This window comes from Lactobacillus sp. XV31L (assembly GCF_059900865.1).
Genome location: NZ_JBWXGC010000005.1, coordinates 1 through 57,671, shown reverse-complemented (window position 1 = coordinate 57,671; position 57,671 = coordinate 1). Strand labels below are relative to the sequence as shown.

Here is a 57,671-nt window from a genome sequence, read left to right as displayed (position 1 = left end):
CACAGTTATAAAAACCGAAAACACCGCCTCAGCTATCATGAATCCACTAATTTTTGACTTGATAGGTTGCTTTTTCAGTCGCATCGTAAACACTCTTTTCACCCACAGGCTGGTAAATCCGGTCATGAACTTTGATTTGCTTTAAATCATTCTTCTTCATCACGTGCCAAGCATATGCGCGGTCTGTTTTCAATTCAATTGTTTTCTCGGTTGTTCTGCTTTCGCCAACAATTAAAGCCATCACTGTTATGCCCAAGATTGCTAGAACCAGTGCAAGCAGACTTTCCATCATTAAAAAACCCTTTAATTTATTCGTTACCATCTATTGCACGTCCCCACGTCATCTGCAGCTTAACTTTTTTAGTATTTTTATGATTGGTAACTACAATTGTGTGCGGCGGTATAGAACCATTATCTGAAATTCTTAGACTGGACAAATTGTAAATTTGCACAGCCGCGTCAATTTTGAGCGTGCGCTGATAATCATTTCCAGTAATAATGATTTTATTTGTAGCCGGATAATACCTGATTAATGCAGGTTCGTGGCGAATTGTTGAAATCCTGGCCGCTTGTTCAAGTGAACTCTTGATAACCTGCGTTGTATTATTTAATATTAATTTCTCTCTATAGGTCCCGAGCTGCACCGTTCCAAGCATTAATAAGCTGACCGCAATGGTCAAAGTAATTACCATCTCTAATACAGTAAAGCCGACCACTTTAGGCCTATTTTGAGCTCTTTTCGACCACACCGTTATTTACCGTATATTTCTTGGACTTTTCTAGTTGTCTTTTAGTTAAGTAGCCGTCATCAAACATGTTCTTGAAGTTAATTTCCTTACCCTTACGATCCTTGTCATCTTCATATAAATTAACTTGTGTTTGCAGTGTAGTCTGAAATGCACTGTCAGTCTTTTCCCCAGCGCTTTGTTTTTGCTTAGTCAAGTTAGGGGCAATAATCAATAGCAACATGACTACGATTGCAACCACGACCACCATTTCAATCAAGGTGAACCCCTGAGCCTTCCTGCTTTTGGCAATTATATTCAATAAATATTTTTTCATTTTCTTTTTCATCTTGAACCACCTCGTTTAAATTTGCTGCATCATTGTATACATTGGCAGTAGCAGCTTTAAATACATTCCAATAATTCCCAGACCAATTAAAATAAAACAAAAGGGCTGGACGTTAACTATTAGCTTTTCAATCTTGCCAGCAAGGTCGGAAAACAGCGTTTGTCCCAACAGCATGCAGCGTGTGCTCAAGTCATTCTTGCTGGGCCCTGTTTGCAGCAAAAGCAGCAATTCATCCGGAAGAAAGTCTTCTGCTTTAATTATTTCGCTTAAGTTTTTTCCCGCTGCTAATTGCTCACCTACTTCAGCTCCAATATACTGCTGCAATGAATCCTTTTCTTGCCGAGCAGCATACTCACACATTTTTTGCAGTGAAAAACCACTAGCTAGCAGCAATCCTACGTCATATACCAGTAAGTATTTCACATAAAGCCGAATTAAGGGACCAACTAAGGGATAACGAGCCAACTTCTTGAGGGCAAAATAATCCTGCTTTTTTAGCAGAGTCAGTACTTGGACAATATAATACATGAACAAAAAAGCTAGTCCCAACAGGCCCAAAAGCATGATGTCGCCACTATGTTCACCTGTTCCAGCAAATTGGTTGGAAACAAAGGTCTGCATAAATATCAATAAGACCATCATCATTGCAGCCAGTACTACCGGATAAGAAAGTTCGGCTTTTAACTTCTTAATTTGTTCGTCCTTTAGGCGAATTAGAGTAGCAAGCTGTGATAAACATTCAACCAAGCTGCCCTGTTCCATTGCCAGATCTATTTGAGTTGTAATTGTTTTAGAAAAACCCAATTTAACCATTTCGCTTCCAAGACTTTTGCCATTTTGAATTTGCTCACTTAATTTTTTAATCACGCCTTTGCGTTTGGGCCATAAAATCGGCATTAATTCCAGGCTCGCATTAAGTGAAAAGCCGTTGGACAGACTGTTTTGTAGGTAATCAAGAAAGTTCAGCTGTTCCTGGCTGCTAAACTTATCCTTCTTGGAATTGCTCGTATACTTGCGCACTAATTTCACCCCTTTTCCTTAAATCAAGCAGGTGGTCATTCCAATCAACGTAATTTCCACGCGTTTCTTGAGCAATACTGTCTTGCAATAGCTCCCCACTAGCAATGTCCATTAGACAGGCAAAGCTTTTTCCGGTTGGCAAAAGTCGCTGATAGCAAATTGCAGTGAGACAATTACTCAGTTCATTTGCAGTAATATGTAGGCTTTCCAATCGTGAAATTGTTTGGAGGGTGCTCTTGGCATGGACAGTAGCAAAGACCAAGTGCCCACTCAAAGCGGCATCCACAGCTAGCCGTGCAGTTGCTGCATTTCTGATCTCTCCAATGATCAAAATGTCTGGACGGTGCCGTAGTGCGGCCTCAAGCAAGCGCGCATATGTGATGTCTGCCTCCATGTTGACTTGTGTCTGCAAAAAAGCACCTTCATGAATTTCGACTGGATCTTCAATTGTCATTACCATTTGGTTTTGACCAACAAACTTGGCCAGCTTGTACATGGTAGTCGTTTTGCCTGATCCAGTTGGCCCACTGGTGATAATTAACCCCCGTTTACTAGTTAAGCCACGCAGCTTTTCTACTTGCTCGTCAAAAAAATAGTTGCCTGACTCTACTCGGTAGATAATCCTGATAACCAGTGACTCACTGTCAGTAAAGTCACCAATACTGGACAAGCGCAGGTAATAATTATCGTTATCATATTGGTACTCAAAAGCACCTACTTGAGGCCGGCGGTGCTCCGCAATGTCCATTTGCGCTGCAAATTTTAAATAATTTACAATCTCATTGCCTTCATTGACCCCAAATTCAGCTTGTTTAACAATTCCTTCTAGCACACGAAAATTGACTATTTCCTTGGACCCATGCAATAAGAAAAATATATCGCTTGCATGTAGCCCAATCGCATCTTCAATTAATGAACTGACAACTTCTTTAACCCGCATAGAATTCCTCCTTTTTGCTGCTAATATTAAGTACGCAAAAAGAATGAAAATTCTTCGCAAAATGTTTATTTGCATTCGCTAGTTGATTTCATCTTAATTATGGAAGACAGCTGCAATGAACAAAAGCAGCACAAAAAAATCACCCAAATCATTGGGTGATTTTACGTGTGGCTATTTATGCTTTAATCTTCGTCAGCTGCTGCAGTATAAACGTTTTGCACGTCTTCATCGTCTTCCAGCATGTCAACCAGATTGGCAAACTGTTCCTTCTTGTCTTCAGGCACTGGAGTAGTATTGGCTGGAATCATCGTTAATTCAGCGTTAGCTAGTTTGTAGCCTGCCTTTTCCAAGGCATCACGAACCTGGGCAAATTGCTTTGGATCAGTATAGATTTCAAAGGCATCATCACTTGTTTGCAGGTCATCGCCACCAGCATCCATTACATCCAAAAGCATCTGGTCTTCATCAGCATCAGTTGTTGCCCGGTCAATGACAATGTAACCGCGCCGATTGAACATGTATGCGACTGAACCCGTTGCACCAAGCGAGCCACCATTACGAGTGAAGGCAACGCGCACTGCAGAAGCTGTCCGGTTCTTGTTGTCAGTTAAGGCTTCAACGAATACCGCAACACCACCGGGTGCATAACCCTCATAAGTAATTTCATCATAGTGCTCTTCCGAGTTTCCTTCGGCCTTCTTGATTGCACGGTCAATATTGGACTTGGGCATGTTGTTGGCATGGGCTTTGTCCATCACCATTCGCAAGTTAGGATTCCCAGAAGGGTCAGGACCACCATTTTTTGCAGCCATGTAGATTTCACGGGATAATTTTTGGAAAATTTTACCTCTTTTTGCGTCTTGCGCATTCTTGCGGCCTTGAATATTGTGCCATTTTGAATGTCCTGACATAAGAATCCTTCTTTCTTTATTTAAGATATTAACGTTTTAATCTTAACGCACAGACACACAAAATTCAATACTAGCAGTCATTTATGCAAATTTAGGCTAAGCCTTGCAACTACACTTTGCTTCGCTTTTGCAGCCATTAATTCTAACTTTGCTCTGGTCAGCAGAACCATTAATTAGTAGAATATATATTGCAATTATTTTAAAAGGAGAAAGTATCGTGGAGGAAATTAATTCAACTAAAAAATATCTTTCGTGGCCCGTATTGACCCTGATGGCTTTTTGTACCGTGATCGGTCTCGACGACATCATGTACAATTTTCAAAATCAGGGGATGCCTGTTGTCACTTCGTGGATCATCATGTGTATCTTCTACGTTATTCCATATTCATTGATGGTGGGGCAGCTTGGATCAGTCTTCCATGATGAAGGCGGCGGTCTTTCATCCTGGGTCCGCGGAACAAACGGTGAATTCTTGGGCTACTTTACTGCATGGACATACTGGGCAGCCTCGATTCCTTACGCCGTTGATTCAGCTAACGAGATCATTGTCGACATTGGCTGGGCACTGACAGGGTCAGAAAAGTTTCAAAGTCAAATTACCAACACTAAGTTTGCGCTTTTAACTTTTACCATGTTTATCGTCTTTATCATTATTGAGCATTATTTCTCCCATTCAATGGAAATTCTTTCTACCATTGGGGGTGGGTTAATGCTGATTATGACATTGATGTTTGTCTTTTTGGCCTTCTTAGGTCTGGCCAAGTCAGGTGGCCATATGGCTACCCAGCCCTTTACCTGGCATACCTTAATTCCCAACTTCAACATGCACTACTGGACCACAATCGCTATGTTGATTTTTGCTCTCAACGGCTGTGAATTAGTGGCGCCTTACGTAACCAAGATGAAAAAACCTAAGTCAGACTTTCCTAAGGCCATGGTTGCCCTAGCACTAATGACGATTTTTCTGACTGTTTTTGGCTCCTTTGCTTTAGGAATCTACTTCAACAGTTACCACATCCCCAACGATCTGAAAATGAACGGAGCGTACTACGTCTTTGACATGGTTGGCCACCAATATGGCATGGGCAAAACCTTGCTTTATGTTTGGGCCTGGACTTCTGTCTTTTACAACGCTGCCCTTTTAGCCGTCTTGCTTGATGCCATGACCCGGATGTTGATTTCCGATACTGGTGACAAGTATATGCCGCAATTTTTACAGAAAAAAGACAAGAACGGCCTGCCCATCAATGGCTACATCTTAACCGTTGCCTTGTCAGCCTTTATTATGCTACTGGGAATCTTTTTGCCGGACATGAACGACATCTTCAATTGGTTGCTCAACTTGAATGGTATCATCTCACCGGGCGTTACCTGCTGGATCTTCTTTTCCTTTATGCAAATTCGCAAAAATCCACAAAAATTCCCATCTGACTATGTTTTTCTGAAAAATGACAAGGTCGGCTACCTCGCTGGTCTCTTGCTCTTGGTAGTTACAGCGGTGGCTACTATTCTTGGTATCGCCCCGCAGGATATAAAACAATTCAGTGGTTACTGGTGGTATGAATTAATCATCAACATCATTGCAGTTGTAGTCCTGATTGGCTTAGGAGCAATTTTACCAAGCATCAGACGCCGCGAGGAAAAATACGGTATTGCATTTAGCCGCGGACAATGGACAGTTATGTTTGCCTTGGTCATCGGCTCCATTATTTTTGACCTGTACTTGGGTGAACAAAACAAAGTGTTGGGTGGCCAAAGTATAACTTTAGGGCAAGTACACCTAGGCTTAAATATTGCACTTATTATTGGTGAAACGCTTATTGCAATTTTGATATGCTGGCTGGTTGGCAGAAGAAAGCCTGGCCAAGTACAAAATTAATTGGCAAATTGATTGAACAGATTCATGATAATTCATGGATCTGTTTTTGCATTTGATCCCCAAATTATTCTATCTACTATATAATGGATGGTAGTAAAGCAAATAAGGAGAGCAAAATGACATCTATTCCTTTTAAGGCTGTTGCAATTGACATGGACGGCACCTTTGAAGATGACAATAAAAAGTTTGACCACCAACGTTTCGAAAAGGTCTTGACCGCCTTGCGCAAGCAACACGTCCACTTCATTGTTTCTAGTGGTCGACCCTTGTCGCGTCTGCGTCAAGACTTTTATGAATTCTTGGACCGGATTGATATTGTTGCCGATAATGGCTCAATTCTAACTCAAGACAACAACATTATCGTGCGCCATGTGTTTACCTATAAAACTGGTGCTAAACTAATCAACTTCATTCAAACTAACTATCCGGAAATCCGCATTGCGGCTAGTGGTCTTAACCGTTCCTATATCAATAAAACGGCTCCGATTCGCTTCAAAAGTCTCATGCACTTTTTCTACCCTAATATCGTTGAAATTGCCAACCTAGCGGACATCCCCACCAGCGACAACTTAACCAAGCTGACGCTAAACTGCTCCTCTGAGCTAGCCGAAACACTGGAAAAGCAGTTCAACCAATCTAATGCTGAATGCATCCACTGCACGACCAGCGGCTTTGACAATATCGATGTGATGCCATCTGGCGTCAATAAAGGACAGGGCATTAAATATTTTCTGCGCTACTTTGACGTTAAACCCGAAGAACTGATTGCCTTTGGTGATGGGATGAACGATAAGGAAATGCTTGAACTGGCTGGCTATAGCTATGCAATGAAGAATGGTGACGAGCGACTAAAGCAAATTGCTAAGTACGAAGCACCCAGCAACAATGACATGGGCGTGTTGCAGGTGCTTGAAGACTACTTAAACCGAATGGATTAAGCTTTTTATATTTTTATAGACAAGGAATGAATTTTCATGAGTTATATTGATGTACGCCACAATTTTAAACGTTACCAAACTGGCGATACCGAGGTTCTTGCCAATAATGATGTGAGCTTTTCAATTGAAAAGGGCGAATTAGCCATCATTTTAGGTGCTTCGGGCGCGGGCAAGTCAACCATGCTAAATATTCTTGGTGGCATGGACACCAACAGCTCTGGCGATGTCATCGTTGACGGGCAAAACATTGCTCAGTACAACAAGCGCCAGCTAACTAGCTTTCGTCGTTTTGATATTGGCTTTGTTTTTCAATTTTATAACCTTATTCAGAACCTGACCGCCAAGGAAAACGTTGAATTAGCCTCTGAAATTGTTTCTGACGCACTTGACCCAGTTCAAGCATTGGTAGACGTGGGCCTTAAAAATCGAATCAACAACTTTCCAGCCGAGCTCTCCGGAGGCGAGCAGCAGCGAGTAGCAATTGCGCGAGCAGTAGCCAAAAATCCCAAGATCCTGCTCTGCGATGAGCCGACTGGTGCTCTTGACTACCACACTGGCAAGAGTGTCCTCAAAACGATTGCCAATATGAGCCGTAAGCGCGGCGCAACTTTGGTAATCGTCACCCACAATGGAGCCCTGGCCCCGATTGCTGACCGAGTAATTCATTTCCATGACGGACAGGTCACCAAAATTGAACAAAACGCCCAGCCAGCTGATATCGCCACTATCAAGTGGTAAAGAAGGCCCAATCATGAATAAGATAATTTGGAAAGATTTTTGGCAATCAATTAAGCATACTAAGGGCCAGTTCCTATCGATTATGGGATTAATGATGATTGGAGCCTTTGCCCTAGTGGGTTTGTTCGTTACTGGTCCTGATATGCGGGCCACCGGCAACCACTACGCCCAAAGATTAAACACAGCGGACCTGACTGTGATTGGCAATTATGGCTTTGATCATGACGATACTAAAGTAATTAGACAGGCAAAGGGCATTCAAAAAGTCGAATTCGGTTATATGACCGACACTGTCTTGAAAAACAGCCACGAAAGTTTTCGCATTTTTTCAAAGCCTAAAACAATTGGCAAGTACGAAGTCAGACAAGGACGTTTGCCCCAGCAAATTGATGAAGTTGCCCTAGCTGACCACTACCATAATCGTTATCAGATTGGGCAACACGTTAGTTTTACGGAAAAGAAAAACATTTTGAGTTCTACCCTGCTCAGGCACAAAACTTTCAAGATTGTTGGCTTTGTCTGCTCTAGTCAGATCTTGTCAAACGTTAACCTAGGCCAAAGCAATAGTGGCACAGGCGAACTCAAAGGCTATGCTGTCGTCATGCCTGCAGCTTTCCACCATGAAGTCTACACGATGGCTAACCTGACATACCGGAATCTGCGCGGGCTAGATTCATACAGCAAAGAATATACCAGCAAAGTCAGCTTCCATAAAAAAGACTTGCAAGCTGACTTAAAAAAGAATGCTAACCAGCGGCAAGACCGGATCAATAACGCAATAATGCAAAAATTGCGCCCACAAGAAAAAAAGTTAAGCCAAGCACGTCAAAAAATACAATTTGCCCAGCAGCAACTTGAAAGTGCTGAAAATCAACTTGCTCTGCAAAAAGAACTTTTTGCAAAGCAAGCCGCTCAAGGTAAAGGAGCTTCACCTGAGCTGAAAAACAATTTGCAGCAAACCCAAGCCCAACTAGCAGCAAAAGCAAGAGTCCTGCAGGGTCAAAAGCAAATGCTGCAGGATAAGTCTTCCCAAGCCACTGCCAAGATTAAGGCAGGCGAAAATGAAATTGCCAAAATAAAAGACCAACTCAAACAGATGCCCCGTCCTTCCTACAGTGTTTACAACCGGCGCGAAGTTCCAGGTGGTGAAGGCAACCTCGTTTATACGACTGTTGCACAAGTAGTTGAAGATCTGGCTAAGGTTTTTCCTATCTTCATGTATTTCGTTGCAGCCCTAGTTACCTTCACAACTATGAATCGCTTCATCGACGAAGAACGGATCAATTCAGGCACCCTTAAAGCACTGGGCTATGATGACCATGTCATTATTAATAAGTTTGTCTTTTATGGTTTTCTTTCGGGTACTATTGGCACCTTGATCGGCATCTTCCTGGGCCATACCTTGATACCCCAAATCGTCTACCATGCGTATTACAAATCCCTGACTATCCCGCCGATTGAAGAACATTTTCACTGGCAAATCAGCCTGATTGCTCTGGTCTTATCCTTGATTAGCTCGGTTCTGCCTGCCTACTTGACCGCTAAGGGCGAATTTCGAGAAAAACCTGCTGCCCTGCTTCTGCCTAAGCCGCCAGCAGCAGGCTCATCAATCCTGCTCGAAAAAATCCCCTTCATCTGGAACCATCTGAGCTTTACCCACAAAGTTACCGCACGCAACCTATTTCGCTATAAGAAGCGCATGCTAATGACCATCTTTGGTGTTTGTGGGGCCGCCACTTTGCTCTTTGCTGGTTTTGCAGTTAAAAATTCAATCAGTACGATGAATAACCGCCAGTTTTCTGACTTGATTCATTACAACATGATTGTGGCAGACAAGACGCCAATTACGCCCAAGCAGGAAAAGACTCTTAATGAAAAGCTGCACGGACAAGATATTCAGTCTGCTTCGCCAATTTACTATGAATCTTTGACCAAGACTGTGGGCAAAACAGGTGACACCCAAGCCATTACCCTAATCGTACCGCGTTCTAGCAAGAAGCTCGATCAGTACGTCCACTTAAATAATCGTCGTAGTAAACGTACCCTTGCGCTTACTAATGACGGCGTAATCATTTCAGAGCGACTGGCCAACCTGCTCAAAGTCCAGGAAGGTGGCCAGATTACTCTAATTGATCAAAACAATCACCAACGATCGATGAAGGTTGCTGGAATTACCGAAATGTACATGGGACACTTTGCCTTTATGAACCGTAAGCAATACAAGCAGGTTTTTCAGCGGAATTACCAAACCAATGCTCACTTAGTTAACTTGAAAAACGGCAGTAAGCAAAATACCAAGCGAATGGCTGCCCATTTTATGACTCAAGATGGTGTAGCAGGTGTAGTCCAAAATACCGCTATTAGTCAAGAGCTTGACGTAGTAGTCCAGTCCCTTAACTTGATCATGGTTGTCCTCATTATTGTAGCTGGCCTGCTTGCTATTGTTATTCTTTACAATTTAACCAACATTAATATCGCAGAACGAATTCGTGAATTGTCGACGATTAAGGTACTAGGTTTCTATGATGGCGAAGTTACCATGTATATCTACCGTGAGACCATCTTGCTAACAGGCATTGGCATATTAGTCGGCTATTTGACCGGTGACCTGCTCTACCGCTATATTTTGGCAGTTGTGCCACCTGACAATGTTATGTTCAATCCAGCATTGTCACCATCAAGTTTCTTGTGGCCACTGGGAGTCATCGGCATCATTACCATCGCTCTTGGCTTCATTGTCAATAAAAAGTTGAAAAACTTGGACATGCTTGAAGCACTAAAGTCAGTTGACTAAATGATTAAATCAGGCCAATTTTAACTATCAAAAAAGCCAATTGGAAATCGAAACTTCCAATTAGCTTTTTTACTTGCCATTATTTAAATACAAACAGGAACTAGTTTTTGTTTCGTCTATGTATACCGCAAGCACTAGCTAACGAAGTAAAAAACATAAATCCACTTCTTTCTCATTTAAATTTATACTCGACTTATTCTAATCATCTAGTTTAGCCATCTTTTTAAAGCCCGTCAATCTGCTTTTACAAGCAAGAGTGATTTCTAGCATGTGCTTTGATTTCTGCAACTACTGGGCCCTTGGCATCTGCGTAATCTTGCACTGTATGCCAGGCTTGAGCTGCCAATTTTATCTTTATTGCTTGGTATTTTTCGCGGTCAGCTCTATTTAAGCGCAGCCAATCACGAAAAAGCAGCAAGTCACTGGCTTCTTGGCTATTGAGTCCGTAAACGTGAATATGCAGCTGCTGTTTACTTCCAATGAACATTCGGTGTTCTTCACTATCAGGCTCGCGAATTCGTAAAGTGTAGCCTGCTTTTTCAAGCTGGGGCATGTATTCCTTTTCGTTAGCAGGATCTGGAACCAGCAGTAAAATATCGATAATGGGCTTGGCACTGAGTCCAGGAACTGCAGTTGATCCGATATGCTCCACTTTGAGTGCTTCAGAACCCAGAGCCTTAGTGATTTTGTTCTTTTCAACTTGAAATAGCTCTGGCCAAGCTGGATCATAGGCTACTAACTTGATTGGCTGGTTCTGCGTAACTGGACCAATTGTTAGTTCCTGCAAATGAGAAAATGAAGTCATTGTTCGCTCCTTAGTCTAACTAAAAAAATTTACATAGTTGGCTTGCGGTAATGCCGCTTGCTAATAGCCTGCTGCTTACTCGTTTTTTTACGTGATAATTTTTTGGTTGTTTTGGCATTAAGGTATTTTGGGTTGTTTGCTACTCTCGCCGCTTGGGAACGGCAGTATTTTCACTGCCATCCAGGTGCATAACCTTGTACATATTTGCTGCATTAAGTGCAATTCGACCTAAAGTTTTTTGCCGATCAACTGGGAAGTGTCTTTCGTAAGTATTTAAACCAAGTTCCATGTCCCTCTCCTTTAATTGAAAGAAGATTAATCAATATTTTTTGTTATTAAATATAGATTAACACAATGTATAAATTATGCTATATTAATTGTAGATTTAATGTCAACCCAACGGATCTTCAAATTAACCTGTAAATATACGATTGCCACCCTTCCTTATAGTGGCTGCTTACATTTAATTTTGGAGAATTATTTTGGAGAACATATTAGAAGTCAAACATCTCAAAAAAACATATCACAGTCAAAGCAAAGAATTTCATGCTTTAGCTGATATCTCTTTTAATATTGCCAAGGGACAGATTGTTTCGTTACTAGGGCCCAATGGTGCTGGCAAAACGACAATTGTCTCAATTATTGGTGGTTACTTATTGCCTGATGCCGGCCAAGTCCTGCTCAATGGCGAAAATATTATTGGAATTGGCAAACATCCCCGCATGGGTGTTTCTTTTGGTGGCGACTTGGGCTTTTATCGTCGGGCAACAGCTAGGCAGAACCTGGCTTTCTTTGCCGATTTAGCTCGCGTTCCTTACCGTCAGCAAAGAGTAGAAATTGACCGTGTGCTTGAAATCGTCACTTTAAGCAATGTTGCAAATAAAAAAGTAGGGCAATTTTCCAAGGGCATGACCCAAAGACTTCACATTGCACGAGCGCTCCTGGGCAATCCCGAGCTGCTCTTGCTTGATGAGCCAACCAGCGGACTGGACGTTGAAATTGCTCAAAGCCTGCGCGATACTATTAAAACGCTGGCAGACTTAGGCATCAGTATTCTACTGACTAGCCATACCATGTCCGAAGTTGAGGCTCTGGCTGACAACATTATTTTAATCGGATCTGGTCGTATCTTTTCAACTGGAACAGTAGCTGATATTGTCCAAAAATCGCAGGTAACACATATTGATCGACCAGCTACGCTGGAAGAATCATACCTAGCCTTAGCACCAAAGTTACGGAGGAAGTAAGATGAGATTCCTCCGCCTCTTTTATTTTCATTTTAAAGAGTACTTGTCCGACCAATACTTTGTTTTTTTAACGCTCACAAGCACCCTGTCCATTTTTTTGGTGCAGTACACACTGGCTTATGCCAACCACAGCTTAAACAATCCCAGTGTTTGGATCCAAAGCGCAGTTTTTGGCATGTGGTCCTCGTGTACTAGTGCTGCTGGCAGTATTGGTTTTGAACGAGCAAAAGGTACTCTGCCTTACTTAATCAATAGCGTTTATGATGAGCGCTTATCCCTAATCGCCTTATTGCTTCCTGCTTCTACTTATGGTCTAGCAGCTTTTCCACTAGCTTGGCTGGCGGCTAAAATTTTAGGAGTAGCCACTGGAATGATTACTGGCAAACTGGTCCTGACCATCCTTTTGCTTTGGATTGCAATGGCAACGATGGGGATTTTCATTGCCTCCTTCTTTACATTGACGCCCAATGCAATTACTTATGAAACTTTGATTGGGACACCCATTGTCTTGCTATCAGGGCTTTTTGGCAACACAAGTTTCTTAAGGCCTTTGACTAACGTTTCTCAATGGATAATTCCGATGACGACGCCAGTTGCTAGTTTGACCGGTAGTAACACCACTTTTTATTGGCCTGCCTATTTATCCAGCATGCTCATTTGGCTTTGGATGATTACTTTTATGGTTAAGAAAATCAACCAGCTAGCTCGTCAGGAAGGAGAATTAAACATAATCTAATGCTTAGAACTCAATTTTCCTCATTATCCTTTTTATCAAATTGGCGCACAATTTTAGTTTACTTTTTCATTGCCCCAATCATTGACATGGCCTTGTTAGTGTTGATTGATGCCCAGTATACTGGCCAATTTAATTGGTATGTTGTCCTAGCGTCTATTGCAATTGACGCTGCTAAATTGTCATTGAGCACAATCTCTCAATCGCTAATCTATGATGCTTATCTAGGCATTGACTATGAAATAATTGCTAAACGTCCCTTCAGTCCTAGATACTGGTTGAGCAAGGCTTTAACAGCTCTCACAGCTGGTCTAGCCTTAGCTGCAACTAACTTGTTGCTAGCCGTACTCTTTGGCGCTCCTTTGATATTGATTGAACGCGTAATCCTAACCCTACCTTTATTATGCTTGTTTGGACTAGTATTAGGCTTTAGTTCTTGGGCCATCAGTTGGCAAATGAATGACCCCTATTTCTTGGCAAACTTTGTAGAAGCAATAATGAGTTTAGCAGCTGGCGTATTAGTGGTCATTTCTGCTTATCCAACTTGGCTAACAAGAATAGCCCAACTCTTTCCCTTTTCCGAACCTATTAACTTGATCAAATTTGGCCACGCTCATTTGGCTAATAGCTTTTGGGTCACAGCGATTTGGCTACTTGTTGGGCTAATAGCCTATGTTTTGCAAATCAAGCGTGTCTTGCAGACCAGGCAGCACAAGTACAATTAACTGTAAAATCAACCAACAAAATATGGTTTGCTAGGTCACACAGACAAAGCAAAAAGGGCAGTCGAATGAATTCGACTGCTCTTTTCATGGTTTAAATTTTGACTTTTCCTAATAAAACAGAGCTAGTAACAACTGACAAAGAGCTGAAAGCCATTGCCAAGCCTGCGATTTCAGGACTGAGCGTTAGGCCAATTCCGGCAAAAAGGCCAGCCGCAACAGGAATACCCAAAACATTATAGATGAAGGCCCAAAAGAGGTTCAGCTTAATTCGCTGAAAAGTCTTCTGACTCAACTTTAATGCCTTTACAACATCTTCCAAATTGTTTTTGATAAGGACAATACCACCAGCATCAATTGCAACATCTGTCCCTGATCCCATTGCAATGCCAACATCAGCCTGGGTCAGAGCCGGAGCATCATTAATGCCATCCCCAACAAAGGCTACTTTTTTGCTCTTTTGCAAGTGTTTAATTGCATCAGCCTTGTCGATTGGCAGAACTTCTGCAATCACTTGGTCAATACCAACTTGGCGTGCAATTGACTGGGCAACCTGCTCATTATCACCAGTCAGCATGATTGTCTCTAGGCCCTGCTTCTTAAGTGTGCTAATTGCTCCTTGGGCACTGGATTTGGGAGTGTCTTGAATAGCAAGCAGACCGATTACTACCTTATTAGTTGCTACCACTACCACAGTTTTGGCCTCTCTTTGCAAAGCCGCTAGTCTAATAGCTATATCTGAATTGATTGTCCAAGAATCATTTTCTCTTAAACTACCTACAAAAACGCTTTGCCCACTAACATAACCACTAATGCCTTGACCTCCTACAGCTTGAAATTTATCCACTGGCAGCAATGCTATTTCCTGCTTTCTTGCTGCGGTTAAAATTGCTGGTGCAAGCGGATGCTCGGACAAACTTTCTAAGCTAGCAGCATACTGCAAAACAGTCTCCTTGTCACCTACAATGTCAGTTACCTGTGGCTTGCCTTCAGTAATCGTACCTGTCTTGTCAAACACGATCGCATCCAGATTGTTGGCTGACTCTAAAATCTCGCCATTTTTGATTAAAATCCCCATCTTGGCTCCGCGACCAGTCCCCACCATCAACGCAGTTGGCGTGGCCAGGCCAAGTGCACAGGGACAGGCAATCACCATCACAGAAACCGCAAAAATCAAGGCAGTTGGCAAACTTTTATTCAAAAAAACATACCAGATGATAAAGGTTAAGAGTGCAATAATCAACACCGCAGGAACAAAGATGCTAGAGACCTGATCGGTTAGGTTTTGAATTGGTGCATGACTGTTTTGTGCTTTTTTGACAATTTCAATAATCTGCGCCAGCATGGTCTTGCTGCCTACATTTTCGGCTTCAACTACCAAAGAACCAGCCTGATTAATGGTCGCACCAATAACTTCATCATCCGTTTTTTTGGTCACCGGCATGCTTTCTCCGGTCACCATCGACTCGTCAATACTGGATATCCCAGAAACGATTCTGCCATCAACTGGAATTTTTTGACCGGGCTTAACTTGGATCAAATCGCCTTTTACCACCTGATCAATTGGCAGCTCAACAAAGGCTTGACCGCGCTTGACTAGAGCCTTCTTTGTACCAAGATTCAGTAATTTACTCATTGCACTGGAGGCATTACTACGCATTTTTTCTTCTAATACTTGTCCAAGCAAAACGAAGGTAATGACAAAAGCAGCACTTTCAAAAAAGACCGGCCTGCCTGTGAACATGGCATAAATACTGTAAAGATAAGCCGTTAGCGTACCCAGTGCCACCAAGGTATCCATGTTTGAATGGTGCTTGAGAAAAGCTGACCAAGAACTGCTTATAAAGGGCTTGGCTGACGTCAACATGATAATTGTTGTTAACACCAACATTGTCCAGGCACCACCCGGAAACATCCAACCAGTTATGGGGTGGACTATCATTTCTACCAGCATGGGTAGAGCCAATACCAGCGATACCCAAAAACGCGTAGTAGTTTTCACTTTAGTTTGTTCTCCTTAATAATAGTTACTTAACGATTACCTTGCCATGAAACATATTCATGCCACAAGTCCACTCATATTCGCCCGACTTGCTAGTATCAAACTTGACCGTTTCTGTCTGATTCAGCGGTAACTTTTCGTTAACGCCTAAATCTGAAAAGACAACATGGTCTAAGCAAGTAGATGAATCCACCCGTTTAAAATTAAGCGTTGCTGGCACTCCCTTCTTTAAGATTACCTTTTCTGGCAAGTAGCCGCCCTTAACTTTGATGTCAATACTTTGACCACCTGCACTTGCTGCAGCTTTTCTAGCCTCTACTTCATGACTACCATAGAACCACCATGCAATAAAGGCGATAAGTGCTAGACCAGCAAGTAAAATTATTATTTTAGTCATGATAAAACTCCCTTTCAAAAATTTATTATCTTCTTTAGTGTTTACATCTGTAAACCAATTACAGTGTAGCGCTAAAATTTACATATGTAAACACTAAAGCTCAAAAAATAGCACTGGCGTTTCCCACCAATGCTATCAGGACATTAAATCCGGAACTTAATTCTACTCGAAATTCTTCACGTAATCTTCGATTTGCTGCAAGTAAACTCTTTTGGCCTCATCACTAATCCAGGAAGTCATAAATGAATTTTTAGCAATCTGAACCAATTCTTTTTTGTCCCAGGCACATTTTTGGGCAAATTGATAGTAAACATCATTGATATAAGTACTTCCCTTATACGCAGGATCATCCGAATTAAGACTAATCAAAGCACCTTCATTAAATAAGCGCTTAATTGCACCCTCTTCCATGTCCTTACGGGTATAAAAGTAGGCAATTGGGCAAGCAGTAATGCCGACTTTTTGATCAATCAAGTAAGTCATTAAATCAGCATCGTCAACGATGTTCATGCCATGGTCCAATCGGTCAACATCAATAACTTCAAGTGCCTGCTTAATATGATCTACTGAGTCAACTTGTTGGGGGTCACAATGCATCGTGAGGTAGTAGCCTTGCCTTCTGGCTTCTGCAAATATCAACATGAATTTTAGTGGGGGATTGTGATGTTCTGCAGAGTCTAGCCCAACGCCCAAAATCCAACCTTTTTTGTGATAGGGTTCAGCTGCTTGCAGAGTTTGCCAAGCTGATTGGGCTGATTCTTCACGCAAGAAACACATAATCAGCTGAGCATCAAGACCCAATGCACGCGCATCGACAATTGCTTCGTGAATACCTTCAATCACCGTAGAAAAGGATACGCCACGCTTAGTATGGGCTTGAGGATCAAAAAACATTTCAAGGTGCTTGACATTGCTCTTCGCCATTTTGCATAAAAAAGACCAAGTTAGCTCATAAAAGTCCTGCTTAGTAAGCAAAACCTTCATCCCTTTATAGTATGCACGCAAAAATTCTTGCAATCCAAATCCATAACTATGATCAATGTCAGCTGGTGATTTAGCGCCAATATTAATGTTGTTTCTCTTAGCACATTCAAATTGTAGTTCCGGCTCCAGCGTCCCTTCAATATGCACGTGCAACTCTGCCTTTGGCAAGCCAGCAATAAATTTACGTAACTTATCTTTTTTCATTTGTTTACTTCCTTAATCAAATTCATGTCTTCTTATACTTGTGATGCTATACAAAGCCAAGGTACTGATCACATAGATAGATGACAAAAAAACAATAATCATCATTAGTGTCGAATGATCTAAAAGAAAACCAATGACTACTGATGCCAAACCACCAATTGCTTTGCCACTACTCATAATAAAACTGTTGGCTGTATCTCTGATACTCATCGGATAGAGCTTGCTGACAATAACGCCAAAGCCCATATAGGTAGCTCCTGCAAAAAAGCCGACAAAAGTAGTGGCTAATAGCAAAGTCAGTCCATCTTTAGCAATCAGTATGGTGTAAACAAAAATAGCAGCACCAATATTAAAGATTGAAAAGGCCCAAATTTCGCCAAAGTGGTCAAGCACCTTGCCAAAGACAATTAATCCCACAGAAACACCAATTATGGTCATTATCATCCACAAGGAGGACTTGGTTACGCCCACATTAAGCTTTTCTTGCATAATCGATGGAAGCCAGGTAATCAAGCCGTAATAGCCTCCATTTTCAACCGTCACCATGATAATAATAGCAAAAGTCTGCCAAGCAATTTTAGGTGTAGCAAATAGCTGTCCTAAGTGAACTTTTTTCTTCTCCTTCTTCATTTTTTTGCATGTATAATGAAATCTGGATTTTCCTTCAAATTCATCCTGACAAAAAAGGCCAAGATAATTGGAAACAACCCCAGTAAAAACAATGCCCGCCACCCAAAACGGGGCAAGATCACTGAAGAAAGCAAGGCTGCAATAATAACGCCCATCTCGCCGACAGTCTGAATAAAGCCCAATAAGGTACCGACCTTTTGCTTTTATTACCTGCTTCCCTTGACCAGTAGTGAAATCACTAGTAAAGTAAAATAAATTTGTAGTCAAAGAATTTACAAAGGAGTGTGCATGGAATTGTCAAATTGGACAACAAAATTTACTAAAGAAGGTTTAACCTTTGATGATGTTTTACTAATTCCCGCTGAGAGTCACGTTTTACCTAATGAAGTTGATCTGAAAACAGAACTAGCCCCCAACCTCAAGCTCAAGATCCCACTAATTAGCGCTGGAATGGATACTGTCACTGAAAGTTCGATGGCAATTGCAATGGCCCTGCAAGGTGGTCTGGGCGTAATTCACAAAAACATGTCAATCAATGCTCAAGCCAGCGAAGTATCCAATGTTAAAAGCGTAGTTGTTCCCACTGATATTGTCAAAGCCGCAGTAGATAAAGAACACCGCCTGCTAGTTGCTGCTGCCGTTGGCGTAACCAGCGATACCTTTGACCGTGCAGAGGCTCTCCTTGAAAATGGAGCAGATGCAATTGTTATCGACACGGCACATGGACATTCCGCCGGTGTCTTGCGCAAAATCATAGAAATCCGCAAGCACTTTCCTCACGTTACCCTAATCGCTGGCAATATTGCAACGGGCGATGCAGCACGAGCACTTTTTGACAGCGGAGTTGACGTAGTCAAAGTCGGCATCGGTCCTGGTTCAATCTGTACGACTCGTGTAGTTGCCGGAGTGGGCGTGCCGCAAGTCACAGCCATTTACGATGCCGCAACTGCAGCTCGTGAATATCACAAGCCGATTATTGCTGATGGCGGAATGAAGTATTCCGGTGACATTGTTAAGGGCCTTGCCGCTGGCGGCAACGCAGTTATGCTTGGTAGCATGCTGTCAGGAACAACCGAAGCACCAGGAGAAATTTTTGAAAGCGATGGCCTGAAATATAAAACATACCGGGGTATGGGGTCAGTAGGTGCAATGGCCCAAGCCCATGGCTCTTCAGACCGCTACTTCCAAGGCGGCGTGAACGAAGCCAACAAGCTCGTGCCTGAAGGCGTTGAAGCTAGAGTTGCGTATAAGGGCGACGTATCCGACATTATTTTTCAAATTATTGGGGGCTTGCGCTCTGGTATGGGCTATGTGGGGGCAGCTGCAATTAATGAATTAATTGACAAGGCTCAATTTGTCAAGATCAGCAATGCTGGTTTACGCGAGTCTCATCCTCATGATGTCCAAATCACCAAAAAAGCTCCAAATTATGAACGATAGTCAATTTTTAAGACATAACAAAACGCCAGTCGCTGCTTTAATTAACAACGACTGGCGTTTTAGATTGATTTATTTTTATGACAAGGCTTCGTTGAGCTTTTGCAAATTTGCCATCAATTCAGTCTTAGTTTTCTGTCCCAGTATTTGAGCAGTCTTCTCTTCAGAATTAGTAATGTAAGCGGTAATCTTTTCTTCAAGTTCAATCGCCTTATCTGTCAGCATAATTGCCTTTAACCGTGAATCTTGGGAATCAATCTTTTTAACAATCAAACCTTTTTGTTCCATCAGACGCAAAATATTAGTTGCTGTGGACTTTCTAATATTAAATTCACGTTCAATGTCTTTTTGGTAGATTGCATGTTGAGACGCAAAAGAAGTGAAATATTCAATAATCAGCATCTGCATCCCGGTCAAGCCCAAACTCCTGGCATAAGAATCAAGGTTGCGGTTAAAGGTGTTTTGAACACGCTGCAAAATCAATCCTAGTCTCTTCATTGTTAATCCTTTTTTTCTACAGGTTTAGTGGCCTTATAGAGCAAGTATACACCAACAATTACCAAAATAAGCAAAAAGATTACCCCGGCTTGTGCACCATCAATCAACTTGCCTGCAGCTGTTGTTTTAGAACTAATCTGCTGGGTAAACTGCATGATGGTAGACACGATTGCCGTCCCCACTGCACCTGCAAATTGCTGGGCCATGTTAAACAAGCCATTGCCGTCAGTATTTTCATCTGGACTAAGCTCATTAATGGACGCCGTCATTGTGTCACCCATGACCAAACCGGTTCCCAACATCGTGATCGTATAGAACAGGATGATTTCTCCTGAAGTAAAGGCAGATGCAAACAGGCAAAATAAAATGCCACCCAGCAATTCAAAAGCTGCACCGGCCATAATTGGCTTGCGCGGACCATAACTATCAAGCAAGCGGCCGCCAACTGGAGAAGCAATTGCTCCAATCAAGCCACCAGTCAAAAGCAATAAACCAGCTGTCATGGCAGCTGACTTGTTAACTATCTGAACGTAGTTTGGCAGAATAAAAGATAGGCCTAGCGTGTTAATTTGAAAAATAAAATAGGCACACAAGCCATATGTGAACTTCATCTTTTTGAACACACGAATATTGATTAAGGGTTCTTTCACCTGCAATGAATGCTTGATAAAAATCGCCAAAGCAATAACGCCAATAATCAGCGGCAGGCAGAACTGCACAGGTTGTTGCAAAACCTGAGCTAGATTGCTGAAGGCCAAGATCAAGCCAGTAAAGGTTGCAGCTATGCTGATCAGTCCTATTACATCGAGCTTAGTTCGCTTGTCTTTCTTGGCACCGCGGCCGATTGAGATCAGACCCATAACTAATGAAATAATCATCACTGGAATCATGAAGATAAAAATGTAGCGCCAGCCCAACATGTTGACCACTAGGCCGCCAAAGGTAGGTCCTAAAGCAGGGGCAACAGCCGTGATCATTGTTCCAATGCCCATTAGCAAGCCAATTTTATCTAAGGGCGTTCTTTCCAAAATAATATTAAACATCAACGGGATTGCAATTCCAGCTCCTGCGCCTTGCACAATCCGACCAATTACTAGCAATGCAAAAGTTTTTGCTGAGGCATCAATTACTAAACCCAGCAAGAAAAAGATTGAAGCTGTAACGAACAATTGCCGCGAACTATAGTTTCTTTTCAGATAAGCTGAAAGCGGCATAACAATTGAAGCAATCAGCAGATAACCTGTGGTCATCCACTGCACAGTTGCCATATTAACATTGAAATCTTTCATCAATACCGGAAATGTAACATTCCCGGCGGTTTCAATCAAAACTCCTGAAAATGACATCAATCCTGCTGCAAAAATTGAACAGATCAATTTTTCATCTAATTTTCTTTCCATTTATATTCTCCTTCACTTTTAGTTAGCAAGCTAACTAAACTAACATCTTAATCTTTTTCTCTCAAAATTGCAACAAATACTGCCAAGATCTGGCTATTGGTGGGCATGGTTTGCCTAATCTGCTATTAGTTCTTAGCCTTATTCGATCCGTAATTAAAGCCATACCAAAAAACTTCTTGCCAAAGTATTGGTAAGAAGTTTTATTTTGCAAATAAGTTAGTTATTTTTTCGTTAGCTTAACGCACAGCAGCCAAATAATTGCTGTCACCACGCCCAGTCCTAATCCAAGCCAAAGCAATGGCGAAGTCGTCAAAACTATCCCTTTGCCCAGCTCGCTTTGCAGATAATTAACGAAACTATTAGCATAAAACTGCAATGCTCCAAATGAACCCAGCGAGGCCAAAAGCAACAAGGCTGAAGCCAGATACTTGCCAAAGAGTCCTAAAAGGGCAGCCAAGATAAAGACAATAATCAAAGCCAAGCAAAAGTAGTGAAAGATGGTAATTCCCTTTTTGATGTCCTTAGAATTGTCTTTTAAGCTGTCATTCACCTTTTCCACCATTCCAGTGGCCACGGCCCTTTGAATTTCATTCTTCTCAGAGAGATTCAAATTCTTGGCAGTTAGCTCCCCATTTTCCTGGTAGCTGCTGCTCAAGTCATACAAGCTAGCATATGACAAGTCAAAGTGATATTTTTGGGGCAGTTGATCAACCAGCTTGTCGACTAGACCCAGACTTTGAGCCAGTTCTAATGAAGCCTTCAAGCGCGCATCACCATTTTTATCGATGTTCTCTTTGAGCGTAACTCTTGCCATCTTATGCACGTTAGGCTGGTTGATGGTCACTGGACTCTTCATTAGCAAAAAACCAGTTACACAAACCAGCACAACAAAAACAAGCCGTAATAAAATACTAGCAAACTTCTTCATTTAAATTTTCTCCCCACTTATACTACATCATCAACAATCATGCTGACCAACTATTAAACAGTTGCAGTTTACCATTTCTGGTGCTGTTTCTTTCTTACTATCAAGCTCCTTTTCAATAGTCTCAATGTCGTTTTTAGACAGCGGCATATCCTGTAGAATCTCAATCAAGACCTGACCCTTGTGCATATCACACATGTGGTTCATCATCTCACTTGTGACCTGGACCATCATTTGCACCTGGTTGACAGTAGCCGTATAAACAAAGCGGCGGCCATCCTTGCGCGTTTTTAAGAGACCCTTCTTAACCAAACGGCCCATTAAAGTCTTGATGGTTGATTCCGACCATTTTTTCTTAGCCTGCAGTTGGTCAATCACTTCGCCAGTATGGATCTCGCCTAGCGTCCACACGATCCGCATGACTTCCCATTCTGCGTCTGAAATGTTGTGTTCTTTAACCTTATTTGTCATAATAATCAACTCATTTCGTCATAACACAAACTTTTTTAGTGCCTTGGCAATTCCATCATGATCATTGTCATCAGTCACATAGTCAGCGCTATCCTTAATCACGCCAATAGCATTGCCCATAGCCACTTTGGTGAAATTAGGATTGGCAAACATAGAAACATCATTGCCCTGGTCACCAAAAACCAGCACTTGCTTTTGATCCAGCTTGAGTCGGTCAGCTAGTTGGATGAGGGCATTGCCCTTGGAAGCATCTTTAATATTAATTTCAATAATTTCAGGAAAACTGCGTACTATATCATACTTGGCAAAGGCCCATTCTGGTATATTGTTCCAGAGCTTATCGACTTCTTGAACATCTTGCATGACACTGAGGCCTACTTTGTTAAAGGAAAAATCTTGGGGAATGTCTTCAGCCTTGCGAACCTTGACGATATTTTTGTTAACGGCTGCATTGACGGCCAGACTAACACCCAAGTCACGATCGCAAGTCCAAAAGCTCTCAGGCGTCTCAAAGTGGAGGTTAACATGAGCCAGGCGCTGCAACCGCCTCATGTTGGTAAAATCGTGATAATTCATTTTTTCGTTCATTAAAACATTGCCATCAAGGTCTTGGATAACGGCTCCATTGAACACAATGTTGTATTGCTTTTTACCCCTCAAGCCTAGCTGCCGGTTATAGGGCAGCACGCCAGACAAGGGACGCCCTGTCGCTAAGACAACTTTAATTCCCTGATCACTGGCTTGCTTCAACAACTTTTCTGTCTCAGGTAGAATCTGGTTCGTGCTTGTCAGCAGGGTTCCGTCCAAGTCAACCGCAATTAATTTAATTGACAAAATAGTTTTCCTCCCCAGTTTTGCATTACTCCCCTTCATTATACAAAAAGTCGTAATGACTTACGACTTTTTCACTAATTATTTTAATGTAATAGACTTAATTCAACCCGAAGGAGTTTTTTAGTTCAAGAAGCCTATTCAACCGTCACACTCTTGGCCAGGTTACGCGGCTTATCAACATCTAATCCCTTGTCCTTGGAAGCATAGTATGCCAACAATTGAGTTACAACGACTGCAATCAATGGTGACAAGTAGTAGTCAATCTTAGGCAGAACGAGATTATCGCCTTCCTTAGCTAAATCTCGGCCTGCAACAGTGATGACGCTTGCTCCTCGAGCAACCACTTCTTGAATATTACCACGCATCAAGTCACTGGTTACAGGATCATTGATCAGTGCAATCACCGGAGTGCCCTCTTCAATCAGAGAGATTGTACCATGCTTAAGTTCTGCTGCTGCAAAGCCTTCAGTTTGAATGTAAGAAACCTCCTTTAACTTAAGCGCAGCCTCAAGAGCAAGTGGATAATCAATTCCGCGGCCAATATAAAAGGCATTGCGTGAAGGCACAAGATATTCTCGGGCCAATTTTTCAATTTGATCTTGACTGGAAACCACCTGCTCAATCCCTTCTGCTGCTAAAGCTAAGTTCGCACGCAGCTTAAAGTCTTGGGCTGCTTGCACGCCGCGACGCTCACCTAAAGCCTTGGCCAGGATTGCTTCAAGTGCTACCTGTGCCGTATAAGCCTTAGTTGAAGCAACCGCAATTTCTGGGCCTGCTTCAAGCGACATTGCATAATTAGCTTCACGTGCCAGTGTTGACCCAGGCACATTGGTCAAGGTCAAGCTTGGAATGCCCCGCTTAACTGCCTGCTGCAACACTACTCGTGAGTCAGCGGTTTCACCGGATTGCGACAAAAAGATAAAGAAGGGATGGGCTGACATCATCGGAAAGTGGTAACCAGCTTCTGAGGCAAAGCCCTCCTCAGTCGGAATACCGGTTAGGTGTTCAAAAAGCGTTTTGCCAACCAAGCCAGCATGGTAACTAGTCCCAGCTGCAAAAATATAAAGCCGGTCAGCTCGCGCCAACGCATTGATAATGTCATCGTCAACCTTGGGTTCACCATTTTGGTCCAGGTAAAACTGGTCTAAGTGGCGCAAAACGCCCGGCTGCTCGCAGATTTCTTTGAGCATGTAAAACTCATAAGTACCCTTTGAAGCAGCACTGGGATCCACATTTAACTTGCGTGGTGCCCGCTCTATTTTTTCTCCTGCAAGCGTTTCAAGGGCATAGGAATTTTTGCTAATATCGCCAACTTCTTCGTCTTGCAGGTCCACAAAAGTTTTAGTCTGGTCCAGAACAGACAGTGCATCAGAAGCAATAACATTGAATCCGTCTCCAATACCCAGCATTAGTGGTGACTTGTTTTTGGCAACATAGATATGGTCTGGATGATTATTATCAACCAGCAAAATAGCATAAGACCCCCTGATTAGACCAAGAACCTTCTTCAAGGCGGTGAAGGCATCAACCTTTTCTTGACGGGCGATTTTGCTGATCAATTGAACGATTACCTCAGTATCAGTATCTGACTTAAAGTTCACACCTTGCAGATACTGATTCTTGACTTCTTGATAGTTCTCGATTACACCATTATGGACAATATAGAAGCGATTGGTCTCGTCAAATTGCGGATGTGCATTAGCTCGAGTTGGGTGGCCATGGGTGGCCCAACGAGTGTGGCCAATCCCGACTGTTCCTTGCTCTTCTGGGGTCATCTTATTTTGGAGATTTTGAATACGACCCGCAGTCTTAGTTAAATATTCATTGCCTTGCAGGTCATTTAAATAGATACCTGCAGAATCATAACCGCGATATTCAAGATTAGATAAGCCATTTAAAACAATATCACGGGCAGATTTACCGACAACTCCAACAATTCCACACATATTATTCTCCTTTGGTATAGTTAAATTTTATAGTTTGGGCTAAATATATTTTTAATATTATAGGAGAATAATATGCTATTAACTACAATTGGTCAAGTAAAATTATCAAAATTGGTATATATTAATAAAAAAATGCCTGATAATATCCCAAGCAGCGGGACAAAAAATTTTTAAGCTGCTCGACCTGGATTGGCCTCATTTTGAATCGACCAGCAACTGTCATAAATAAAAAAGGCTAGCTTCTTTTGAAATATTGGAAGTCAGTCTCTGAGCAAAACTATAAAACCCTTGGTTCTTACCATTGCTAATTAATTACACTGATCTTATGTAGCAAACATGCCTATTGGAAATGAACTCCTAAATTCCTGTTTGCTAAGGTCGTATTCCGTTATTGAAGTGCTCCATAATATTTAGACATTAATCTGACTATTAGGAGCACTTTTTTCATGACTAAATATTCAAGTGATTACAAGATCGAAATTTGCAGTAAATACTTGTCTCACCAAAGCTACATTGACTAATACAACACCAAAAAAATCAAAAGCAAACTAAAAGGACTGCCTCCTTGTAATGTCCATATGAATCATTCCATATTCATCTTAAATTAAAGTGCCCAATCATAATCTACAAACTATCCTTCTTATTCGATATACTTAGTTATATTTTACCGAACAAAAAAAGAAAGGTTGAAAATTCAATCTTTCTTTTACCATACGGAGTTAAATTTAAAAGTAATTAATTAATTTGGTAAAGCTGAATTTAGAAACTATGCTTACTTTAAATTACCATTGAACTTCATAAATGCGGTTTGCTACTGTACGCCACTTGCCACTTAAATATCCATGATAAGCAACAGTTAGATAAATGTGATTTTCACCAATAACCTGAACACTTTCAAGTTCTGTTATGTATCCACCGAAATCAATGGTGTAATTATTGCTCAAATCTACATCTTCCCACATGCTTGGAGTTGTTGTTCCCCACGGAATCTTATAAATATGACGCGGCTCTGAATGCGTAGCGCCAGCGTTAGGTGAATACTCACTGGAAATATAAAGGTTGAGGTTATCGTCCAAATCAACTCCTTGAATTGAACCAATAATATTAGATTTTGTCATATCAGGAATCATAAAGCTTCTGACTACAGGCAGAGTACCAATATTAACGTTAGTGGTGGCAGCTGCATCTAGTGCATTATTTATATCATTTAGGTAATACAAGGAGAAGTAGCCATTCCCAGCTTTGTCAATGACAGAGACTAAGAAATAGAGGTAATTTGGTGATACTGCCGCTTCTGACCGATCAAGATCTGCACCTGCAAGGCCAAAACCACCAGCCAAGTTTAGGTGAGATAAACGGGGCAGCTGGGTATTTGAAGTATAGTTAGGTAAAGATGGAATATGAACCCGGGCAATTTGAGTATCCCACATATATCCACCTGAACCTGGCTTGCCCTTAGTACCAATGAACCAACAGCCTGGCTTATTGGCATATTCCCAAGTCTGCGTGTGACCCCCGGCTAAATCGCCTGAGAACTTGACAATCTCGTCACCATACGTAATTTGATCTTGCGGTCGTACCCGAAAAACATAGTTATCAGTCTTATGGTGCTGCAAGGCATAGATATAGCCTGAGCCAACATTTCCCTTTTGAACAACGTTATGATACAGTCCACGTCCGTTTACTAGACCTGTAGTTAATTTATATTTTTGTGATATAAATGGATTATAAATTTTACTCATAATTATTTCCCTTTCTGTAAAAATAATAAAAATAGTAATTGAAACAAGTTAATGTGACTTCGAAGTCACTATTAATATAGCACATATGTTCGTACTTGCAAACATATGTTCGTGCTTACGATAAAAAAATCCTCAGATTGCTCCAAGGACTTTTTAAAATTATTAACTATCCTTTATTCTGGCATAGTTGATTCAATAGTGTCATAAATAAGCGATTCTTCAGCAGATAACAATGCTAACTTTTGCTGCTCCTTTAACAATTGCGTTGTTTGCTTTACTTCCGCAATGCTTGCAGTAGGTGAAGCATTAACCTTTTTAGCTAATGCTAATGCTGCATCGTACCTGGGTTGGCTAAATTGCTTATAATTTGCTTCAGCTTTAACTATTTTCTCTTGATCAATTTGTTTTTGCAGTTCCGTCTTATCAGTCTTATCGGCCACCTTAGCGTCCGCTTTAGCCTCTTCTGCCGTGTTAGTTGGGATTAGTCTTGGACCAGAAATATACTGTCCAGCCGTTGCTTTAATAAAGGTCATATTGTCTTTATTATTCTCTACAAATATTCGATTAGTAATACTATTATTGCGTGCCAAGTGGTAGTAAAGTTCGGCCCTATTATCTTTATTCGACCAAAGATAAAGAGCTTCATCTACTGGAATCTTATCGCCCTTAGTGAATGGCGTTTTTTTATTGCTAGACAGAAATGAACTTGTCCGGACTTCTCCGTTTATATCATATGTATTAGTATCGCTAGTAACCAAGATGTATGTATTCTTAGTAAAAGTCAATAGCTTTTGCCGAGGTTGCTTCTGCACTAACGATTTAGCAAAAAAGCCCGTTTGACTGCCACTTATTCGAAAACAAGCAACATTCGATGGGTCATACTGTCTCACAGCAACGCGGTCCACTTTAACCTTTTGGCCTATCTTAACAGCTCTTTGTTCCCTGCCATAGCCAATTTGAATTGACTTGGTAAAATTATTTCTTTTAGCTAATGTTACCGTTGCTTCAGCTGTGTAGAGCGGCTTATTGTCAATCTGACCAACGTTGGCCGCATTAATATAGCCACCGCCTCCGACATTGTAGTAATACTTGCCGCCTATCTTTTCATACGGCAGCCAGGACTGATTGTAATTGTCGTCATCGAGCAAGAAGTATTGCTTGCTGTTGCGCTCGGTCTTTTCAACTGTACCTGAATACTTAACCGGCGTGCCCTTACGCAAGTGTGTATTCTTTTTACTGCCACGAAACTTGGGCAGGCGCCGCCCGTTTTTATCGTACACAAAAGAATTATAGTTCAATTCCAGGTTGCCCGGCTGTACTTCGCTGTTGATTGTGCCCACATTGGCTGCCTTAATGTAGGCCCCACCAGTCAAGGGGTAATAATTTTTGCCTTTGATTGTAGTGATTTTACTCGTGCCGCTAACTTTTGTGCCCATCTTCAGCGTTTTCTTGCCGTTGTAATAGGTGCGCTGCCCCTGCGCAGTGTAAACATAGGAATTATGATTAAGCTTCAGGGTCGCAACACCTGCCGCTTCAACAGTAGAAACTGGATTCAAAGCTGCAGGCACAATCGGGCTAAGGGCAAGAACACCCGCAATTGAGCTCAAAATAATTTTTTTATTTAAATTCATACAATCACCTCAAAATTAAGAAATAGCGTTTTCAAGTTAATTATAGAACATTATGTTAACTTTGCATAGAAAGTTAAAACTTGAAAGAGCAATCATTTGACAACTAGGATATAAGTAAAAAGCTATATTTCGATATTCTCTCGAAATATAGCCTAAACAAAAATAAATAAACAGGCAAAATATATTGCTTGCTTATTTACTAAAATTATTTTGGGTGAGTTAAATGCCCATTTCCCTTTCAACCACATCCGTAATGCGTTCAACATACGCGTCTGTTTCTTCCTGAGTCGGGCCTTCCGCCATCACCCGCAGAAGCGACTGGGTGCCAGAGGGCCGAACTAAAACGCGACCATCACCATTCATATCATTTTCAACCTCTTTAATCACGTCAAGGATGGCCTGGTGCTTCTTCCAATCATTCTTGTCCTTGACTGGTACGTTGACCAGACATTGCGGATAATCCTTGAAGTCCGCAAGCAGCTCACTCAGCGACTTGCCTGTCTTCTTCATGACCAACATGAGGTGCAGACCGGTCAGCATGCCGTCACCTGTATTGTGGTAGTCACTCATAATCACGTGACCAGATTGCTCGCCGCCCAGATTGTAGCCGTTTGCCCGCATTTCTTCAGAAACATAGCGATCGCCAACTTGTGTACGCACGTTTTTGATGCCGTGTCTTTCTAAGGCCTTGGTGAAGCCCAGGTTGCTCATCACGGTAGTGACAATGGTATCTTTCTTTAAGCGGCCACCAGCTTCCATGTAGCTGCCTAAAACATACATAATATGGTCTCCGTCAACCTCGTTGCCCATTTCATCTACTGCAATGCAGCGATCGGCATCGCCATCAAAGGCCAGGCCCAATTGTGCGCCCTGCTTGACTACTTCCTCTTGCAGCTTCTTGGTATGGGTAGCACCAACATGGTCATTGATGTTTAAGCCATTGGGATGGGTGGCAATCGTGGTAAAATCGACTCCGCAATCTGCAAAGAGACGGGAGATGAGACTGCTGGCCGCACCGTTAGCACCATCTACAACTACCTTAATACCATCTAGATCTTCGGAAATGGTATTTTCAATAAATTGCAAGTACTTGGCACTGCCTTCATGGAAGTCTGTAACCGACCCCAAACCTTGAGCTGATGGCCGTGGCAAGTTGTCCTCTTTAGCGTCAATTAACGCCTCAATTTCACCTTCCATTTCATCTGATAGCTTTAAGCCGTCACTACCAAAAAACTTAATCCCGTTATCCTCAACCGGATTATGAGAAGCAGAAATCTGCACGCCGGCATCAGCGCCTTGGGCTCGCACCAGGTATGACAAACCGGGGGTTGTAATCACGCCCGTCTCTAAAACTTCAATTCCCACAGAAAGAAGACCTGAAATCAAGGCATATTCCAACATCTGTCCTGATACTCTGGTATCGCGCGATACCAGAACACGGGCTTGTTCATCTTTAGACTTGTTTTTAGTCAAAACATAGCCACCATCACGGCCTAATTTAAACGCTAATTCAGGAGATAAATCTTGGTTAGCTACACCACGGACACCATCTGTGCCAAAATACTTCAACATTATTTAATAACAACCTTCCCTTTTTAATTTTTCTGTGCTTTTTTAGAACTATTGAGGTCTTCAACCTTGATTTCCACTCTGATCTGACCAGGATTAGACTTAACCATTCCGCGTGGCAGGTCAACTGATATCATTTTGGTAGTTGAGGACATAACTTTGCTCAAATCCACAGGGACTTTCAAGTTCTTGATCTTGCCAAGGGCTTCCTTGTTGCCGTATAAGGTAACATGGTTTCTCTTAGCAGTTAGTGAATATACTTTTTCTGTGCTTTCGTGTTTAGGCTCTAATTCCACTTTTACCGTCTTTTTAGCAATAGTTAGTGGAATTGTCACTTTGGCAGTAGCTGGTTCAATTACCACGTTGAGTTGACGGCCCTTGCTATCTTCGGCCATCAAGTTGACTTGTCGCTCATATGTATGATCAATTGCATTCGGAAGCACCACCTTGGCCACTATCTGATCAATCTGATCAACTTCACTGCGCGCACCAGTAACTTCAACTTGTTGCGGGTAAACACTTGAATGACCCACCTGATAACCAGGTGCCACTGCACTCTTATTATACTCTATTTGAACTGGCATTGTGGTTGATTTTCGACGCTGAATATTAACGTGAACGCTCTTAGGGTTGATCGAATAAGAAATTTGCTTGCTCATCCCCGACAAGCGCACCCTGACATTGTGCTCGCCAATATTCTTGTTGGTCAAATCAATGTAGGCCCGAAAGTTTTGTGTATTGACTGTTGAAGTAACTAGTGCCGTTGACCCTTCCAAAGTAATGCTTACTTTTTCCGGATATCCGATAACATAATACTTGTCAGTATCAACAGAAACCTGCAAGGGTACCTTAATCGTCTGCGTCTTGTTGGCGGTCTGCTTAGTGCGGTCGCTTTGCCCCTGAGTTAAGAAACCTTCTTGCGTATAATTGACGTAGATCACCAGCAAAATGGCAATCAAAAGCGAAACGAGACGGACGAACCAAGATTGTTTCCAAAAATTTTTCATCGGTCAGCACCCCACTTCCAAATTCTGCGGATAATTTTTTGGTACCAGTTATCCGTTGTAGTCTTCTTGGGAACAAATTCTGCAGTCAGGTACTTCATGTATTCATCCCGAGTCATGTCAAGCAGAAAGCGACCATTGCGGGTAATTGTTACCCCACCAGTTTCTTCAGAGACAACAATCGTAATTGCATCTGTCACCTCAGAAACACCCACAGCTGCCCGGTGTCGGGTCCCTAGCCGCTTGGGAATCATACTGCTATCAGACAAGGGCAAATATGCAGCAGCCACTGCGATTTCATGGTCCTTGTCAATGATAACTGCACCATCATGTAGCGGGGTGTTAGGAATGAAAATGTTGATTAACAACTCACCTGTCACGTGGGCATTTAGTTTTATACCTGTTTCGATATAGTCATCAAGTCCGGTTTCTTGCTGGATAGTTATCAAAGCACCAATCCGGCGTTTGGACATATACTGGATTGCCTTATCCAGTTCGTTAATGAATCTGATTGATTCGTCCCGTTCACTATCTTCTCGTCCACCAAAGATTGGCAAGCGGCCTAGGTGTTCTAAACCGCGTCTGATTTCAGGCTGAAAAATAATAATGATTCCCACTACTGACCAGGAAACAATCTGGTCAATCAACCAAGTGGTAGTATGTAATTGCAGAAAACCTGCAATTATGCGAACAGCAAAGATCAGCACGATCCCCTTGGCTAGTTGAACAGCCTTGGTTCCCCTGATTAAAACAACCAAATGGTAAACCAAAAACCAGATAATCAGGATATCAAGGATAGTTGAGAGGTGATTCCAGGTAAATATATTTGTAAAATTAAAGTTCATAGGTATTCTTTCCATTGTTTGCGAAGTCGCCCCCTAATCAACTGCTTGGCCAATAATTCTTACTTCAGTTTGCAAGTCCACGTCAAATTTTGCTTTGATTTCCTTCTGAATCAAGTGAATCAAGTCAAGGTAGTCTGTTGCGGTTGCTCCTCCCTTATTCACAATAAAGCCAGCATGCTTCATTGAGTCTTGGGCACCGCCGATTTGTTTGCCTTGGAGCCCAGCCTGAATAATCATAGGACCTACAAAGTGGCCTGGTGGCCGTTTAAAGACACTACCGCATGACGGATACTCCAAGGGCTGCTTATAGCGACGCAGAGCATTCAAGTAATTCATATCTGCCAGGATCTTGTTTTTAGGACATTGCTTTAGTGCAAAAGTCGCAGCAATTACTATGTCGCCATTTTCCTGCAAGAGCGAGTGTCGGTAGGAAAAATTCATATCTTGATTGTGATATGTCTTGTATTCACCCGCACGGGTGATTACTTTAACACTTTGAAAAATTTCAGCCGTTTCACCACCATACGCACCTGCGTTCATAAAGACGGCACCACCAACACTACCAGGAATGCCTGCCGCAAATTCCAAGCCGCTCAGGCCCTGCTCAGCTGCCGTGAAGGCGGTGTCGATAATCCTAGCTCCAGCCTGGGCGGTAACTGTGCTGCCATCAACAACAACCTGCTTCATTTTGGTTAAAATAAGCACTAGCCCACTAACACCACCATCACGAATAATCAGATTTGAAGCATTGCCAATCACTGTTAAGGGGATTTGATCCTTACGGGCTGCATTTACCAATTTTTCAAGCTCAATCTGGTCGCGGGGAAAAGCCAAATATTCTGCCGGTCCACCTGTTTCAGTAAACGAGTACTTGCTCAGTGCGACCTGCCTTTTTACTTCTATTCCCTCTTTTTCAAGGTTAAATAGTTCCAAAGTATTCATCCCCTTTTAACGTATCTTGTTCTATTTTACCGCATTCAGCCGTATGCTTCATCCTATGTTATACTAAAATTAATTTTTAAGAGGAGAAAAAATGAACTTTACCGCAATGGACTTTGAAACCGCCAACCGTCATCCTGAAAGTGCTTGTTCGCTCGCCTTAGTGATGGTGCGCAACAACCAGGTAGTTGACCGCTTCTACACGGTAATCAACCCCCAGATGCCCTTTGATGCACAAAACATCAAGATTCATGATATAACAGCCGCAGATGTTCGCGATGCGCCCACAATGGCCGAAGTCTGGCCCCAGATCAAAGAATTATTTCAGCCTGGGATGCTGGTATGTGCCCACAATGCCCGCTTTGACACCAATGTCATGCGCCAGTCCCTAGCCCGCTATAACATCCAAGAACCGCACTACTTTGTGCTTGACACCTTGCAGACCAGCAAGCTGTTCGAGCCTAAGTTGCCGAACCACAAGCTCGATACCGTCTCGCAGGCATTAAACGTTGAACTTTGGCACCACCACAACGCCCTAAGCGACAGCGAAGCTTGCGCCGGCATCTTGCTCGCACAAAACAGGCAATTTGGCGATGAGGCGCTCAAGAACTTGGTCTATCAGGTTTAACTTTAAATACACTACAAAGATCTGGAAATTTAAAATGAACCCCGAAGGTTGGCTAACTTTCGGGGTTCATTTTATCTACATCTTTAATTTTAATAATTAACTAAACCTGACTATCAGAAGCAATCAGCTAGCTTACGTATTTTTGCGCAGGTGCTGTTTCTTTAGTGAACGACCAATATCATCAAGCCAGCGCTGATTGCGCTCGCCCTGGGGCTTAAATTCAAGCACCCGCTTGGTCGAGTCCCAGCTGTCATCAACCCGCCTGATCACTAGCTCGAGGTAATTATCAGGTAGTTCTGCCGCAATCACTGCAGGCCATTCAATGACCACGAGTCCGGGCTCATCTAGATAGCCGCGCAGGTCAATCGAGGACAAGTCATCATCACCTAGCCGGTAAAAATCCATGTGGAAGACTGGCAGACGTCCCTCACGGTACTCGCGCACAATCGTAAAAGTAGGGCTCTTAACAGGGCGCCTAATTCCAAGTGCTTGGCCAATGCCCTGGGTCAACGTAGTTTTGCCCGCTCCCAGGTCGCCATTAAGCAAAAGCAGGTCATGAGCTTGGGCCGTCTCAGCGATCACTCCACCAAGATTTTTCATTTCTATGGGAGAATTAACGTCTAATTTCATTGCGCTTCCTCCGTCAGTGCTTGAGCAGCAGTCAGGATTGCCATGTTATAGATGTCCATAGAGCTGGCTCCGCGCGAGAGGTCATTAACTGGACGTGCTAAGCCCTGCAAGATTGGCCCGATGGCGGTGAAATTGCCCAGGCGCTGGGTAATCTTATAGGCAATGTTGCCTGACTGTAGTTCTGGAAAAACAAAGACGTTTGCACGCCCTGCCACTTCCGAATCTGGTGCTTTGCTGGCAGCAACACCGGGGACAAAGGCTGCATCAAACTGCAATTCACCATCGGCCTTGATTTCGGGATGGGCTTTTTTGAACAATTTTGCTGCTTCTATCACCTTATCGACCATATTACCTTGGGCTGAGCCCTTGGTGGAAAAACTCAAAAAGGCCACGCGCGGTTCAATATCGATCATGCGGGCGATTTGCACCGACTGATATGCGATTTCTGCCAGCGTTGCACTATCAGGATCCAGGTTAATTGCACAATCAGCAAAGACATACCGCTCATCGCCGCGTTCCATAATAAAGCCACCCGAAACGCGCTTCATCCCGCTTGCTGCATGGATCAGCTGCAGGGCTGGACGCACCGTGGCCGCCGTTGAGTGAGCGGCGCCAGATACCATGCCGTCGGCAAGGCCCATCTTGACCATCATGGTGCCGAAATAATTGGGGTCTTGCAGCGTTTGGCCCACTTCGTCTGCTGGGATATCCTTGCCCCGCGCCCGGATGAAGGCCTGGGCCATCTCGCCCAAGCTTTGATAAGACGAGGGATCAACTATCATGGAGTCAGTCAATGCGAGCTGCTTTTCCTTAATTAAATAGGCGATCTGGTCGGGGTTTCCTAGCAGAATGGGCTGCATTAGTCTATCTTGCGCTAGTCTGCTCGCCGCCTCTAATATCCGCAAGTCTTCGCCTTCGGGAAAGACAAGCCGGTATTTTTTACCCGCATTCTTTATCTTTTCTTTTAGTAATTCAAAAACACTCATTTTATTCCTATCTATGCCAAATCTGCTTCTTCTACCTGGTCAGGCAATTGCCAATCAATGGGGATTTCACCATATTTTTTGAGTGCTGCATTGCAGCGTGAAAAGGGCCTAGAGCCAAAAAAGCCACGGTCGGCCGAAAAAGGACTTGGGTGAGCTGACTTAAGCACAAAGTTTTTATTTTGATCAATTAAGTCCATCTTGTTCTGAGCGTATCGTCCCCATAAAATAAAGACGACCTGACCGCGGTCACTCAAAGCCTTAATAGCAGCATCTGTCACCTGCTCCCAGCCTTTGCCCTGGTGGCCATTGGCACGACCATAAGGGACAGTTAAGACAGCATTTAAAAGCAGCACTCCTTGGTCGGCCCACTTTTTAAGGTAGCCGTGGTTAACAGGCAAGCATCCTACATCATCATATAGTTCCTTATAGATATTCTGCAGAGAAGGGGGCAATTTCACTCCTGGATTCACCGAAAAGCTCATGCCAGTAGCTTGACCTGGATTATGGTAAGGATCCTGTCCTAGAATAACCACCTTGGTCTGGGCAAAGGGGGTCAGCTTGAAAGCTGTAAAAATATGATACATGTCAGGAAAGACTTGTTTGGTTGCGTACTCTTTTTTTAGAAATTCCCGTAATTTTTGGTATTCAGCACTTGCAAAGACAGGCGCTAGAACTTCATCCCAGTCATTGCCAATAAACTTTTTCATTATCTGAACTGCCTCGCTTTCACTAGTTTTATGGTATCATGAAATTGAATATAGGTGAAAATAAACTACTACTTTTAAGTGCTTCTTTAATTAGTGCTTAAACATAATTAAACTGGTAGCTTAAACAACAAAAGCATAAGTAATAGATGCGAAAGGAGCTGGTTTTACTTGATTAAGTTAGTAGCATGCGACTTGGATGGGACCCTATTTAACAGTAAATCAGAAGTATCAAAAGAAAATGTTGCTGCAATTCAGGCAGCACAAAAAAATGGGATTGAGTTCTTAGTAGCCACAGGACGGGCCCCTCGGCAGTCACGTGCGGCAATCAGGAGCTATGGTTTAAAAACCGGCTTCATCAATATTAATGGTGCCCTGGTCTATGATACAAGCGACCACTTGCAGGTCAAACATGTTCTTCCTAGCAAAAAGGCTCAGGCAATTGCAGCAATTCTCAAGCGTCACCACATTTATTTTGAGCTTGTCACCAAAGACCACATTTATTCTCATGACATCAGTAAGCGAGTCGTCAACTTGGCCAGGTCGCTGGTAGCGCTAAATCCAGATATTTCATTTAAAGAGGCAGTGGCCACCTCTGCTGGTAGCAATGCCATGCTCAGTATGAGTCTGGTTACTGACTTTGACGCTCTGCTCACCGACTCCAAGCTAGAAGTAATGAAGATGATTGCCTTTGATGCTAAGGGACCGGATGCCTTTAAAGCAGCCAAAAAAGAAATTGCTGCTCTGGGCGGCGTTGTTGTAACATCAAGCGCTTCGGCCAACATTGAGATCAATGATGCGCATGCGCAAAAGGGCCCTGCACTGCTCAATTATGCCCAAAAAAAGGGTATTAAGCAAGCAGAAATCGCCGCAATTGGCGATAACTTGAACGACATAAGCATGATCCGGGATGCTGGCACCGGTGTAGCAATGGCTAATGCTGTACCTGCAATCAAGCAGCTGGCACAGATTGAGACCAGGTCAAATAACGAAAACGGTGTTGCATATATTTTAAAGCAATTTATCAAAAATAATAACAAAGAATAGAGGTGCTTTAATGCGCTATTTATTAGAACTAACCCAAGAAAGAGAATATGGACAGATTCCAGTCGTTAATCAAAATGGCAAGATAAAGTACATTATCCAGGGCAATTTAGACAATCCCAACCATACGCTTTATTTAAAACAACGCAGCGGCAGTGAAATTGGCCGTTTGTACACCGATGGCAACGGCCTGATTGCTTCATATACAATCGACGTAGTCAACCACTCTCTGGTAAAGGTTAAGCGGCTAAATAGTCCAGCAACTAACTTGTTTTATATTACCAGACTCAACTATCTCGTCACTGGCAGCATTAAAAAGGGCAGCTACAAGTTCTTGGCCGGTCTTAAAAAAGTCGCAACGGTCAAGACAGATGTAAAAAAAGTCGGTGTCGTCTTAACTTGTGATATCGCACGTCCAGAAGACGTTCCTTTTATTTTACTGTGTGCAACTCTTTTCACGCAGTGGCACACTACTCCTCTGCGCCTGCCAACTTTCCCACCGATTGGTGGCAAGTATAGTGTTAATTTCAATTAAAAACTAAAACACATCCTGAGTGATATCAGAAAGCATCTGTCAGAATGTGTTTTTTATTGCGTATAGAGGCTTAAAAGCAGCCTAGTGTATTCTCGGTGATGGCTAAATTTTCTATAAATAAAAAGTCGCAACGACCTTAATCGTCACGACTTTTTTCTTAGCGCGGGCTAATCTGGCGGTAAGTCATTCCCTTAAAGTGGTACTGACCATAATCTTGGGCTAGTTTCTCCGAGCGGAAGTACTGGTTATTGACCTCACCTGTGTCGGGCAGTGCCTCAAAGAGAACCTGTTGCTTCTTGCCATTAATCTTCTCCGTTTTGACAGTGTATGCAAAGCCGACTGTACGTGCCTTCTCATCAGCCGGACTTAAAACAATCCACTTACGGCCGTGCATCTTTTGGGTGCTTACTCTCATGTGATCAACAAAGGCCTTGCTGTTCTTCACCTTCCAGTCACTAGGCATCTGCCACGGGTACTTGTTAGTACCCTTAACCTTGCCAATTTTGACCGCCTTAACGTTGACATTGGTCCAAGGTGTATCAAAAGAAGTCTTGTGGAAATTCAGCGGACTTGGTGTTAAGTTGCTGGTACTATACCACTTGCCCCGCCATGACTTGGGAAAAGTGTAGGCTTTGGCAAAACCGTACTTGCTTTGCTTGCCGCTAGCGGCTTCTACCGGTTGCGCTGCATTAACTGCGACACTACCAGCTGATAATGTTACGGTTGCAGCCGCAAGGAGCGTGATTATCTTTGCATGTTTCATAATTTTGTTCTCCTGAATAAAATATTATGATTTTAATTATCAACTATTTCCAGATTAAAGCAAGCGTTGATTTTAAAATAAATTGAATAATTTCATTATGCCTCGGAATCAGGTGTATTCAAAGCTGCGCCAATGCATCTTGCCGTTGCCAAAAAACGCAAAAAGCCCCTGTTTTTTTGCAGAGGCTTCTTTTTTTAACAGTTAAAATTAGTCTTGGTAGTTAACCAAAGCCAGGTATGAATCAGGCTTTAGGCTGGCACCGCCGACAAGGCCGCCATCAATATCAGGTTTGGCCATTAATTCCTTAACATTGCCCGGGTTGACTGAACCACCGTATTGAATACGAACATTAGCAGCAGTTTCATCATTGTACAAGTCCTTCACTGTGTCACGGATTGTCTTGCACATTTCTTGAGCTTGGTCTGAACTAGCAGTCTTGCCTGTACCGATAGCCCAGATTGGTTCATAAGCAATTACTGACTTTGCAACTTGATCACTTGACAGACCAGCAAGGGCAGCCTTGATTTGACCAATAACCCATTCTTCTTGCTTGTTAGCTTCGCGAGTCTCTAAGGATTCACCACAGCAGATAATTGGGGTTACACCATTAGCAATCAAAGCCTTGGCCTTTTTGTTAATGTCTTCATCAGTTTCGTGGAAGTAGCCACGCCGTTCTGAGTGACCAATGATGCAGTAATCAATGCCCATTTCCTTTAATACTTTAGGTGAAGTTTCACCAGTAAAGGCTCCCTCATCTTCAAAGTAGGCATTTTCGGCACCGACTAATAAGTCACTTCCAGCAGCAGCCTTCTTCAAGGCGTCAAGATCAACAGCCGGAGCACAAATTAGTGCTTCAACCTTGCTTGAACTAGGTAACTTATCCTTAACACCAGCAACAAACTCAGCGGTTTGCTTAGGATTCATGTTTAACTTCCAGTTACCAGCAATAATTGGTGTACGCATATTAAACGTCCTTTCGTTAGAACTTACTTGTCTGAAATGCAGGCAATTCCTGGTAATTCCTTACCTTCAAGGTATTGCAGAGAAGCTCCACCACCAGTAGAAATGTGGGTAATCTTCGGTGCAATGCCTAGTTGCTTAGCAGCAGCAGTAGAGTCGCCACCACCAATAATTGTTGTAGCACCCGTTAAGGCAGCAAGAGCCTTGCCAACTTCCAAGGTACCTTCAGCAAAGTTAGACATTTCAAAGGCACCCATTGGACCATTCCAGACAACTGTCTTAGCATCCTTCAAAATTTCCTTGAATTTGGCAATAGTCTTAGGACCAATGTCCAAGCCCATCATATTTTCAGGAATGTCGCCTTCTACTACCTTGCGAGCCGCGTCGTTTGAAAATTCAGTCGCAGCTAGGTTGTCAACCGGCAAAACAATCTTGCCGTCAGCGTCCTTGAGCAGCTTTTTAGCTAATTCCACCTTGTCAGGCTCAAAGAGTGACTTGCCAATTTCTTGGCCTTGAGCAGCTAAGAAAGTATAAGCCATTCCGCCACCAATCAAAATGTGGTCTGACTTTGGAATCAAGTTGGTAATAACATCAATCTTGTCAGAAACCTTGGCACCACCTAAGATGGTAACGAAAGGATGAACTGGATTAGCAACTGCATCGCCAAGGAACTTGATTTCCTTTTCCATCAAGTAACCAGCTGCAGCAGGCTTGCCAGCCTTCTTCATAGCTTGGGCAATACCAACGTTTGAAGCATGGCTTCTGTGTGCCGTACCAAAGGCATCGTTAACATACATGTCACCCAAACTTGCCCAGTATTGGCCCAAAGTTGGGTCGTTCTTGCTCTCGCGTTTGCCAAAGTCATTGTCAATATCTTGGAAGCGCGTGTTTTCAAGTACGATAACATCGCCGTCTTGCATCTGATTGATTGCATCTTCAACTTCTTTGCCCTCATTTTCTGGAACAAAGGTTACAGCTTTCTTAAGCAATTCACTTAGACGCTCAGCAACTGGTTTCAAAGTCAATTCTTTCTTGTCAGCGTCAGACTTTACCCGGCCTAAGTGGCTGAGCAGTATTGCCTTGCCGCCATTTTCAATAATGTATTTGATAGTTGGCAAAGCAGCAACGATTCTGTTATCGTCGCCAATCACGCCTTCTTTAATCGGCACATTGAAGTCAACTCGTACTAATACTTTTTTACCTTTAACATCAAGGTCTGAAACAGTTAATTTAGCCATCTTTATCCTCCGATAACTCAATTATTTTCTCTTCAAAAAAAGGCGGAAGGAAGAATTTCCCCTCCGCCTTCTCTTTTACTACTTAAAGTTAATCAATTGATTAAAGAGTAGCAAATTTCAACAAAGTACGAACCATTTGGCAAGTGAATGAGTATTCATTGTCGTACCAAGCAACAGTCTTAACTAATTGGTTGTCACCGGCAGTGGTTACCATAGTTTGAGTTGGGTCAAAGATTGAACCAGCAGTCATACCAACAACGTCGCTTGAAACGATTTCGTCATCGTTGTAAGCGAATGAAGGACTTTCGTACTTCTTCATTGCTGAGTTGATTTCGTCAGCAGTAACCTTCTTGTCCAGGATTGAAACTAATTCAGTCAATGAACCGTCAGTAACTGGAACACGTTGTGCATGGCCGTTAACCTTACCATTCAATTCTGGAACAACAAGGCCAATAGCCTTAGCAGCACCAGTTGAGTGAGGAATAATGTTAACTGCAGCAGCACGAGCGGCACGCATGTTACCACCACGAACAGGTCCATCCAAAAGCATTTGGGTTGAAGTGTAGGCGTGGATAGTAGTCATAGTAGCTACCTTGATGCCGAATTCTTTTTGCAAAGCGTCAACCATAGGTGCTAATGAGTTAGTAGTACATGAACCAGCTGAAACAATCTTGTCACTTGCGTCTAAAGTGTCATCGTTTACAGCGTAAACGATTGTCTTCAAGTCGTTGCCAGCAGGCGCTGAAATGAGGACTCTCTTGGCACCAGCGTCAAGGTGAGCTTGTGACTTAGCCTTGCTAGTGTAGAAGCCAGTACATTCAAGAACGAAGTCAACACCATCATTCTTAACCCACGGAATGTTTTGTGCTTGTGGTTCAGCGTATACGCGGTACTTCTTACCGTCAACAACGATTGAATCATCAGTAGCTGAAACTTCATGGTCAAAAGTGCCGTGAGTTGAGTCATATTTCAATAAGTGAGCCAGCAATGCTGGAGTAGTCAAGTCGTTGATTGCAACAACTTCAATGTCCTTAGTCTTTTCGCCCAAATCCATGATCCGACGGAATGCTAAACGACCGATACGGCCAAAGCCGTTAATACCAATTTTAACTGTCATTTTCTAAAGTCCTCCTTAAGAACTATTTTAGAACTGTAAACATCAATTATTTTAAATGAGAATTACTTCCCCTTTAAAATCTTATTTGAGGCACCCTCATCAGTAATTAACCAGGTTTGATGAGGGGCATTAGGCATATAAGCTTCAATTGCTTCGGCCTTGCGGCCACCACAAGCAAAGGCAAATATGTGGGGTATTTTGTTAAGATTTTCGAACTGCAAGCCAACCTGGTGCACGCGGTCGACAATCTTGCCAGCGCCATCGAAGAAACACCCAAAACATTCGGTGACGACCTTTTTTTCACGCAACTCTGAAAGTCGAACTGAGTCATACCCTCGTCGTCGCGCCATGTCATGTGCCAGCCCAATTCCGTGAATGACCACATCTGTTTTAGAGATGTCTTCAAGCACATCAGCAAAGGCTGACTCACGGATAAGCGACTTGTAAGCTTCCGAAGAAACTTGCTCAGGCAGATACAAGGTCTTGTATTTTCCACCTGTTTCGGCCGCCATCTCCTGTACAATCGTGTTGCTTTGAATAGCAACATTTTCGCCCAGAGCCCCGCGACCTGGCACAAATTCTAGTTGTCGATTCTTGCTTAAATTTTTAGACAAGTTGCGCGCCGACTTTGCAAGAGCAGCCCCACCGAGCACGGTTATAATTGAATGCCCAAGTGGTAAGAGCAGGTCAAGTGCCGCATTCAGCTCTTCACCCATTTTCTCGTACACTATTTCTTGCAAGTCACTATCACCAGGAACAATAATTGTCCGTTCAATGCCCAACTTATGCGCCAAGTCAATTTCGGTTTGACGAGCGTTAAACAAGCGGTCAATGAGTGGTGCTGCGTTCTGCAGGATATTCTTACCCTTTTCTGTCATGAACATGCCAAAACTCTTGATTTCAATCAAGCCCAGATCACGGAGATAGTCCGTTTCTGTTCGCACATTTCGTTCAGAAAGTCCCAAGGACTGAGCAATACTCCTACGCCCTACGGGTGCACGGAGCGATACTTGCTCAAGAACAAGGTATCTTTGCCGAAAAACTTTTAAGATATCAGGAACGAGAGCTTCAAGCACCGGAAATTCCGAGTTCATCTTATCGCTCCTTCCGCCGGGACATTTGTGACCCATCTTTTGTCATTTTTTGTCCCAGTTTGTCTAAAAATATAAGAGAAACATAGAGTTACGACTAGTAAATCTTTATCTCTCAATCGACAAGTTAAGTATAGCAATCTGACTGAAATAATTCAAGCAAAAAGCCAGTAAATAAATTGAGCCCTGCCCTAGCCCTTGTCTTCGTCTTTTTAGCAAAAAACAATTTCACTTTGCCCTGTTTTCTGGTATACTATTTAACGTACTCATTTGGGTCCTTAGTGTAATGGATCGCACGTAAGATTCCGGTTCTTAAAATCTGAGTTCGACTCTCAGGGGACCCATATATTTAAAAGAGATAAGAAGCACCTAGCTTCTTATCTCTTTTTGCTTTTTAAAGTTTCTGGTCGAGCAGCTCATCGAGTTCAGTTTGGTATTTTTTAACCAAACTGGCCGATGGCTTTGCTGCAGTCGACTTAAGCAGGTAGGCAAAGACAGCACTCATCGCTGTCTTTTTATTCGTCGCCTGTGGCCAAGCAATTGAACATTTGCCATCAAGCACTGACGCGGTGACTTCTTCACCCCGACTAGCAGGCAGGCAGTGCATAAATTTCACGTTTGGATTATTGGTCTTTTGGAGCATTACGTCATCAACTTGGTACTTAGGATAGAAGATCTTCATATACTCTTCTTTGGTTAATTGGTGGTCATACAGACCGTACCAGACATCAGTATAGACAAAGTCAGCACCATCTAGCACTTCTTCATCTTCTGAAAGGAGAATTGTGCCTCCGCTCTTAGCTGCAAGCTTTTGGGCACGGTTAAGTACTCCTTCGGGCATCCACTTTTCCTCAGGACCGTATTGAACAAATTGCATCCCCATAATGGCACACAACAACATTGTTGACACGGCAATTTGGGTAGAATCGCCAACAAAAACCAACTTGATTTCAGACAAATCTTTACCTGCTGGCATGTGTTCTTTGATCGTAATCAAATCTCCCACTGCCTGCAAGGGATGATCCTGATCACACAAAAAGTTGACTACCGGCGCTTTCGACGTTTCTGCTAGTGTCACCACCTCGTCGTGCGTATTAACGCGGACCCCGATGAGATCAACTAGGTCACCTAGCACGCGGCCAGTATCAGCCAGACCCTCGTGACCACTATTGCCTAACTGAATTTGGCCCGGTGCTAGGTACAGGGCATGTCCACCTAATTCCGTCATAGAAGTTTCCGCTGAGGTACGGGTTCGAGTAGATGTTTGTTCAAAAATCATTCCCAAGCTCCTGTTTTCTAGTAGCGGGGGATAGTATCCGTGACTAATGGCTTCTTTAATTTTAAGTCCTAATTTAGCCACGTGCTGCATTTCTTCTCTTGAAAAATCATCAGTATTGATAAAATCTCTTTTGGGCATAAATGTCTCCTTTGTTATTTTTTCTACCTGGCTTAATACTACATGATTATGGATATTTTAAAAATTTTCGAATACAATTTATAGAAAGATTTAAACATTTTCAGCCATTAAAAAAGCAGTCCCGTTATGGAAACTGCTTTTGGGTGAGTATTAATTATCTGGTCCTGCCTACAGTTAATTCACCCCGTTGGGCAAATTCAACGTAAAGTTTCTTACCATAAACCGACAAACCTTCAATTTCTCTTCTAACATGCAGGTGGTGTGTTTCTTTGTACGTACCATTTTCAGCCACTTTAAAGATATAGTCATTGAAGCCAAGATAAAATTGCTTGTGCCTGCGATCATAGGTAAAGGCCTGGACTGGGGAGTGGTTGCTGATAAAGTCACTGCTTGTTGCACCAACTTCTGTCGGCATCCATGTGTCGCCCTTCCTAGTCAATTTCCAATATTCATAGCGGTGGTGGCTGCCATTATGGAATAAGCAGTATATCGTGTGATCATTGGCAACTGTAGCATTATGAATGTAACGACCTGTCCGCTTCTTTTTTGTTTTATTCCAAATTCTAAAGCTCCAGATTTGGTTGACTTGCAGATCTTTTTTGCGAATCTGCATTATTTCTTCAGACTGAGTAGAATTTTTATGCGTGTTGTCATTGGCAATCACATAAATATACTTGCGCGTCGAGCCGATTGCCTGGCCGTGCCCCAGTTTAATGTAGGGGCTAACCTTAATATGAGCAGCATACTTTTTAAACGTTTTCCATTTCAGACCAGGTAAATTTTGCGCCTTGTACTTCTTAATGTGGTTCAAGTTATATGAAACCAAGTGCCCCTTTTGATCATAACTGGAATTGAACACTGAAACCGTGAAGCTTGAGCCTCGAACGGTAATTCCTTGCGGGATAATGCCAACCTGACCCATTCGATCCGCTGCCTTATGGTAATCAAGACTAACAAATCGGGGTTGAAAAAGCTTGGTTTTCAAAGTTAAGCCATTGGCATAAAAAGTATTAGGCCTTGTTTCAAAGGCAAAGTGGTGCTTGGCATTCCAATTGCGTGATGTGGACTTGGAGCTACCCATCCAGGTTGGGACAGCAAGTGGACCCCAATTGGCCAACTTTTTGGCGTGACTGATGCCTTCTTTAGGATCAGGCCGTACGCTTACCTCAACGCTGGCTTGGGCCTCCCCCAAACGGTATTCAACTATTGTTTTGCCCGGCAGACCCGAATTGATGCTGGCATTGGTAACTTGCACTTCTGACACATCAACACAGGTGCCGGTGCTATCAGTTGCATAATTAATTGCATCCCGCGTATCAAAGAAATAATCAGGATTTTGGACCAGACTAACTTTGCGTGCAACTGAGATGTGATCCCGGTCAAAAAAGTTCTGGTTAACCCAACCGACTGGACGACCATCAACAATGATTTTCCAATATTTGCCTTTTTTTGTTTTAAGCGACCGTTTTGATTGAATTTGAGCATGCTTAAAATATTTCGTTGAAGTGAATTTTCCTGAAGGTCCCTTTTTCTTGATGTGATGGTAAATGGCATAGTTTCTTGTACCAGCAATTTTAGTGACCGCTCGGTGGTAGCTTTTAGCATACAAGCACGAACTGCTGCTTCCAAAAAATAAGCCGATTGCGGTAACTGCTCCCACAATCAGCAGTTTATTGATAAATCTCTTTCCCATTAACCATTTTCCTTTCAATGTTTGTATATATTATTCTGGCACTAACAAGGAGTTGAATCAATGGGAAATTAACTTAAGTATATAAGAATATAGCGCCAAAAAAGAGCGTACTTGGTTAAAAATCACAGCACGATCTAAGTATGAATATCTCTGTTCATACTTACCTTTGCATTATTCTTTCTTGCCCTGCCAGTGGTTGAAGTAGCAGCCAATTGCTAGACTGCCAAATACCATTATCACTAGCGACACCAGATATTCGAGTGCCGCTAATTGACGTAGGCCTTGGCTTATGCCATCTAGCCAAAAAGTAATCAAACGCACTGGCCAAGCCCACGGTATAATTGGCCAAATAAAGTCTAACAAGCTGGTGACAGCCAAACAAGCAAGTACAGTGCCCAAAAAACCTAAAATCAGGGCTCCAGCAATATTAGCCTTCAAAACCAGTAATTGTGCTAATTCATATTGAAAAAAGCCCAGGATTGCAAAGCAAATGCTTGTAAGTAAAAAGGACCCTAAAGGAATGCCCTTAACTTGAAAAACAAGGGTCAAAACACAGTAAAACAGCAGACTTGTGCCCAATATTTCGACAGCATACCATAGCCAATAGTATACTAGTTGTCCTTGGATCATTTTTGCCTTGCTGGTTGGTTCAGTAAGCCAATTCTTAAAATTGCCGGCTTTTTCTTCACGGTCAAAAACCTGGCAAATTACAATGCTAATAACGATAGGAGAAGCAATTGCCAATAATTCATAAAATGTCGTTACCATGCCGGACGCATTGACCGCATTTTTTCTACTGCCATAATAAAAGCCAAATAAAAGTGGGAAGGCAACCAAAACAAACAGGTGTAGGTACAACAAAAAACTGCGTTTCAATTTGATATTTTCAGTACGAACAATTTGCCTAAACATTTTTCGTCACCTGTTTTTTAAAAGATAAGGCAGCTAAGTAGCTAAAAAGAACAAATAAGATTATTGAAGCCCAAATGGTCCACTCACTACTAGCAACTAATTCATTATGCTTAACAGGTATCCCATTAATGTGCATCTGAATCAATGAAACCGGAAACAACTCTGACCAGCTGAAGGGCCAAACTTGGCCAAAAGGAAGGTCAACAATAATAGAACCGGTCACCCACCCTATAGTAGCAAGAGCAATCGTCCCATATAAGCTGAATAACCGACTAAACCAAGTGTAAAGCGGAATTTGCCACAAGTTAGTTAAAAAAATACCAGCAATTGCTAGTAAACAAGCAGATAAAGGTACTTTTGTTTCTACTAGCAAACTAATCAGCGTAATTAAGAGTGCTAATAAAATATTAGCGATTAGCGCAAAAATTGTTACATGAAGAATTCTGCCTAATTCATAATTAAACAAGTCCGCAGGTGAACTTAAAATGATCTTATAGTCCGTACTCTTTCTTTCGTGACGGTCAATCAAACCAATAGCCGTGGCTAAAAAGAGTGGCATCCAAATCCAACTCCATTGGTTAATGGCACTCTGGACAATGTAGCCAGTTGATGAAAAGAACAGACCAACAATTACTATTACCAAAAGTGGAAAAAGCCATAGCAGGTGCCTGATGACTGACCTTTTTGTCTTCATTGATTCAATTGCTACTACATTAAGCATTCAACACACCTGACTTTTCCAATGTGGAATTGAACAATTGCTCAAGATCAACTTGGTGATCATATGTCTGTTCTAACAACAGCTTACCCCCACCAATAATTCCAATATTGTCTGCCAAGTGTTCCACTTCAGAAAGCATGTGACTAGAGATAATAATTGTGATGTTTTGCTTTTTGAACTCGGCAATCAAATTACGTAATTGTTGAATCCCCAAGGGATCAAGACCATTAGTTGGTTCATCCAAAATCAATAACTCAGGTTTGCCCACTAGAGCTAAACCTATTCCTAGACGTTCCTTCATCCCTAAAGAGAAATTCTTAGTCAATTTTGAGCCCGAGCTTGCAAGACCTACAGTTTGCAATATCTGCTCAATTTCCTGGTTATCAGTGCCTCTTAACTTGCACACAATGTCTAAGTTTTCTCTTGCAGTCAAATTGCCATACAAAGGTGCAGTTTCAATTAAGGAACCAATATTGGCAAGGTCTGCTCTAGACCATTCATGGTCAACAAACTTAATTGAGCCGCTACTTGCAGGAATCATTCCTGTTAAAATACGCATTAACGTCGTCTTACCAGCACCATTCGGACCAAGGAGACAATACACTTGCTTTTCAGGTACATGCAGATTGATTCCATCAAGCACAACTTGTCCCTTAAACTCTTTAGTAAGATTATTTGTAACTAGTAATTTTTTCATGTCAATTGCCCCTGTATATTAAATATTATTCATATATTAGCATTGTTCATATCCTCTTTCCAATTTATTTTTATGACCTTTTCCATAAAGAAGATGACCCGATTTTTAATTTCAGCACAAAAAAAGACAGTTCCATAGCAGAACTGCCTTAATGCTAATAGTTTTTTACTTAATCTTGCCAGCTGTCAACTCGCCCCGCTGAGCAAATTCAACGTAAAGCTTATTGCCAGAGGCTGACAAGCCTTCGATTTCTCGTTTAACACTCAAACGGTGGGTCTTTTTATACGTACCATCTTTAGCGACTTTAAAAATGTAATCGTTAAAACCAATATAGAATTGGCCCCGATTTTGATCATAAGTAAAGCCTTGAACAGGTGAATGATTGCTGATGAAGTTGCCTTTAGTGGCACCAACTTCAACAGGGGTCCAAGCGTCACCGCTCCTGGTTACCTTCCAGTATTCATAATAGCCATTGCCACCGTTATGGAATAAGCAGTACATCGTGTTGTCATCTGCAAACGTTGCGTTGTGGATATAGCGATTAGTATGACCAGAAGCGGTGCCGTTCCAAATTCTAAAGCTCCAAATCTGGTTAATCTTCATATCTGACTTGCGGATCTGCAAAATTTCTTCAGAGGCACTAGAGTTGCTTGAAGTATTATTGTTGGCAATGACATAAATATAATTAGCCGATGAGCCAATTGCCTGGCCATGCCCCAACTTGATGTATGGGCTGACCTTGATGTGGGAGGCATACTTTCTAAACGTAGCCCAACTGAGACCCGGCAAATTTTGCGCTTTAAACTTATTAACATGGTTTAAATCATATGATACCAAGTGACCAGTTTGGTCGTGGCTGGACTTGAATTCCGCCACCGTGAAGTTAGAACCGTGAACAGTAATTCCTTCTGGAATCGGTCCAACTTGGCCCATTTCATCGCCAGCTTGGTGGTAGCCTAAACTAACAAAGCGCGGCTGAAATAACTTGGTCTTGAGCGTCAAGCCATTTGACCGAAAAGCGTTTGCTCTTGTTTCATCAGTATAGTGGTGTGCTGCATTCCAGTTGCGCGATGATGACTTGGAGCTGCCCTTCCAAGTAGGAACTGCCTTGGGTCCGCTCTTAGGGGTCTTATTGGCATGTGCTAGGCCCTCGTTTTTGTCTTCACGAACTTTCACCGTGACACTAGCCGTAGCCTTGCCAAAACGATAATCTACTTTGGTTTCGCCAGGAGTACCTGAGTTAATACTTGAACTAGATACACTGACTTTGCTTGGGTTGACCGCAGTACCGCTGCCATCAGTCACGTAGTTAATTGCATCCTTGGTTCTAAAAGAAAAATCAGGATTCTGTACTAGACTGACCTTTTTGGCAACTGAAATCTGGTCGCGGGCAAAGAAGTTTTGGTTGACCCAACCAACTGTGCGACCATCAACAATGATTTTCCAGAACTTGCCCTGTTTAGTTGCAACCGACTTCTTCGATTGAATTTGGGCATGTTTAAAGTACTTGGTAGAAGTAAACTTGCCTGCTGGCCCTTTTTTTGACACATGCCGGTATATCGGATAGGTACCAGTTCCTGCAATCTTTGTCACTGCCTTGTGGTAGCTTTTTGCACTAACATTATAGCTGGTGCTTCCACCGGCCAAACCCGCTGCAATAACAGCACTTGCAATTAATAATTTAATCCTAAACCTCTTTTTCATTCCCTTTTCCCTTTCAAATAGTAGCTAATAATTATTCTGACACTATTAAACAAGTGAATCAATAAAAATTTGCTATATGGACACCTGAATTCCTTGTCATTAGAAATATACCCTAGTTTGGTATATAATTAACAGGTTACTATTTTTTCATTAGGGAGAACCATATTTTATGATCGAATCACAAAAACAATCTAAAAAGATGATGTGGACTACCCTGGCGACAATGGCCTTCTCCACTGTTTGGAGCTTTGGCAATGTCGTTAATGGTTTTGTCTACTTTAATGGCACCCAGGTTGTCTTCAGCTGGATCCTTATTTTCTTGCTCTTCTTCATCCCATATTCACTCATGGTCGGTGAACTTGGTGCGGTCTTTAAGGACTCTGACGGAGGCGTCTCATCATGGATAAATGCCACGATCGGTCCCAAATGGGCCTACTACACAGGCTGGACCTTCTGGGCAGTGCATGTCGTCTACATTTCCAGTAAAGGTACTGGCGGCTTAAGAGGAATGTCATGGGGCATCTTTGGCAACACTAACTGGTATGACAGTATTCCTACTTCTTGGACCCAGCTGGCAACACTAGTTGTCTTCCTCTTCTTCTGTTGGGTGGCCAGCCGCGGCGTGTCCGTAATCAAAACCTTGGCTACCATTGCTGGCTCTTCAATGTTCATCATGTCGATTTTGTTTATCATCATGATGTTTGCTGCACCGATGATTAACCCTCATGCCAACTTTATGAATATTAGCTGGCACTGGAAGAATTTTGTGCCTGACTTCAACATGCAGTACTTTACATCTTTGTCTATCTTAGTATTTGCGGTTGGCGGGGCAGAAAAGATTTCACCATATGTCAATAAGCTCAAAGATCCTGCACACAACTTTCCTAAGGCAATGCTGGGGCTTTCTGCAATGGTAATTGTTTCAGCCATTTTGGGCACGATTGCTTTGGCGATGATGTTTGACCCTAAAGCAGTCAATGGCCACCTTAACGAATACATTTCAAATGGTCCATACATGGCCTTCAATAAGTTAGGCCAATACTATGGCTTAGGCGGCTTATTCATGTACATCTATGCCTGGTGCAATGTCATCGGCCAATTTTCAACTCTGGTTATCAGTATCGATGCACCACTGCGGATGCTTCTTGGCAGTAAAGAGGCCAAGGATTACATCCCGAAAAAACTGTTGAAGGTCAACAAGCATGGTGCTTACATTAATGGTATCTGGATGATCGTTATCCTTTCAGGTGGCCTAATTGTCTTGCAGGCCTTGCTACCTGATGCGCAAGCGGTAATGGCCCAATTAATCAAGCTTAATTCAATCGTGATGCCAATCCGCTATCTCTGGGTATTTGTTGCCTACATTGCCCTACGCAAGCAGATTAAGAAGTTCCATACGCCTGGCAATTATCAGATGACCAAGCACCAAGGATTAGCCTACACCGCTGGGATATGGTGTTTTGCCATCAACTTGGCCTGCTGCGTTCTGGGTATCTATTCACCGGATCCCTATACTTTAGCTTTGAACATTGCCACTCCCATTGTTTTGTTCTTGCTGGGCTTAATCCTACCCGCAATCAAGCACCACCAAGATGTTAAGGCTAATGCCTAAAGTCATTTAAAGATTAATTAAACCGCCCTAGAAAAGGCGGTTTTTGTATGCATAATAATGGTAAACTATAGTTATCAACTGGAAGGAGATGATATTGTGACAGAACATTTAAAAGAAGCAGGTGACTTGCTGCGCGACCACCACTTAAAGGTCACCCAGCCTCGTCTCAAAATTCTATCTTACCTGATGACTCACCATAACCACCCTACCGCTGCCACTATTTTGGCAGCTATCAGCGACCAGAACAAGCAGCCTACCTACCGGGCAACTGTATATAATACCCTGAACAAGCTGGTAGATGCAGGTGTAGTAATTGAGATCAAGAACGGTGATGAATCTCTTCATTACGACTACTTTGTTAAGCCCCACTTCCACATCATCTGTACCAATTGCGGCAAGATTGCCGATGTCTTCTATCCTGACTCAGAAACTGTTGAAGGCCGTATGCGTACTGAAGCTGAAAAGCAGACGGGCTACGTCACTTCTTCTAGTCATTTGGAAATTTATGGCATTTGTCCTGAATGCCAAGCAAAAGCACAAAAAAACAAGAGCTAAAGCTCTTGCTTTTTTCTTTTGTAGTTTAGCCTGCTTGTCTCCCTTTCCCCCCATTCACTTAAACTCCTATCTAGCAAGAAGAGGCCGTCAATACTTGGTCAGCCTCCTTCTTCATTAGGCTTATTCTGGTTCACAAAAAAAGCTTCGAAAACTTTTTTCGAAACTTATCTTGTTTTTATTTAGTTGATGTTCATGCTTACTAAGAGCTCTGCCCTCTGAGCCAAGTTAACGTACAACTTGCCATCACTAACAGACATACCCTCAATTTCACGACCAGTGTCAAATGAGTAAGTATCTTTCAACGTGCCATCACGATCAATCTTGAAGATCAGATCGTTAAAGGCCAAGTAGTAGTTCTTATTCTTAGTGTCGTAGGTAAAGCCTTGAACAGGTGAATTATTATTAACAAAATTGCCATCAGTCTTACCGACTAATTTTGGATACCAGTTATCACCAGTACGAGTCAGCTGCCAGTATTCATAGCAGTTATTGTCGGTGTCATGGTAAACCATGTACATTTCCTTGTCAGAAACAATCACGCCGTTTTGGAAGTAGCGTGGATTGCTTTCATCACCAATCCAAGTCTTAAATGTCCAAATCTTGTTAATCTGCAAGTCACTCTTGCGGATCTGCACTAATTCCATTGAATCAGTGGTTTGCTTTAACGTATTGTCATTGTTAAGAACGTAAACGTACTTGTCACTGGCACCCATCGCTTGGCCGTGACCAATTGGAATGTATGGGCTAACCTTAATGTTCTTGGCAAAGTTGTTAAAGTCTTTTTGTGACATGTCAAGCATCAATTGAGCATTATAAGGACTAGTAATCTTGTTCATGTCGTAACCAACAATATGACCAGAGGTCAGGTTGGTGTGGCTGAGTAAGCTCGTGTAAGCCCAGTTATTCGATACTGTCACGCCTTCGGGAATGTGGCCAACCCGGTTAATGTTATCATCGGTTGGATCCTTCACACTGAGCAAGACAGGTTGATACAGTCTTGTCTTCAAGGTTAAGTTGCCACTAGTTAATGTGTGCTTCTCTGTTTCCGGTGTGTATTCAGTTGGACTAATATAGTTAATTGAAGAACCGTAGTGGGTCTTCCAAGCTTGGTGGTCGTTAGTACCAGGACGAGCTGAAATTGAATTAGTTGCATTCACGTCAGCAATACCTTCCTTGGTACTCTTTCTCACTGTCACCTTAACCACTGCCTTGGCCTTGCCATAAGTATATTTAACCTTATAGGTCTTAGGTTTTGAACAGTCAATATTTTCTTTGGAAACCTTAATTTGAGCGTCTTGGCTGTCGATCACCGTTCCCATGTAGTTAGTTACGTATGAAATGGCATCGCGGGTAGTGAATGTGTAGTTATCATTGCGTACCAGAGAAACCGTTTTGGGTACGGCAATTTGATTCCGGGCAAAGAACTTTTCGTTAACATAACCAACTTCGCGGCCGTTAACGTAAATACGCCAATAACGTTGCTTCTTGGTCTCAATCAGTTGGTCTGACTGAATGTGACTGTATTGAAAGTTGATACCGTCAGCCACCTTTTTGTGAACCTTACCATTAGTGACGGACTTCCAAACCTTGTAGTTCTTGTTACCAGCAACCTTGGTCATCATCGCATAGCCAGTGACCACCTGCTTAGGTTTCTTTTTCTTTAGCTTTTGCTGGTCACCAGCATCCTGCTGCTCGCCATTATCGGTTGCAACAGTACTAGAATCATTAGAGTTATTCGTATCAGCATTGTTATTATCATTTACTGGTTGATTTGAATCCTCCTTGTTTTGACTCTGGGGCTGGGTGCCGTCTGAATCTGCCGCAACTGGAGTAGCTGACAGTTTGGCTGTGATTAACAAGCCACCCATCAGCGTAATCGCAATCGTTGCAATTTTCTTAAAAAGCTTCAAAACATTTCCTCCAAAATTAAAAATCTATATTGATATTATATAATAAGAACATTGTAACAAAGAATACAAAATCAATACACTTTCATTGACAGCCTTTGGTGTAAGTGATTTAATTAGCACTGTACTTAACTGAGTGCTAATAATTTTGAACATAAATCTAGGAGGTAGAAATATGCTTGTACCTACAGTTATTGAACAAACTGCCCGTGGCGAACGTGCTTACGATATATACTCTCGGTTGTTGAAAGACCGGATCATCATGCTTAGTGGTGAGATCAACGATGACATGGCCAACTCCATCATTGCACAATTATTGTTCCTTGATGCCCAGGATAATACCAAGGACATCTCCCTGTACATTAATTCACCTGGTGGTGTAATCACTTCTGGTCTAGCAATCATGGACACTATGAACTTTATCAAGTCAGACGTTTCCACAATTGCAATCGGCATGGCTGCTTCTATGGCTTCCATTCTCTTGACGACCGGGGCCAAGGGCAAACGTTTTGCCTTGCCAAACTCCACTGTTCTCATTCACCAGCCGCTGGGTGGTGCACAAGGGCAACAGACCGATATTCAAATTGCTGCCAACGAAATCTTGAAGAGTCGCGAAAAGATTAATAAGATTTTGCATGAGACAACCGGTCAGCCGCTTGAAAAGATCCAAAAGGACACCGAGCGTGACAACTACATGACTGCCCAAGAAGCTAAAGATTACGGCTTAATTGACGAAATTATGGTTAACCAGAAAAAATAGTTAAATAGTAGTTAATAGATGAAAAAAATCCCCAAGCTGGGATTTTTTGTTTTATATATTATTCAATCATGATATACTTTTAAATCATGTAACTAGACGGGAGACAGCAATGGCTAAACGCAAAAAAATATTGTTTTATCTAGGCTTAATCATGGTTTGCTTAAACAGCTTTGTTTTAACTGGCTTTTTATCTATAGTGGCTACTACGCTTGGCATAGCACTAATTTTATACGGCGCCGAAGCAGTAGACTTTATTTAAGACATGATTACTGGCTAATCTTAAAATATAAGCAAGCTCCAACAGATATGAACTCCAAAGTTGAGACTAATTCAGGGTTTTATTGTTCGACCACCAACCTATAAATGGTGCATAGGCAAAGAACAGGATCTTGAGCATTCTGGCCGGCCGGTGGTATAATTTAAGTAATCTCAAGCCCAAGGAAAAATTTATACAAAAAAAGACGTTGTGTTCAACGTCTTTTTTTGTCGGTCTGGATAATAGTTTCCCTCAGACTCTTTCTACTTTATATATTATATTATTTTTACTCTAGTTTACTAAATGTAAATTACAACATTTTAACAACTCGTCTACCTCATTGGAAGTCTTTATTTCCAAAGTATCCTTGATTATTTATGCTTTAATCAATTGATTAAAATCTAGTACTTGATCAAACTTTTGCAATTCACTTCGATCTAATGTATGTGAAACGACAATCAGTGTCCCTTGCGTTTCATTAAACCAATTATTTAGCATTTGCCAAAAGACTGCACTGGTCTTTTTATCTAAATTAGCAGTCGGCTCATCAAAAATTAGTTTACTCTTACCTGACATCAATCCGCGCAAGAGTAAAACTCGTCTAATTTCACCACTTGAAAGCGTAGTTGAATCAGTTGCCTGCAAAATTTTCGAACTAAGTAACTGTTCACAATATTGCAGTTCTTCTTCAGTTGGCATTCGACCCAAAAAAATATTATTGATCACAGTGTCATTGAATAAATTATTATTAGCCTCAACAAAGCCAAGGTCAGTAAAAGTATTTTTCGTGGCATCGTTGCCTAGAACGTCGTCATCATACAAAATTTCACCTTGAGCAAACTTCTGTAAACCAGTCAGAACCTTTAAAAATACACTTTTGCCAATCCCACTTGAACCTAGAATGGCATAACTTCTTCCTTTTTTAAAAGTCATGTCTTGATAAGTTACCAATTTTTTATCTAGATTAGTTGTTACATTTTTGGTTGCAATTGTATGATTGAAATCAATTGGTTCACGTGGCGCCGAAGCTTGCTCAACTGCCTGAGCTATATCATCACGAATTGACTTGGTACTATTAATTTGTGATGTATTGCGTGATAAAGATAAAATTGGTGAACTTAATTGTTCAACTAATCCCATCAATGTAATAGCTGTTCCCATAGTCATTTGCTTTTGACTGATTAAAACCATTGCAACTGCCAAAACTGCAAAGCTAGATAAATATGAAATGAATGAATACGACACATTTAACAGATATTGGTAATTATTCGCAGTTCGGTTTAAAGTCTGTTCTTTCATAATTTCTTGATCCATTTTTTTGAAGATGAAATTGCGAACACTGAAAATATGGATTTGACCAAGATTAGTTATGTGATTTTCATAACTGTGAAGATTATCACCGACTTGATCCATATAGTTTTTATTTAAGGCATCAATTTTTTTACGAAAAAGCTGCGTAAATAGTAGTGGAACTACCATTAAAATTGCCAACACAACTGCTAAATATAGATTGATTGCCAACAATGATCCAAAAACAAAAATTACCCGACATGTTAAATAAATATTATCAAACCAAGCATAATAATACGAAAACTTCAAACTATCAACTGAATTAGTCAATAGCTGCGTTTCTTCTTTACCAGACAATGGATTTTTGCGAATATCAAATTTTAAGATATTGTCAAAAATCCGGCTTTTTATCCGGTAAAATGCGTCAGTTAAAATATAAGTCTCATAGCGCCATTCAGCATAATACATTAATACTTCTAGACACATTAATATCAGAAATAAAATTATTGCTCTACTTAATCCTAGTGAATTTAATTTTATTGCGCTTTGAACCATATCCCCTTTTACAAACTGTAAATACGTAGCCGCACCTGTTGAGCAGACCAAAATAAGGATTAAAATCAAAATTTTAACGTTTTTAATACCAAAGACAACTTGTTTTTTCAATCTTCTTCTCCTTTAAGAATACTTTATTTTAAAAAATTTTAGGTTATCTCATGGTTACGCAATTTATCCATTAAGTTCTCCTAAAGCTACTATTATTCACTGCTTTTATAGTAATGATAAAAACGCCTTTAACTTTTCATAATCTCTTATATTTATAAAAAATGTATCTTTGGCTTGTTCCATCTAACAAGATTTATTCATGTCTCGATTCCAGTTATCTAGCTGGCTAGGACTACTATCATTTACACTAGTAATTAACTTATTACAAAAAACAAACATAGGAAAGAATTAATAATTTCTTATTCCTAAATTGGTTATCCTACTAACTATTCCAAACTTATATAAAATCATTCAAAACAATGCCAATCCCATTCCTTTATTTATTTTCAATAATTATTAAATGGTAAATTGTAAAATGAAGTTGAACACTTGCGCTGATTAGAAAATGAAAAAAGTCCATTGGACTTCTCTGATAGAATGTAATTACCAACCTAATTCTAGAAAGAAGTCTCCAATGAACTCGCTT

Annotated in this window: 57 protein-coding genes (1 of these 57 running past the window's edge); 16 read left to right on the top strand and 41 right to left on the bottom strand. The window is 41.9% G+C overall.

Going from position 1 to position 57,671, the window contains the following annotated elements; genetic code table 11:
* The 7 genes from AC2JF7_RS04575 to AC2JF7_RS04545 form a co-directional block, all read right to left on the bottom strand.
* Positions 1–84, bottom strand: the start of a protein-coding gene (locus AC2JF7_RS04575) for a competence type IV pilus minor pilin ComGF (protein WP_500727496.1). It extends 441 nt beyond the left edge of the window; only the first 84 of its 525 coding nucleotides appear in the window; the start codon lies at positions 82–84; the stop codon falls past the left edge of the window.
* Positions 47–322: a hypothetical protein gene (locus AC2JF7_RS04570; protein ID WP_500727494.1), complete on the bottom strand. Its 276-nt coding sequence runs from the start codon at positions 320–322 to the stop codon at positions 47–49. Before AC2JF7_RS04570 ends, AC2JF7_RS04575 begins: the two co-directional genes overlap by 38 nt.
* Positions 309–692 (bottom strand): Prepilin-type cleavage/methylation protein, encoded by a 384-nt coding sequence (locus tag AC2JF7_RS04565; protein ID WP_500727492.1) that lies wholly within the window; start codon positions 690–692, stop codon positions 309–311. Before AC2JF7_RS04565 ends, AC2JF7_RS04570 begins: the two co-directional genes overlap by 14 nt.
* A gap of 31 nt (positions 693–723) precedes the next feature.
* Complete coding sequence (comGC, locus tag AC2JF7_RS04560; RefSeq protein ID WP_500727490.1) at positions 724–1,074, bottom strand: competence type IV pilus major pilin ComGC; 351 nt, start codon at positions 1,072–1,074, stop codon at positions 724–726.
* Between the two features lie 15 nt (positions 1,075–1,089).
* Positions 1,090–2,094, bottom strand: a complete 1,005-nt coding sequence (locus AC2JF7_RS04555) for a type II secretion system F family protein (protein WP_500727489.1) — start codon at positions 2,092–2,094, stop codon at positions 1,090–1,092.
* Complete coding sequence (gene comGA / locus AC2JF7_RS04550) at positions 2,060–3,034, bottom strand: competence type IV pilus ATPase ComGA (RefSeq protein WP_500727487.1); 975 nt, start codon at positions 3,032–3,034, stop codon at positions 2,060–2,062. Before comGA ends, AC2JF7_RS04555 begins: the two co-directional genes overlap by 35 nt.
* 182 nt (positions 3,035–3,216) lie before the next feature.
* The gene (locus tag AC2JF7_RS04545; protein ID WP_500727485.1) at positions 3,217–3,945 is read right to left on the bottom strand and encodes a YebC/PmpR family DNA-binding transcriptional regulator; all 729 of its coding nucleotides are present in this window, start codon (positions 3,943–3,945) and stop codon (positions 3,217–3,219) included.
* 271 nt (positions 3,946–4,216) lie between these two features.
* Between AC2JF7_RS04545 and AC2JF7_RS04540 the strand changes: the two genes are divergently transcribed.
* The 4 genes from AC2JF7_RS04540 to AC2JF7_RS04525 all read left to right on the top strand — a co-directional run bounded on the left by AC2JF7_RS04540 (position 4,217) and on the right by AC2JF7_RS04525 (position 10,294).
* Positions 4,217–5,824, top strand: coding sequence for an APC family permease (locus AC2JF7_RS04540; RefSeq protein ID WP_500727607.1), 1,608 nt, complete (start codon positions 4,217–4,219; stop codon positions 5,822–5,824).
* Positions 5,825–5,940: 116 nt separating this feature from the next.
* Positions 5,941–6,762 (top strand): Cof-type HAD-IIB family hydrolase, encoded by an 822-nt coding sequence (locus AC2JF7_RS04535; RefSeq protein WP_500727483.1) that lies wholly within the window; start codon positions 5,941–5,943, stop codon positions 6,760–6,762.
* 36 nt (positions 6,763–6,798) lie between these two features.
* On the top strand, positions 6,799–7,500 hold the full coding sequence (locus AC2JF7_RS04530; RefSeq protein WP_500727482.1) for an ABC transporter ATP-binding protein: 702 nt from the start codon (positions 6,799–6,801) through the stop codon (positions 7,498–7,500).
* 13 nt (positions 7,501–7,513) lie between these two features.
* Positions 7,514–10,294 carry an FtsX-like permease family protein gene (locus AC2JF7_RS04525; protein ID WP_500727481.1) on the top strand — a complete coding sequence of 927 codons (2,781 nt, stop codon included), beginning with the start codon at positions 7,514–7,516 and terminating at the stop codon, positions 10,292–10,294.
* Positions 10,295–10,538: 244 nt separating this feature from the next.
* Here the strand turns inward: AC2JF7_RS04525 and AC2JF7_RS04520 are convergent, their stop codons facing one another.
* Positions 10,539–11,099 (bottom strand): GrpB family protein, encoded by a 561-nt coding sequence (locus tag AC2JF7_RS04520; RefSeq protein ID WP_500727479.1) that lies wholly within the window; start codon positions 11,097–11,099, stop codon positions 10,539–10,541.
* Between the two features lie 139 nt (positions 11,100–11,238).
* Positions 11,239–11,388: a hypothetical protein gene (locus AC2JF7_RS04515; protein ID WP_500727477.1), complete on the bottom strand. Its 150-nt coding sequence runs from the start codon at positions 11,386–11,388 to the stop codon at positions 11,239–11,241.
* A 193-nt stretch (positions 11,389–11,581) separates the two neighbouring features.
* Between AC2JF7_RS04515 and AC2JF7_RS04510 the strand changes: the two genes are divergently transcribed.
* The 3 genes from AC2JF7_RS04510 to AC2JF7_RS04500 are packed head-to-tail and all read left to right on the top strand — an operon-like array spanning position 11,582 to position 13,804.
* Entirely contained in the window at positions 11,582–12,346 is a 765-nt protein-coding gene (locus AC2JF7_RS04510) for an ABC transporter ATP-binding protein (protein ID WP_500727475.1), read from the top strand.
* 1 nt (position 12,347) lies between these two features.
* Positions 12,348–13,082: a multidrug ABC transporter permease gene (locus AC2JF7_RS04505; RefSeq protein ID WP_500727473.1), complete on the top strand. Its 735-nt coding sequence runs from the start codon at positions 12,348–12,350 to the stop codon at positions 13,080–13,082.
* Positions 13,082–13,804: an antibiotic transporter permease gene (locus AC2JF7_RS04500; protein ID WP_500727471.1), complete on the top strand. Its 723-nt coding sequence runs from the start codon at positions 13,082–13,084 to the stop codon at positions 13,802–13,804. Before AC2JF7_RS04505 ends, AC2JF7_RS04500 begins: the two co-directional genes overlap by 1 nt.
* 91 nt (positions 13,805–13,895) lie before the next feature.
* Here AC2JF7_RS04500 and AC2JF7_RS04495 read toward each other — a convergent pair whose 3' ends face one another.
* From AC2JF7_RS04495 to AC2JF7_RS04480, 4 genes are all read right to left on the bottom strand, one after another.
* Entirely contained in the window at positions 13,896–15,803 is a 1,908-nt protein-coding gene (locus tag AC2JF7_RS04495; protein WP_500727469.1) for a copper-translocating P-type ATPase, read from the bottom strand.
* A 25-nt stretch (positions 15,804–15,828) separates the two neighbouring features.
* Positions 15,829–16,200 (bottom strand): cupredoxin domain-containing protein, encoded by a 372-nt coding sequence (locus AC2JF7_RS04490; RefSeq protein ID WP_500727467.1) that lies wholly within the window; start codon positions 16,198–16,200, stop codon positions 15,829–15,831.
* A 162-nt stretch (positions 16,201–16,362) separates the two neighbouring features.
* On the bottom strand, positions 16,363–17,388 hold the full coding sequence (gene add / locus AC2JF7_RS04485; protein WP_500727465.1) for an adenosine deaminase: 1,026 nt from the start codon (positions 17,386–17,388) through the stop codon (positions 16,363–16,365).
* A gap of 12 nt (positions 17,389–17,400) precedes the next feature.
* Positions 17,401–18,018, bottom strand: a complete 618-nt coding sequence (locus AC2JF7_RS04480) for an MFS transporter (protein WP_500727463.1) — start codon at positions 18,016–18,018, stop codon at positions 17,401–17,403.
* A 15-nt stretch (positions 18,019–18,033) separates the two neighbouring features.
* Between AC2JF7_RS04480 and AC2JF7_RS04475 the strand changes: the two genes are divergently transcribed.
* Complete coding sequence (locus AC2JF7_RS04475; RefSeq protein ID WP_500727461.1) at positions 18,034–18,189, top strand: hypothetical protein; 156 nt, start codon at positions 18,034–18,036, stop codon at positions 18,187–18,189.
* A 123-nt stretch (positions 18,190–18,312) separates the two neighbouring features.
* Positions 18,313–19,458, top strand: coding sequence for an IMP dehydrogenase (guaB, locus tag AC2JF7_RS04470; protein ID WP_500727606.1), 1,146 nt, complete (start codon positions 18,313–18,315; stop codon positions 19,456–19,458).
* A 75-nt stretch (positions 19,459–19,533) separates the two neighbouring features.
* Here the strand turns inward: guaB and AC2JF7_RS04465 are convergent, their stop codons facing one another.
* The 12 genes from AC2JF7_RS04465 to murB all read right to left on the bottom strand — a co-directional run bounded on the left by AC2JF7_RS04465 (position 19,534) and on the right by murB (position 33,253).
* Positions 19,534–19,953: a MarR family winged helix-turn-helix transcriptional regulator gene (locus AC2JF7_RS04465; protein ID WP_500727459.1), complete on the bottom strand. Its 420-nt coding sequence runs from the start codon at positions 19,951–19,953 to the stop codon at positions 19,534–19,536.
* A 2-nt stretch (positions 19,954–19,955) separates the two neighbouring features.
* A complete protein-coding gene (locus AC2JF7_RS04460; protein ID WP_500727457.1) occupies positions 19,956–21,353 on the bottom strand; it encodes a DHA2 family efflux MFS transporter permease subunit in 1,398 nt (465 codons plus the stop codon).
* 220 nt (positions 21,354–21,573) lie between these two features.
* Positions 21,574–22,281, bottom strand: a complete 708-nt coding sequence (locus AC2JF7_RS04455) for a hypothetical protein (protein WP_500727455.1) — start codon at positions 22,279–22,281, stop codon at positions 21,574–21,576.
* Positions 22,282–22,311: 30 nt separating this feature from the next.
* Positions 22,312–22,752, bottom strand: a complete 441-nt coding sequence (locus AC2JF7_RS04450) for a CopY/TcrY family copper transport repressor (RefSeq protein WP_500727605.1) — start codon at positions 22,750–22,752, stop codon at positions 22,312–22,314.
* Between the two features lie 15 nt (positions 22,753–22,767).
* A complete protein-coding gene (locus AC2JF7_RS04445; RefSeq protein ID WP_500727453.1) occupies positions 22,768–23,583 on the bottom strand; it encodes a Cof-type HAD-IIB family hydrolase in 816 nt (271 codons plus the stop codon).
* 134 nt (positions 23,584–23,717) lie between these two features.
* Positions 23,718–25,529 carry a glutamine--fructose-6-phosphate transaminase (isomerizing) gene (glmS, locus tag AC2JF7_RS04440; RefSeq protein WP_500727451.1) on the bottom strand — a complete coding sequence of 604 codons (1,812 nt, stop codon included), beginning with the start codon at positions 25,527–25,529 and terminating at the stop codon, positions 23,718–23,720.
* A 782-nt stretch (positions 25,530–26,311) separates the two neighbouring features.
* A complete protein-coding gene (locus AC2JF7_RS04435) occupies positions 26,312–27,271 on the bottom strand; it encodes a helveticin J family class III bacteriocin (protein ID WP_500727449.1) in 960 nt (319 codons plus the stop codon).
* Between the two features lie 173 nt (positions 27,272–27,444).
* Entirely contained in the window at positions 27,445–28,902 is a 1,458-nt protein-coding gene (locus AC2JF7_RS04430) for an SLAP domain-containing protein (RefSeq protein WP_500727447.1), read from the bottom strand.
* Between the two features lie 219 nt (positions 28,903–29,121).
* The gene (glmM, locus tag AC2JF7_RS04425) at positions 29,122–30,474 is read right to left on the bottom strand and encodes a phosphoglucosamine mutase (protein WP_500727444.1); all 1,353 of its coding nucleotides are present in this window, start codon (positions 30,472–30,474) and stop codon (positions 29,122–29,124) included.
* Positions 30,475–30,497: 23 nt separating this feature from the next.
* Positions 30,498–31,478: a CdaR family protein gene (locus AC2JF7_RS04420; protein ID WP_500727442.1), complete on the bottom strand. Its 981-nt coding sequence runs from the start codon at positions 31,476–31,478 to the stop codon at positions 30,498–30,500.
* The gene (gene cdaA, locus AC2JF7_RS04415; RefSeq protein WP_500727604.1) at positions 31,475–32,320 is read right to left on the bottom strand and encodes a diadenylate cyclase CdaA; all 846 of its coding nucleotides are present in this window, start codon (positions 32,318–32,320) and stop codon (positions 31,475–31,477) included. Before cdaA ends, AC2JF7_RS04420 begins: the two co-directional genes overlap by 4 nt.
* A gap of 33 nt (positions 32,321–32,353) precedes the next feature.
* A complete protein-coding gene (murB, locus tag AC2JF7_RS04410) occupies positions 32,354–33,253 on the bottom strand; it encodes a UDP-N-acetylmuramate dehydrogenase (protein WP_500727440.1) in 900 nt (299 codons plus the stop codon).
* A 100-nt stretch (positions 33,254–33,353) separates the two neighbouring features.
* Here murB and AC2JF7_RS04405 point away from each other — a divergent pair, with 100 nt between their 5' ends.
* Positions 33,354–33,887: a 3'-5' exonuclease gene (locus tag AC2JF7_RS04405; protein WP_500727438.1), complete on the top strand. Its 534-nt coding sequence runs from the start codon at positions 33,354–33,356 to the stop codon at positions 33,885–33,887.
* A 132-nt stretch (positions 33,888–34,019) separates the two neighbouring features.
* Here AC2JF7_RS04405 and tsaE read toward each other — a convergent pair whose 3' ends face one another.
* The 3 genes from tsaE to AC2JF7_RS04390 are packed head-to-tail and all read right to left on the bottom strand — an operon-like array spanning position 34,020 to position 36,210.
* Entirely contained in the window at positions 34,020–34,517 is a 498-nt protein-coding gene (gene tsaE, locus AC2JF7_RS04400) for a tRNA (adenosine(37)-N6)-threonylcarbamoyltransferase complex ATPase subunit type 1 TsaE (protein WP_500727436.1), read from the bottom strand.
* Complete coding sequence (gene pta / locus AC2JF7_RS04395; protein WP_500727434.1) at positions 34,514–35,503, bottom strand: phosphate acetyltransferase; 990 nt, start codon at positions 35,501–35,503, stop codon at positions 34,514–34,516. Before pta ends, tsaE begins: the two co-directional genes overlap by 4 nt.
* Positions 35,504–35,514: 11 nt before the next feature.
* Positions 35,515–36,210, bottom strand: coding sequence for a uracil-DNA glycosylase (locus tag AC2JF7_RS04390; RefSeq protein WP_500727432.1), 696 nt, complete (start codon positions 36,208–36,210; stop codon positions 35,515–35,517).
* Between the two features lie 168 nt (positions 36,211–36,378).
* On the opposite strand from AC2JF7_RS04390, the gene AC2JF7_RS04385 reads away from it, so the two are divergent.
* Together AC2JF7_RS04385 and AC2JF7_RS04380 are read left to right on the top strand one after the other, a co-directional pair.
* Positions 36,379–37,254, top strand: a complete 876-nt coding sequence (locus tag AC2JF7_RS04385) for a Cof-type HAD-IIB family hydrolase (RefSeq protein ID WP_500727430.1) — start codon at positions 36,379–36,381, stop codon at positions 37,252–37,254.
* Between the two features lie 10 nt (positions 37,255–37,264).
* Entirely contained in the window at positions 37,265–37,786 is a 522-nt protein-coding gene (locus AC2JF7_RS04380) for an LURP-one-related/scramblase family protein (RefSeq protein WP_500727428.1), read from the top strand.
* A gap of 157 nt (positions 37,787–37,943) precedes the next feature.
* Here the strand turns inward: AC2JF7_RS04380 and AC2JF7_RS04375 are convergent, their stop codons facing one another.
* The 11 genes from AC2JF7_RS04375 to AC2JF7_RS04325 all read right to left on the bottom strand — a co-directional run bounded on the left by AC2JF7_RS04375 (position 37,944) and on the right by AC2JF7_RS04325 (position 50,099).
* Positions 37,944–38,549, bottom strand: coding sequence for a hypothetical protein (locus AC2JF7_RS04375; RefSeq protein ID WP_500727426.1), 606 nt, complete (start codon positions 38,547–38,549; stop codon positions 37,944–37,946).
* 207 nt (positions 38,550–38,756) lie between these two features.
* Positions 38,757–39,512: a triose-phosphate isomerase gene (gene tpiA / locus AC2JF7_RS04370; protein WP_500727424.1), complete on the bottom strand. Its 756-nt coding sequence runs from the start codon at positions 39,510–39,512 to the stop codon at positions 38,757–38,759.
* 23 nt (positions 39,513–39,535) lie between these two features.
* Positions 39,536–40,747, bottom strand: coding sequence for a phosphoglycerate kinase (locus tag AC2JF7_RS04365; protein ID WP_500727422.1), 1,212 nt, complete (start codon positions 40,745–40,747; stop codon positions 39,536–39,538).
* 100 nt (positions 40,748–40,847) lie between these two features.
* Positions 40,848–41,864, bottom strand: coding sequence for a type I glyceraldehyde-3-phosphate dehydrogenase (gap, locus tag AC2JF7_RS04360; RefSeq protein ID WP_500727421.1), 1,017 nt, complete (start codon positions 41,862–41,864; stop codon positions 40,848–40,850).
* A 62-nt stretch (positions 41,865–41,926) separates the two neighbouring features.
* Positions 41,927–42,958: a sugar-binding transcriptional regulator gene (locus AC2JF7_RS04355; RefSeq protein WP_500727419.1), complete on the bottom strand. Its 1,032-nt coding sequence runs from the start codon at positions 42,956–42,958 to the stop codon at positions 41,927–41,929.
* Positions 42,959–43,349: 391 nt separating this feature from the next.
* Complete coding sequence (gene argF, locus AC2JF7_RS04350; RefSeq protein WP_500727417.1) at positions 43,350–44,372, bottom strand: ornithine carbamoyltransferase; 1,023 nt, start codon at positions 44,370–44,372, stop codon at positions 43,350–43,352.
* Positions 44,373–44,526: 154 nt separating this feature from the next.
* Entirely contained in the window at positions 44,527–46,065 is a 1,539-nt protein-coding gene (locus tag AC2JF7_RS04345; protein ID WP_500727415.1) for an SH3-like domain-containing protein, read from the bottom strand.
* A gap of 171 nt (positions 46,066–46,236) precedes the next feature.
* A complete protein-coding gene (locus tag AC2JF7_RS04340) occupies positions 46,237–46,977 on the bottom strand; it encodes an ABC transporter permease (RefSeq protein ID WP_500727413.1) in 741 nt (246 codons plus the stop codon).
* On the bottom strand, positions 46,970–47,698 hold the full coding sequence (locus AC2JF7_RS04335) for a lantibiotic immunity ABC transporter MutE/EpiE family permease subunit (RefSeq protein WP_500727411.1): 729 nt from the start codon (positions 47,696–47,698) through the stop codon (positions 46,970–46,972). The genes AC2JF7_RS04340 and AC2JF7_RS04335 overlap by 8 nt, the downstream gene beginning before the upstream one ends.
* Complete coding sequence (locus AC2JF7_RS04330; RefSeq protein WP_500727409.1) at positions 47,691–48,395, bottom strand: ATP-binding cassette domain-containing protein; 705 nt, start codon at positions 48,393–48,395, stop codon at positions 47,691–47,693. The genes AC2JF7_RS04335 and AC2JF7_RS04330 overlap by 8 nt, the downstream gene beginning before the upstream one ends.
* 165 nt (positions 48,396–48,560) lie before the next feature.
* Complete coding sequence (locus tag AC2JF7_RS04325) at positions 48,561–50,099, bottom strand: LBA0864 family S-layer associated protein (RefSeq protein WP_500727407.1); 1,539 nt, start codon at positions 50,097–50,099, stop codon at positions 48,561–48,563.
* A 169-nt stretch (positions 50,100–50,268) separates the two neighbouring features.
* On the opposite strand from AC2JF7_RS04325, the gene AC2JF7_RS04320 reads away from it, so the two are divergent.
* The gene (locus tag AC2JF7_RS04320) at positions 50,269–51,711 is read left to right on the top strand and encodes an APC family permease (protein WP_500727405.1); all 1,443 of its coding nucleotides are present in this window, start codon (positions 50,269–50,271) and stop codon (positions 51,709–51,711) included.
* A 57-nt stretch (positions 51,712–51,768) separates the two neighbouring features.
* On the top strand, positions 51,769–52,266 hold the full coding sequence (locus AC2JF7_RS04315; RefSeq protein ID WP_500727403.1) for a Fur family transcriptional regulator: 498 nt from the start codon (positions 51,769–51,771) through the stop codon (positions 52,264–52,266).
* Between the two features lie 179 nt (positions 52,267–52,445).
* Here the strand turns inward: AC2JF7_RS04315 and AC2JF7_RS04310 are convergent, their stop codons facing one another.
* Entirely contained in the window at positions 52,446–54,176 is a 1,731-nt protein-coding gene (locus AC2JF7_RS04310) for an SH3-like domain-containing protein (RefSeq protein WP_500727401.1), read from the bottom strand.
* Between the two features lie 172 nt (positions 54,177–54,348).
* Between AC2JF7_RS04310 and clpP the strand changes: the two genes are divergently transcribed.
* Positions 54,349–54,933 (top strand): ATP-dependent Clp endopeptidase proteolytic subunit ClpP, encoded by a 585-nt coding sequence (clpP, locus tag AC2JF7_RS04305; protein ID WP_500727399.1) that lies wholly within the window; start codon positions 54,349–54,351, stop codon positions 54,931–54,933.
* A gap of 109 nt (positions 54,934–55,042) precedes the next feature.
* The gene (locus AC2JF7_RS04300; protein WP_500727397.1) at positions 55,043–55,192 is read left to right on the top strand and encodes a hypothetical protein; all 150 of its coding nucleotides are present in this window, start codon (positions 55,043–55,045) and stop codon (positions 55,190–55,192) included.
* A 372-nt stretch (positions 55,193–55,564) separates the two neighbouring features.
* Here AC2JF7_RS04300 and AC2JF7_RS04295 read toward each other — a convergent pair whose 3' ends face one another.
* Complete coding sequence (locus AC2JF7_RS04295) at positions 55,565–57,145, bottom strand: ATP-binding cassette domain-containing protein (protein ID WP_500727395.1); 1,581 nt, start codon at positions 57,143–57,145, stop codon at positions 55,565–55,567.
* Positions 57,146–57,671 lie beyond the last annotated feature (526 nt).

What these genes read in the sequence shown, in the direction of transcription:
- AC2JF7_RS04330 (WP_500727409.1), bottom strand. Translation starts at nt 48,395, where the DNA reads ATGAAAAAATTACTAGTTACAAATAATCTTACTAAAGAGTTTAAGGGA.
- glmS (WP_500727451.1), bottom strand. Translation starts at nt 25,529, where the DNA reads ATGTGTGGAATTGTTGGAGTTGTCGGTAAATCTGCCCGTGATATTGTT.
- AC2JF7_RS04540 (WP_500727607.1), top strand. Translation starts at nt 4,217, where the DNA reads ATGGCTTTTTGTACCGTGATCGGTCTCGACGACATCATGTACAATTTT.
- AC2JF7_RS04515 (WP_500727477.1), bottom strand. Translation starts at nt 11,388, where the DNA reads ATGGAACTTGGTTTAAATACTTACGAAAGACACTTCCCAGTTGATCGG.
- AC2JF7_RS04465 (WP_500727459.1), bottom strand. Translation starts at nt 19,953, where the DNA reads ATGAAGAGACTAGGATTGATTTTGCAGCGTGTTCAAAACACCTTTAAC.
- AC2JF7_RS04455 (WP_500727455.1), bottom strand. Translation starts at nt 22,281, where the DNA reads ATGAAGAAGTTTGCTAGTATTTTATTACGGCTTGTTTTTGTTGTGCTG.
- gap (WP_500727421.1), bottom strand. Translation starts at nt 41,864, where the DNA reads ATGACAGTTAAAATTGGTATTAACGGCTTTGGCCGTATCGGTCGTTTA.
- AC2JF7_RS04355 (WP_500727419.1), bottom strand. Translation starts at nt 42,958, where the DNA reads ATGAACTCGGAATTTCCGGTGCTTGAAGCTCTCGTTCCTGATATCTTA.
- AC2JF7_RS04380 (WP_500727428.1), top strand. Translation starts at nt 37,265, where the DNA reads ATGCGCTATTTATTAGAACTAACCCAAGAAAGAGAATATGGACAGATT.
- AC2JF7_RS04490 (WP_500727467.1), bottom strand. Translation starts at nt 16,200, where the DNA reads ATGACTAAAATAATAATTTTACTTGCTGGTCTAGCACTTATCGCCTTT.
- AC2JF7_RS04390 (WP_500727432.1), bottom strand. Translation starts at nt 36,210, where the DNA reads ATGAAAAAGTTTATTGGCAATGACTGGGATGAAGTTCTAGCGCCTGTC.
- AC2JF7_RS04315 (WP_500727403.1), top strand. Translation starts at nt 51,769, where the DNA reads ATGGTAAACTATAGTTATCAACTGGAAGGAGATGATATTGTGACAGAA.
- AC2JF7_RS04430 (WP_500727447.1), bottom strand. Translation starts at nt 28,902, where the DNA reads ATGAATTTAAATAAAAAAATTATTTTGAGCTCAATTGCGGGTGTTCTT.
- AC2JF7_RS04420 (WP_500727442.1), bottom strand. Translation starts at nt 31,478, where the DNA reads ATGAAAAATTTTTGGAAACAATCTTGGTTCGTCCGTCTCGTTTCGCTT.
- tpiA (WP_500727424.1), bottom strand. Translation starts at nt 39,512, where the DNA reads ATGCGTACACCAATTATTGCTGGTAACTGGAAGTTAAACATGAATCCT.
- AC2JF7_RS04525 (WP_500727481.1), top strand. Translation starts at nt 7,514, where the DNA reads ATGAATAAGATAATTTGGAAAGATTTTTGGCAATCAATTAAGCATACT.
- comGC (WP_500727490.1), bottom strand. Translation starts at nt 1,074, where the DNA reads ATGAAAAAGAAAATGAAAAAATATTTATTGAATATAATTGCCAAAAGC.
- AC2JF7_RS04405 (WP_500727438.1), top strand. Translation starts at nt 33,354, where the DNA reads ATGAACTTTACCGCAATGGACTTTGAAACCGCCAACCGTCATCCTGAA.
- glmM (WP_500727444.1), bottom strand. Translation starts at nt 30,474, where the DNA reads ATGTTGAAGTATTTTGGCACAGATGGTGTCCGTGGTGTAGCTAACCAA.
- argF (WP_500727417.1), bottom strand. Translation starts at nt 44,372, where the DNA reads ATGCCCAAAAGAGATTTTATCAATACTGATGATTTTTCAAGAGAAGAA.
- AC2JF7_RS04325 (WP_500727407.1), bottom strand. Translation starts at nt 50,099, where the DNA reads ATGAAAAAGAGGTTTAGGATTAAATTATTAATTGCAAGTGCTGTTATT.
- add (WP_500727465.1), bottom strand. Translation starts at nt 17,388, where the DNA reads ATGAAAAAAGATAAGTTACGTAAATTTATTGCTGGCTTGCCAAAGGCA.
- AC2JF7_RS04340 (WP_500727413.1), bottom strand. Translation starts at nt 46,977, where the DNA reads ATGTTTAGGCAAATTGTTCGTACTGAAAATATCAAATTGAAACGCAGT.
- pta (WP_500727434.1), bottom strand. Translation starts at nt 35,503, where the DNA reads ATGAGTGTTTTTGAATTACTAAAAGAAAAGATAAAGAATGCGGGTAAA.
- AC2JF7_RS04530 (WP_500727482.1), top strand. Translation starts at nt 6,799, where the DNA reads ATGAGTTATATTGATGTACGCCACAATTTTAAACGTTACCAAACTGGC.
- AC2JF7_RS04565 (WP_500727492.1), bottom strand. Translation starts at nt 692, where the DNA reads ATGGTAATTACTTTGACCATTGCGGTCAGCTTATTAATGCTTGGAACG.
- AC2JF7_RS04475 (WP_500727461.1), top strand. Translation starts at nt 18,034, where the DNA reads ATGAAATCTGGATTTTCCTTCAAATTCATCCTGACAAAAAAGGCCAAG.
- AC2JF7_RS04480 (WP_500727463.1), bottom strand. Translation starts at nt 18,018, where the DNA reads ATGAAGAAGGAGAAGAAAAAAGTTCACTTAGGACAGCTATTTGCTACA.
- AC2JF7_RS04365 (WP_500727422.1), bottom strand. Translation starts at nt 40,747, where the DNA reads ATGGCTAAATTAACTGTTTCAGACCTTGATGTTAAAGGTAAAAAAGTA.
- AC2JF7_RS04460 (WP_500727457.1), bottom strand. Translation starts at nt 21,353, where the DNA reads ATGGAAAGAAAATTAGATGAAAAATTGATCTGTTCAATTTTTGCAGCA.
- AC2JF7_RS04435 (WP_500727449.1), bottom strand. Translation starts at nt 27,271, where the DNA reads ATGAGTAAAATTTATAATCCATTTATATCACAAAAATATAAATTAACT.
- comGA (WP_500727487.1), bottom strand. Translation starts at nt 3,034, where the DNA reads ATGCGGGTTAAAGAAGTTGTCAGTTCATTAATTGAAGATGCGATTGGG.
- AC2JF7_RS04345 (WP_500727415.1), bottom strand. Translation starts at nt 46,065, where the DNA reads ATGGGAAAGAGATTTATCAATAAACTGCTGATTGTGGGAGCAGTTACC.
- AC2JF7_RS04300 (WP_500727397.1), top strand. Translation starts at nt 55,043, where the DNA reads ATGGCTAAACGCAAAAAAATATTGTTTTATCTAGGCTTAATCATGGTT.
- AC2JF7_RS04520 (WP_500727479.1), bottom strand. Translation starts at nt 11,099, where the DNA reads ATGACTTCATTTTCTCATTTGCAGGAACTAACAATTGGTCCAGTTACG.
- AC2JF7_RS04320 (WP_500727405.1), top strand. Translation starts at nt 50,269, where the DNA reads ATGATCGAATCACAAAAACAATCTAAAAAGATGATGTGGACTACCCTG.
- cdaA (WP_500727604.1), bottom strand. Translation starts at nt 32,320, where the DNA reads ATGAACTTTAATTTTACAAATATATTTACCTGGAATCACCTCTCAACT.
- AC2JF7_RS04375 (WP_500727426.1), bottom strand. Translation starts at nt 38,549, where the DNA reads ATGAAACATGCAAAGATAATCACGCTCCTTGCGGCTGCAACCGTAACA.
- AC2JF7_RS04335 (WP_500727411.1), bottom strand. Translation starts at nt 47,698, where the DNA reads ATGCTTAATGTAGTAGCAATTGAATCAATGAAGACAAAAAGGTCAGTC.
- clpP (WP_500727399.1), top strand. Translation starts at nt 54,349, where the DNA reads ATGCTTGTACCTACAGTTATTGAACAAACTGCCCGTGGCGAACGTGCT.
- AC2JF7_RS04500 (WP_500727471.1), top strand. Translation starts at nt 13,082, where the DNA reads ATGCTTAGAACTCAATTTTCCTCATTATCCTTTTTATCAAATTGGCGC.
- AC2JF7_RS04570 (WP_500727494.1), bottom strand. Translation starts at nt 322, where the DNA reads ATGGTAACGAATAAATTAAAGGGTTTTTTAATGATGGAAAGTCTGCTT.
- AC2JF7_RS04505 (WP_500727473.1), top strand. Translation starts at nt 12,348, where the DNA reads ATGAGATTCCTCCGCCTCTTTTATTTTCATTTTAAAGAGTACTTGTCC.
- AC2JF7_RS04535 (WP_500727483.1), top strand. Translation starts at nt 5,941, where the DNA reads ATGACATCTATTCCTTTTAAGGCTGTTGCAATTGACATGGACGGCACC.
- AC2JF7_RS04545 (WP_500727485.1), bottom strand. Translation starts at nt 3,945, where the DNA reads ATGTCAGGACATTCAAAATGGCACAATATTCAAGGCCGCAAGAATGCG.
- tsaE (WP_500727436.1), bottom strand. Translation starts at nt 34,517, where the DNA reads ATGAAATTAGACGTTAATTCTCCCATAGAAATGAAAAATCTTGGTGGA.